This window comes from Faunimonas sp. B44 (assembly GCF_052655945.1).
This window is the reverse complement of the sequence record NZ_JBQYEX010000006.1, coordinates 115,048-170,521: the sequence shown is the minus strand read 5'-3', so window position 1 is coordinate 170,521 and position 55,474 is coordinate 115,048. Positions and strand designations below refer to the sequence as shown.

Annotated in this window: 53 protein-coding genes (2 of these 53 running past the window's edge); 19 read left to right on the top strand and 34 right to left on the bottom strand. The window is 71.3% G+C overall.

All coding sequences use genetic code 11. The features are described 5' to 3' along the window. The 8 genes in view from ACUN0C_RS13215 to gloA are tightly spaced (at most 19 nt apart) and all read left to right on the top strand, a layout consistent with a single transcriptional unit that may run on beyond the window. Positions 1–1,196 carry the 3' portion of an amine dehydrogenase large subunit gene (locus ACUN0C_RS13215; RefSeq protein ID WP_445466847.1) on the top strand. It extends 109 nt beyond the left edge of the window, so only the last 1,196 of its 1,305 coding nucleotides appear in the window; its start codon lies off the left edge, out of view; its stop codon occupies positions 1,194–1,196. Position 1,197: 1 nt separating this feature from the next. After that, complete coding sequence (locus ACUN0C_RS13210) at positions 1,198–1,758, top strand: MauE/DoxX family redox-associated membrane protein (protein WP_445466846.1); 561 nt, start codon at positions 1,198–1,200, stop codon at positions 1,756–1,758. Between the two features lie 12 nt (positions 1,759–1,770). Beyond that, entirely contained in the window at positions 1,771–2,406 is a 636-nt protein-coding gene (gene mauD, locus ACUN0C_RS13205) for a methylamine dehydrogenase accessory protein MauD (protein WP_445466845.1), read from the top strand. A 19-nt stretch (positions 2,407–2,425) separates the two neighbouring features. After that, positions 2,426–2,968 carry a methylamine dehydrogenase (amicyanin) small subunit gene (gene mauA / locus ACUN0C_RS13200; RefSeq protein WP_445466844.1) on the top strand — a complete coding sequence of 181 codons (543 nt, stop codon included), beginning with the start codon at positions 2,426–2,428 and terminating at the stop codon, positions 2,966–2,968. Further along, positions 2,965–3,498 (top strand): hypothetical protein, encoded by a 534-nt coding sequence (locus tag ACUN0C_RS13195; RefSeq protein ID WP_445466843.1) that lies wholly within the window; start codon positions 2,965–2,967, stop codon positions 3,496–3,498. Before mauA ends, ACUN0C_RS13195 begins: the two co-directional genes overlap by 4 nt. Continuing rightward, complete coding sequence (locus ACUN0C_RS13190) at positions 3,498–4,910, top strand: multicopper oxidase family protein (RefSeq protein WP_445466842.1); 1,413 nt, start codon at positions 3,498–3,500, stop codon at positions 4,908–4,910. Before ACUN0C_RS13195 ends, ACUN0C_RS13190 begins: the two co-directional genes overlap by 1 nt. Continuing rightward, a complete protein-coding gene (locus ACUN0C_RS13185; protein ID WP_445466841.1) occupies positions 4,907–5,233 on the top strand; it encodes a c-type cytochrome in 327 nt (108 codons plus the stop codon). The genes ACUN0C_RS13190 and ACUN0C_RS13185 overlap by 4 nt, the downstream gene beginning before the upstream one ends. A gap of 11 nt (positions 5,234–5,244) precedes the next feature. Continuing rightward, on the top strand, positions 5,245–5,772 hold the full coding sequence (gene gloA, locus ACUN0C_RS13180; RefSeq protein WP_445466840.1) for a lactoylglutathione lyase: 528 nt from the start codon (positions 5,245–5,247) through the stop codon (positions 5,770–5,772). A 3-nt stretch (positions 5,773–5,775) separates the two neighbouring features. Here the strand turns inward: gloA and ACUN0C_RS13175 are convergent, their stop codons facing one another. The 3 genes from ACUN0C_RS13175 to ACUN0C_RS13165 form a co-directional block, all read right to left on the bottom strand. Then, a complete protein-coding gene (locus ACUN0C_RS13175) occupies positions 5,776–7,296 on the bottom strand; it encodes a helicase HerA domain-containing protein (protein WP_445466839.1) in 1,521 nt (506 codons plus the stop codon). 133 nt (positions 7,297–7,429) lie between these two features. Next, the gene (locus tag ACUN0C_RS13170) at positions 7,430–8,338 is read right to left on the bottom strand and encodes a formate/nitrite transporter family protein (protein ID WP_445466838.1); all 909 of its coding nucleotides are present in this window, start codon (positions 8,336–8,338) and stop codon (positions 7,430–7,432) included. Beyond that, positions 8,335–8,736, bottom strand: a complete 402-nt coding sequence (locus ACUN0C_RS13165) for a (R)-mandelonitrile lyase (RefSeq protein WP_445466837.1) — start codon at positions 8,734–8,736, stop codon at positions 8,335–8,337. The genes ACUN0C_RS13170 and ACUN0C_RS13165 overlap by 4 nt, the downstream gene beginning before the upstream one ends. Before the next feature lie 201 nt (positions 8,737–8,937). Between ACUN0C_RS13165 and ACUN0C_RS13160 the strand changes: the two genes are divergently transcribed. From ACUN0C_RS13160 to acs, 3 genes are all read left to right on the top strand, one after another. Beyond that, positions 8,938–9,567 (top strand): DUF1236 domain-containing protein, encoded by a 630-nt coding sequence (locus ACUN0C_RS13160; RefSeq protein WP_445466860.1) that lies wholly within the window; start codon positions 8,938–8,940, stop codon positions 9,565–9,567. Between the two features lie 117 nt (positions 9,568–9,684). Continuing rightward, complete coding sequence (locus ACUN0C_RS13155) at positions 9,685–10,344, top strand: class I SAM-dependent methyltransferase (RefSeq protein ID WP_445466836.1); 660 nt, start codon at positions 9,685–9,687, stop codon at positions 10,342–10,344. A gap of 143 nt (positions 10,345–10,487) precedes the next feature. Next, positions 10,488–12,443 carry an acetate--CoA ligase gene (acs, locus tag ACUN0C_RS13150; protein ID WP_445466835.1) on the top strand — a complete coding sequence of 652 codons (1,956 nt, stop codon included), beginning with the start codon at positions 10,488–10,490 and terminating at the stop codon, positions 12,441–12,443. A gap of 88 nt (positions 12,444–12,531) precedes the next feature. Here acs and cobM read toward each other — a convergent pair whose 3' ends face one another. Genes cobM through ACUN0C_RS13120 form a run of 6 tightly spaced genes read right to left on the bottom strand, consistent with a single transcriptional unit; the run spans position 12,532 to position 18,687 of the window. Next, a complete protein-coding gene (gene cobM / locus ACUN0C_RS13145; protein WP_445466834.1) occupies positions 12,532–13,305 on the bottom strand; it encodes a precorrin-4 C(11)-methyltransferase in 774 nt (257 codons plus the stop codon). Beyond that, positions 13,302–15,077 carry a precorrin-3B C(17)-methyltransferase gene (cobJ, locus tag ACUN0C_RS13140; protein ID WP_445466833.1) on the bottom strand — a complete coding sequence of 592 codons (1,776 nt, stop codon included), beginning with the start codon at positions 15,075–15,077 and terminating at the stop codon, positions 13,302–13,304. Before cobJ ends, cobM begins: the two co-directional genes overlap by 4 nt. Positions 15,078–15,085: 8 nt before the next feature. Further along, positions 15,086–15,778, bottom strand: coding sequence for a precorrin-2 C(20)-methyltransferase (gene cobI, locus ACUN0C_RS13135; RefSeq protein WP_445466832.1), 693 nt, complete (start codon positions 15,776–15,778; stop codon positions 15,086–15,088). Further along, on the bottom strand, positions 15,775–16,974 hold the full coding sequence (gene cbiE / locus ACUN0C_RS13130) for a precorrin-6y C5,15-methyltransferase (decarboxylating) subunit CbiE (RefSeq protein WP_445466831.1): 1,200 nt from the start codon (positions 16,972–16,974) through the stop codon (positions 15,775–15,777). The genes cobI and cbiE overlap by 4 nt, the downstream gene beginning before the upstream one ends. Beyond that, positions 16,971–17,594, bottom strand: a complete 624-nt coding sequence (locus tag ACUN0C_RS13125; RefSeq protein WP_445466830.1) for a precorrin-8X methylmutase — start codon at positions 17,592–17,594, stop codon at positions 16,971–16,973. The genes cbiE and ACUN0C_RS13125 overlap by 4 nt, the downstream gene beginning before the upstream one ends. Before the next feature lies 1 nt (position 17,595). After that, the gene (locus ACUN0C_RS13120; protein ID WP_445466829.1) at positions 17,596–18,687 is read right to left on the bottom strand and encodes a sirohydrochlorin chelatase; all 1,092 of its coding nucleotides are present in this window, start codon (positions 18,685–18,687) and stop codon (positions 17,596–17,598) included. A gap of 237 nt (positions 18,688–18,924) precedes the next feature. On the opposite strand from ACUN0C_RS13120, the gene ACUN0C_RS13115 reads away from it, so the two are divergent. Beyond that, positions 18,925–19,539, top strand: coding sequence for a class I SAM-dependent methyltransferase (locus ACUN0C_RS13115; RefSeq protein ID WP_445466828.1), 615 nt, complete (start codon positions 18,925–18,927; stop codon positions 19,537–19,539). A 28-nt stretch (positions 19,540–19,567) separates the two neighbouring features. On the opposite strand, the gene pgi is transcribed toward ACUN0C_RS13115, so the two are convergent. The 5 genes from pgi to zwf form a co-directional block, all read right to left on the bottom strand. Then, positions 19,568–21,211: a glucose-6-phosphate isomerase gene (gene pgi / locus ACUN0C_RS13110; protein WP_445466859.1), complete on the bottom strand. Its 1,644-nt coding sequence runs from the start codon at positions 21,209–21,211 to the stop codon at positions 19,568–19,570. 76 nt (positions 21,212–21,287) lie between these two features. Further along, entirely contained in the window at positions 21,288–21,914 is a 627-nt protein-coding gene (locus ACUN0C_RS13105; RefSeq protein ID WP_445466827.1) for a glutathione S-transferase family protein, read from the bottom strand. 55 nt (positions 21,915–21,969) lie between these two features. Next, positions 21,970–22,605 (bottom strand): bifunctional 4-hydroxy-2-oxoglutarate aldolase/2-dehydro-3-deoxy-phosphogluconate aldolase, encoded by a 636-nt coding sequence (gene eda, locus ACUN0C_RS13100; protein WP_445466826.1) that lies wholly within the window; start codon positions 22,603–22,605, stop codon positions 21,970–21,972. Continuing rightward, a complete protein-coding gene (edd, locus tag ACUN0C_RS13095) occupies positions 22,602–24,434 on the bottom strand; it encodes a phosphogluconate dehydratase (RefSeq protein ID WP_445466825.1) in 1,833 nt (610 codons plus the stop codon). Before edd ends, eda begins: the two co-directional genes overlap by 4 nt. A gap of 52 nt (positions 24,435–24,486) precedes the next feature. Beyond that, the gene (gene zwf / locus ACUN0C_RS13090; protein WP_445466824.1) at positions 24,487–25,965 is read right to left on the bottom strand and encodes a glucose-6-phosphate dehydrogenase; all 1,479 of its coding nucleotides are present in this window, start codon (positions 25,963–25,965) and stop codon (positions 24,487–24,489) included. Positions 25,966–26,173: 208 nt separating this feature from the next. Between zwf and ACUN0C_RS13085 the strand changes: the two genes are divergently transcribed. The 4 genes from ACUN0C_RS13085 (at position 26,174) to ACUN0C_RS13070 (ending at position 32,481) form a co-directional block, all read left to right on the top strand. Further along, positions 26,174–26,962, top strand: coding sequence for a response regulator (locus tag ACUN0C_RS13085; RefSeq protein ID WP_445466823.1), 789 nt, complete (start codon positions 26,174–26,176; stop codon positions 26,960–26,962). A 337-nt stretch (positions 26,963–27,299) separates the two neighbouring features. After that, complete coding sequence (locus tag ACUN0C_RS13080; protein ID WP_445466822.1) at positions 27,300–28,322, top strand: HWE histidine kinase domain-containing protein; 1,023 nt, start codon at positions 27,300–27,302, stop codon at positions 28,320–28,322. A gap of 109 nt (positions 28,323–28,431) precedes the next feature. Further along, the gene (locus tag ACUN0C_RS13075) at positions 28,432–29,874 is read left to right on the top strand and encodes a homospermidine synthase (protein WP_445466821.1); all 1,443 of its coding nucleotides are present in this window, start codon (positions 28,432–28,434) and stop codon (positions 29,872–29,874) included. Between the two features lie 123 nt (positions 29,875–29,997). Further along, positions 29,998–32,481, top strand: coding sequence for a sensor domain-containing protein (locus ACUN0C_RS13070; RefSeq protein WP_445466820.1), 2,484 nt, complete (start codon positions 29,998–30,000; stop codon positions 32,479–32,481). A gap of 7 nt (positions 32,482–32,488) precedes the next feature. Here ACUN0C_RS13070 and ACUN0C_RS13065 read toward each other — a convergent pair whose 3' ends face one another. From ACUN0C_RS13065 to nirK, 8 genes are all read right to left on the bottom strand, one after another. Continuing rightward, a complete protein-coding gene (locus ACUN0C_RS13065) occupies positions 32,489–33,331 on the bottom strand; it encodes an aldo/keto reductase (protein ID WP_445466819.1) in 843 nt (280 codons plus the stop codon). A gap of 141 nt (positions 33,332–33,472) precedes the next feature. Then, entirely contained in the window at positions 33,473–33,673 is a 201-nt protein-coding gene (locus ACUN0C_RS13060) for a hypothetical protein (protein WP_445466818.1), read from the bottom strand. A gap of 118 nt (positions 33,674–33,791) precedes the next feature. Continuing rightward, positions 33,792–35,279: a histidine kinase dimerization/phosphoacceptor domain -containing protein gene (locus ACUN0C_RS13055; protein ID WP_445466817.1), complete on the bottom strand. Its 1,488-nt coding sequence runs from the start codon at positions 35,277–35,279 to the stop codon at positions 33,792–33,794. Positions 35,280–35,420: 141 nt separating this feature from the next. Next, positions 35,421–36,572, bottom strand: a complete 1,152-nt coding sequence (locus ACUN0C_RS13050) for an AI-2E family transporter (protein ID WP_445466816.1) — start codon at positions 36,570–36,572, stop codon at positions 35,421–35,423. 96 nt (positions 36,573–36,668) lie between these two features. Continuing rightward, positions 36,669–37,361, bottom strand: coding sequence for an NnrU family protein (locus ACUN0C_RS13045; protein WP_445466815.1), 693 nt, complete (start codon positions 37,359–37,361; stop codon positions 36,669–36,671). 68 nt (positions 37,362–37,429) lie between these two features. Beyond that, complete coding sequence (locus ACUN0C_RS13040; protein ID WP_445466814.1) at positions 37,430–38,698, bottom strand: NnrS family protein; 1,269 nt, start codon at positions 38,696–38,698, stop codon at positions 37,430–37,432. Further along, a complete protein-coding gene (locus ACUN0C_RS13035) occupies positions 38,695–39,159 on the bottom strand; it encodes a hypothetical protein (protein ID WP_445466813.1) in 465 nt (154 codons plus the stop codon). Before ACUN0C_RS13035 ends, ACUN0C_RS13040 begins: the two co-directional genes overlap by 4 nt. Positions 39,160–39,220: 61 nt before the next feature. After that, positions 39,221–40,258 (bottom strand): copper-containing nitrite reductase, encoded by a 1,038-nt coding sequence (nirK, locus tag ACUN0C_RS13030; RefSeq protein WP_445466812.1) that lies wholly within the window; start codon positions 40,256–40,258, stop codon positions 39,221–39,223. Between the two features lie 187 nt (positions 40,259–40,445). Between nirK and ACUN0C_RS13025 the strand changes: the two genes are divergently transcribed. Beyond that, complete coding sequence (locus ACUN0C_RS13025) at positions 40,446–41,147, top strand: Crp/Fnr family transcriptional regulator (RefSeq protein ID WP_445466811.1); 702 nt, start codon at positions 40,446–40,448, stop codon at positions 41,145–41,147. Positions 41,148–41,156: 9 nt separating this feature from the next. Here ACUN0C_RS13025 and ACUN0C_RS13020 read toward each other — a convergent pair whose 3' ends face one another. Beyond that, positions 41,157–41,897, bottom strand: coding sequence for a response regulator (locus ACUN0C_RS13020; RefSeq protein WP_445466810.1), 741 nt, complete (start codon positions 41,895–41,897; stop codon positions 41,157–41,159). A gap of 205 nt (positions 41,898–42,102) precedes the next feature. On the opposite strand from ACUN0C_RS13020, the gene ACUN0C_RS13015 reads away from it, so the two are divergent. Beyond that, a complete protein-coding gene (locus ACUN0C_RS13015) occupies positions 42,103–42,741 on the top strand; it encodes a helix-turn-helix domain-containing protein (RefSeq protein WP_445466809.1) in 639 nt (212 codons plus the stop codon). Positions 42,742–42,746: 5 nt separating this feature from the next. Here ACUN0C_RS13015 and ACUN0C_RS13010 read toward each other — a convergent pair whose 3' ends face one another. The 7 genes from ACUN0C_RS13010 to ACUN0C_RS12980 all read right to left on the bottom strand — a co-directional run bounded on the left by ACUN0C_RS13010 (position 42,747) and on the right by ACUN0C_RS12980 (position 50,699). Beyond that, on the bottom strand, positions 42,747–43,661 hold the full coding sequence (locus ACUN0C_RS13010) for an NAD-dependent epimerase/dehydratase family protein (RefSeq protein WP_445466808.1): 915 nt from the start codon (positions 43,659–43,661) through the stop codon (positions 42,747–42,749). Further along, the gene (locus ACUN0C_RS13005; RefSeq protein ID WP_445466807.1) at positions 43,658–44,533 is read right to left on the bottom strand and encodes a glycosyltransferase; all 876 of its coding nucleotides are present in this window, start codon (positions 44,531–44,533) and stop codon (positions 43,658–43,660) included. The genes ACUN0C_RS13010 and ACUN0C_RS13005 overlap by 4 nt, the downstream gene beginning before the upstream one ends. 84 nt (positions 44,534–44,617) lie before the next feature. Continuing rightward, positions 44,618–45,055: a periplasmic heavy metal sensor gene (locus tag ACUN0C_RS13000; RefSeq protein WP_445466806.1), complete on the bottom strand. Its 438-nt coding sequence runs from the start codon at positions 45,053–45,055 to the stop codon at positions 44,618–44,620. A gap of 14 nt (positions 45,056–45,069) precedes the next feature. Next, the gene (locus tag ACUN0C_RS12995; RefSeq protein ID WP_445466805.1) at positions 45,070–45,486 is read right to left on the bottom strand and encodes a hypothetical protein; all 417 of its coding nucleotides are present in this window, start codon (positions 45,484–45,486) and stop codon (positions 45,070–45,072) included. After that, positions 45,483–46,064 carry a sigma-70 family RNA polymerase sigma factor gene (locus tag ACUN0C_RS12990; RefSeq protein ID WP_445466804.1) on the bottom strand — a complete coding sequence of 194 codons (582 nt, stop codon included), beginning with the start codon at positions 46,062–46,064 and terminating at the stop codon, positions 45,483–45,485. Before ACUN0C_RS12990 ends, ACUN0C_RS12995 begins: the two co-directional genes overlap by 4 nt. A 155-nt stretch (positions 46,065–46,219) precedes the next feature. Continuing rightward, positions 46,220–49,441 carry an efflux RND transporter permease subunit gene (locus tag ACUN0C_RS12985; RefSeq protein WP_445466803.1) on the bottom strand — a complete coding sequence of 1,074 codons (3,222 nt, stop codon included), beginning with the start codon at positions 49,439–49,441 and terminating at the stop codon, positions 46,220–46,222. A 10-nt stretch (positions 49,442–49,451) separates the two neighbouring features. Beyond that, entirely contained in the window at positions 49,452–50,699 is a 1,248-nt protein-coding gene (locus ACUN0C_RS12980) for an efflux RND transporter periplasmic adaptor subunit (protein ID WP_445466802.1), read from the bottom strand. Positions 50,700–50,868: 169 nt separating this feature from the next. Here ACUN0C_RS12980 and ACUN0C_RS12975 point away from each other — a divergent pair, with 169 nt between their 5' ends. Beyond that, positions 50,869–52,254 (top strand): cation-efflux pump, encoded by a 1,386-nt coding sequence (locus tag ACUN0C_RS12975; protein ID WP_445466801.1) that lies wholly within the window; start codon positions 50,869–50,871, stop codon positions 52,252–52,254. A 16-nt stretch (positions 52,255–52,270) separates the two neighbouring features. Here the strand turns inward: ACUN0C_RS12975 and ACUN0C_RS12970 are convergent, their stop codons facing one another. The 4 genes from ACUN0C_RS12970 to ACUN0C_RS12955 all read right to left on the bottom strand — a co-directional run. Continuing rightward, positions 52,271–53,155, bottom strand: coding sequence for a dienelactone hydrolase family protein (locus tag ACUN0C_RS12970; RefSeq protein WP_445466800.1), 885 nt, complete (start codon positions 53,153–53,155; stop codon positions 52,271–52,273). Positions 53,156–53,240: 85 nt separating this feature from the next. Continuing rightward, positions 53,241–53,741, bottom strand: a complete 501-nt coding sequence (locus ACUN0C_RS12965) for a hypothetical protein (RefSeq protein WP_445466799.1) — start codon at positions 53,739–53,741, stop codon at positions 53,241–53,243. A 254-nt stretch (positions 53,742–53,995) separates the two neighbouring features. Then, positions 53,996–54,163 carry a hypothetical protein gene (locus ACUN0C_RS12960; RefSeq protein ID WP_445466798.1) on the bottom strand — a complete coding sequence of 56 codons (168 nt, stop codon included), beginning with the start codon at positions 54,161–54,163 and terminating at the stop codon, positions 53,996–53,998. Then, a protein-coding gene (locus ACUN0C_RS12955) for an amidase (RefSeq protein WP_445466797.1) crosses the window boundary here: on the bottom strand, positions 54,160–55,474 show its 3' portion. The gene runs 80 nt beyond the window's last position; only the last 1,315 of its 1,395 coding nucleotides appear in the window; the start codon falls outside the window, past its right edge; the stop codon is at positions 54,160–54,162. Before ACUN0C_RS12955 ends, ACUN0C_RS12960 begins: the two co-directional genes overlap by 4 nt.

Below are 55,474 nucleotides of genomic sequence, written 5' to 3'. Positions count from 1 at the left end.
CCACGCAAGGGGCGCCGGCAGGCGGCGCCGGTGTGCAAGGGGCGCAGGGCGCGCCGATCACCCAGGACGCGACCGGCCAGACCGGCGCCGACCAGGGCACGCTCCACCCCGAGGCCCAGCTCGAGGTCGCCGAGGAGCACACGACGGTCACGCTCGACGCGCCCGACCCGCACCGGCTCTACGTGCTCGACCCGGTCTTCCCGCACCTCATCGCCAGCAAGGTCTGGGTCTACGACGGCGACGACGGCAAGCTGCTCGGCATGATGAACACCGGCTACGTGCCGAACATGGCGCTTTCGCCGGACCACGGCTCGCTCTACGTCGCCGAGACCTTCTGGTCGCGCGGGGCGCGCGGGGAGCGCGCCGACGTCGTCACCACCTACGACCCGCGGACGCTCTCGCCGACCGGCGAGGTGATCCTGCCGCGCGGGCGCTTCCTCGTCGTCACCAAGCGCCACGGCGCCGACGTCTCGCCCGACGGCCGCTACTTCTATTCCTTCAACATGGCGCCGCTCACCGCGATCTCGGTGGTCGACCTGCAGGAGAACGCCTACAAGGGCGAGATCGAGATCCCGGGCTGCGCGCTGGTCTTCCCGACCGGCGAGCGCGCCTTCGCCTCGCTGTGCGCCGACGGCTCGCTGCTCACCGCCACCTTCGACGAGAGCCTCACGGCCGACATCAAGCGCAGCGACCCCTTCTTCGATGCCGAGAACGACCCGGTCTTCGAGCATGTCGGCTTCGACCGCGAGAACAAGGTGCTGCACATGGTGTCCTATTCGGGGCGCCACTATTCGGCGGATCTTTCGGGCGACGAGCCGGTCTTCTCGGAACCCTGGGACTTCGTGAGCGCGGAGGAGCGGACCGAGGGCTGGCGGCCGGGCGGCTGGCAGCTGATGTCCTTCCACGCCGCGACCGGCAAGCTCTACGTCATCATGCACGAGGGCGAGGACTGGACGCACAAGGCGGCGGGCGAGCAGGTCTGGGAGCTCGACGTGGCGGCCAAGGAGGTGTCGCGCAAGATCGAGCTCGAGGAGGAGGCGATGAGCATCGCCGTCTCGCGCGACGACCAGCCGATCCTCGCCGCGCTCTCGGAAGCGGCCTCCGTCGTCGTCTACGACCTCGCCAGCGGCGAGGCGCGCTCGCACATCGAGGAGATCGGCGATTCGCCCTTCATCCTGATGCTGGAAGGCAACTGAGATGGTCGACCCGCTCCTCCAGCTCGTCGCGGCGCTGCTGCTCGCGCTCGTCTTCGCGGCGGGCGCGTGGAGCAAGCTCGCCGCGCGCGAGGAATTCGAGGGCGTGGTCGGCAACTACCGGATCCTGCCGGAGGCCCTAGTGCGGCCCTTCGCGCTGGCGCTGCCGCCCGCGGAGGCGCTGGTGGCGCTCCTCCTCGTCGTTCCGGCGACCCGGCCGACGGGCGCGCTCGGCGCAATCGCGCTGCTCGTAACCTTCGTGGTCGCGATCGGCGTCAACATCCGCCGAGGCCGGACGGAGATCGATTGCGGCTGCTTCCGCTCCGCGCACCGGCAGGTGCTGTCCTGGTGGCTGGTCGGGCGGAACGCCGTCCTGGCGCTCTTCGCGATCGCGCTCCTCGCCCCGCCGACCGGCCGGGCGCTCGGGCTCGTCGATCTCGCGCAGGTCCCGTTCGCGGTCGGCGCGCTCTTCCTGGTGTATCTGGCGATCGGCGGCGCGTTCCTGCCGCGGCCGCCGACCTTCGACGAGAACTATGCCCGCAGCCTTGCCGGCGAACGGCGCTGAGGAGAGAACGGAATGGTGGAGGCCCTCGTCGTTTCCCAGATCCTGCTCTGGCTGACGATCGTCGGGATGGGCGTCGTGATCTTCGCGCTCGTCCGGCAGGTCGGCATCCTGCATGAGCGGATCTCGCCGATGGGCGCGCTCGTGACCGACAAGGGGCCGGAGGTCGGCGACCTCGCGCCGAGCCTGACCGTCAACGACATCGCCGGGCGGGCGGTGCAGATCGGCCGGCCGGCCGCGCACGCCAAGGGCCGGCTGCTGCTCTTCGTCTCGCCGAGCTGCCCGATCTGCAAGAAGCTGCTGCCGATCGCGAAGTCCTTCTCGCGCGGCGAGCGGCTCGAAGTGGTGCTGGTCGGCGACGGCGACCTGGAGGAGCAGCGCCGCATGATCCGCGAGCACGGGCTGGAAGGCGAGACCTACGTGAACGCGCCGCAGGTCGGCATGGCGTTCCAGGTCGGCAAGCTGCCCTACGCGATCCTGATCGACGCCGACGGCGTGATCCGCGCCAAGGGCCTGGTCAACAGCCGGGAGCACCTGGAGAGCCTCGCGATCGCGCAGGAGACCGGCTACGGCTCCATCCAGGATTATCTCAGGGCGCGCGGTTTCGTGCGTGACGACGCGGCCGAACCCGCCCCGCTCAGCGCCGCGTGAAGGTCGAGGGAGAACGATGATGATCGGCAAGGGCATCGACAGAATCGGCGAACGGCTGAGCCGCAGGGCCGCTTCCTCCCTGTCGCGGCGGAGCTTCCTCGCCAAGGTCGGCTCGTCGCTGGTGGCGACGGCGCTGGTCCCGGCGCTGCCGATGAGCCGCAAGGCGCACGCGCAGGGCGTGACGCCCACCACGCCGGGCGAGATCTTCGCGCGCGAGGCGCAGACCGACGACCCGACGGCCTGCAATTACTGGCGCTATTGCGCGAGCGACGGCTATCTCTGCTCCTGCTGCGGCGGCGGGCCGGCGACCTGCCCGCCGGGGTCCACGCCCTCGCCGACCTCCTGGGTCGGCAGCTGCATCAACCCCGACGACAACAAGACCTACCTGATCGCCTATCGCGACTGCTGCGGCAAGGATTCCTGCGCCAAGTGCGCCTGCCTCGGCCTGGAGGGCGAGATGCCGGTCTACCGGCCGCAGCTCAACAACGACATCATCTGGTGCTTCGGCGCCTCCAGCATGGTCTATCACTGCTCGAGCGCGGCGATCATCGGACCGGCATGAGCCGGCGCGCGCGGGGCCTGGCGGGGCTCGCCCTCCTCCTCGGCTGCGGCGCCGCCTTCGCCGCCGCGGCGGCGGAGGGCATGCCCGTGCCGGACCGGCTGGCGCGCGAGCAGGGCCTGCTCGTGCGGCCGGTGACCGGCGCCGCGGAGGACTTCTCGCGCCACTGTCAGGGCTGCCACGGCCATCACGGGGTCTCGGTCGACGAGGTGCCGAGCCTGAAGGACCGCATCGGCCGTTTCGTCCACGTGCCGGAGGGGCGCGCCTATCTCGCGCGCGTACCGGGCGTCGCCTTCGCCCATCTCTCTGACGAGCGGCTCGCCGGCGTGCTGAACTGGGCGCTGCGCACCTACAGCGCGTCCGAACTGCCGGCCGGCTTCGTGCCCTACGGCGCCCAAGAGGTCGGAAGCCTCCGCCGCGACCCGGTCAACGATGTCGGCAGGGAACGGGCGGCGGTGGTCGACGCGCTGGTCGCGGCCGGCATCGTCGCGGATCGCGCCGCGCTCGCCTTCGGCACCGACCGCAGGTACTGATGCCCCGCCCGATCGAGATGAGCCGGCGCACGGTGCTGGCCGGCGCCCTACTCGCCGGATTCCCCGGGGGCGCCCGCGCGCGCGCGGCACAGGCGCAGCCCGCGTCGGGCCTGGACCTCCCCGACATCCCCGATCTGCCGCTCGAGCGGCGCGACGGCGTGGCGAGCGGGCGGCTGCCGGTCGAGCGGGTCGAGACGGAGATGGCCGGGCTGCCGGTCACGATCCTCGGCTATGGCGGCCGCTTTCCCGGCCCGCTCATCCGGCTCCGCCACGACGAGACGCTCGCGATCGCCTTCGAGAACCGGCTCGCCGAGCCGACCAACCTCCACACGCACGGCCTCGCGGTCAGCCCGCGCGGGGACGCCGACAACCCGTTCCGCCACGTCGCCCCGGGCGCGACCGCCGCCTACCGCATCCCGCTCAAGGGCGACCCGCTCAATGGCGGCCTCTTCTGGTACCATCCGCACCTGCACGGCCTGCAGGCGAGCCAGCAGTTCAGCGGGCTCGCCGGGCCGATCGTCGTTGACGGGCCGAACGATCCGGGGCCCCTGCTCGGCCCGCACGACGAGCGCGTGATCGTGCTGAAGGACTTCCGGTTCGCGGGGCGCGAGGTCGCGCTCCACCGGCCGCTCGACTGGCTGATGGGGCTCGAAGGCGACCTGCCGCTCGTGAACGGCGCGCTGCGTCCGGTGCTGCGGGCCCGCGAGCGCCGGCTGCGGCTCCGCCTCGTCAATGCCAGCAACGCCCGCTTCTGGCGGATCGCGGCCGAGGACGGGCGCGCGCTCACGATCATCGCCGAGGACGGCCACACGCTCGAGGCGCCGCAGCCGGCGCGCGCGGTGACGCTCGCCCCCGCCGAACGGCTCGACGTCGTGCTCGACCTCGACGGCGGGGAAGCGCTCACGCTCCTCGACGTGCCGGTGCCGAGGCGGGGCGGGCGCCCACGCGCCACCGCCCCGCTCATGCGGGTGGTGCCGCCCGGCGGCGGCCGCGCGAAGCCCGACCCGCTGCCGGCGCGCCTGACGAGCCGGCCGGCCTTCGACCGAAGCGACATCGCAGAGCGCCGCCGCGTCGACCTCTCCTTCTTCTACATCAACGGCCGGCCGATGCACGGCCACCACGACGCGCCGATGTTCCGCCCGCGCTTCGGCACGCGCGAGATCTGGGAGATCCGCAACGTCGACACGATGGACCACCCGTTCCACCTGCACACCTGGCCGTTCCGGCTTCTCGCGCGCAACGGCGCGGCCGTCGCCGGCGAGCCGTGGCGCGACACGATCAGCCTCGGCCCCGGGGAGACGGCGGAGATCGGCATCGACTTCTCCGGCGAGTGGGGCCGCTCCGTCTTCCATTGCCATATCGTCGAACACGCGGCCAAAGGCATGATGGCCGTCCTGGAGGTGACCCGATGAGACGTTCAACCCTCTTCGCCGGCGCGCTCGCCTGCGCGGCGCTCGCCGCCGGCCCGGCCAACGCGGCCGGCGACGCCGCCCGCGGCGAGAAGCTCGCCGCGCCCTGCGTGACCTGCCACGGCAGCAACGGCATCGCGACCATGCCGAACTTCCCGAACCTCGCCGGCCAGAACGCGCAGTACATCGTGCTCGCCATCAAGGCCTACCAGGAGGGCAAGCGGACCGGCGGCAACGCCGCCCTGATGATCCCGATGGCGAAGCTCCTGAGCGACCAGGACGCGCAGGACGTCGCCGCCTATTTCAGCGCGATGGGCAAGAAATAAGGAGCACTCCGATGGCCGAGCCGATCCCGGGCGTGTGCGAGGTGCCGGACGCCGCGACGCACGATTACGTCCTCACCCACACCATGATCCGCATCAAGGACCGGGAGAAGTCGCTCGACTTCTACACCCGGATCCTCGGCATGCGGCTCGCCAGGACGATCGATTTCCCGGAGTGGAAGTTCTCGCTCTTTTTCCTGCAGGCGCGCGGCAACGGCGAGCCGGCGGCGGACACCGCGCAGACCTTCGCGCGACCCGGGCTCCTCGAACTCACCTACAATTGGGGCAGCGAGGACGATACGGCCTTCCGCCCGCATTCGGGCAACGAGGAGCCGAAGGGCTACGGCCATATCTGCATCGCGGTGCCGGACATCGAGGCCGCGTGCCGGCGCTTCGACGAACTTGGCGTGACCTTCCAGAAACGGCTCGGCGCGGGCGGCATGAAGGAGATCGCCTTCATCAAGGATCCCGACGGCTACTGGATCGAGATCGTGCAGCCGGACCTGATGGACGGCGTGATCGCGAAGGCGACCGGCGGCTGAGCGTCAGCCGAAGCGCGGCGCGCGCAGGCGCGCCGGACGCCTGAGCCCGCCTGGGGCGGCGGCCGCGACGCCGGCGGCGGGCAGTGTCTCGAGCCCGAGGCGCGGAATGGCGAAGACACGCCGGCCGGCGGGGTCGGCATGGCCGACGAGATCGCCGCGCTCGTCGAGATGGGCGAGCACGCGGCGGAGGCGCCCGGCCGACTGCGTGCCGTAGGCCTCGCCGAGCGCGTCGTCGGACGGCGCGGGCTGCCTCTCGATCGCGATCCGCGCGACGAAGAGAAAGAGGCCCTGCAGGTCCTCCGGCAGGCCGGCGGCCATGTCGAGCGCCGCCTGCCATTCGGGCGTCTCGCGCGTCTCGGGCGAAGGCCGGGCGCGCGCGACCGCCATCAGGCGGCGGAACTCCGTCATGCCCGGCACGGCGCGCGCGACGCCACGCATCCGGCAGCGGCCCGCGAAGTCCTGGTGGAGCACCGGGAGCGCGCGCGCAGCCGAACCGGCCTCCGACGCCATCTCCTCCAGGATCTCGGCGACGATCGCGTGCTGCGCGGCCGGGTCGATCTCCAATTCCGGCTCCGCCTGTGCCGGCGGCCGGTGGGCGGCGAGCTGGACCAGCACGTCTGCCGTGGAGGCGCGCGGCCGCTGCGGAATCGGGTTGCGCTCGACCTCCGGCTCCCCCTCCCCCGCCACGAAGATGAGCTGGCCCGCATCCTCCGGCGGCTGCTCGGGCAACGGCACGAGGACCGGGCTGCCCGAGCGGCCCGACGTCTCCACCCCGCCGATCCGGATCGGGATGGGCTTGCGCGACAGCGCGGGGCCGAGGCCGATGAACTGGCCGCGCTCCAGGTCGCGGAACATCTCCGTCTGGCGCCGCTCCATGCCGAGGAGATCCGCGGCGCGCGCCATGTCGATGTCGAGGAAGGTGCGGCCCATCAGGAAGTTCGACGCCTCGGCCGCGACGTTCTTGGCGAGCTTGGCGAGGCGCTGGGTGGCGATGATGCCGGCGAGGCCGCGCTTGCGGCCGCGGCACATCAGGTTGGTCATCGCGGCGAGCGAGAGGCGCCGCGCCTCGTCGGTGCCCTCGCCGGCGAGCGCCGGGGCGAAGAGCTGCGCCTCGTCGACCACCACCAGCATCGGGAACCAGTGGTCCCGCTCAGCCTCGAAGAGCCCGGTCAGGAACGCCGCCGCCGCGCGGAGCTGGCCTTCGACATCGAGCTCGTCGAGCGCGAGCACGACGGAGACACGGTGCTGCCGGGTGCGGCGCGCGATCCGCTGCAGCTCGTCCTGAACGGACGCGGCATCGATGACGACATGACCGAAGCGCTCGGCGAGCGTGACGAAGTCGCCCTCGGGATCGATCACGACCTGCTGGACGTGGGGGGCGCTCTGCTCGAGCAGGCGGCGCAGGAGGTGCGACTTGCCCGAGCCCGAATTGCCCTGGACCAGCAGGCGGGTCGCGAGCAGCTCTTCCAGATCGAGCAGCGCGGGCTTCCCCGCGCTCACGCCCATGTCGACGGCAGTCTTCATCCCACGCGCACCGGATTCCGGCTTCCGCCTTAGCACGCGCGCTCGAGGACATCCGCGCGCGGGCTCGCGCGTCCACAGCTAATCCCCGTCCGCGCCGGCCAATCGCCGTCCGCGCCCTGCGGCCGGCCGCGCGTCAATGCTCGTGGCGCAGGTAGACGAACCAGTAGACGGCGCCGACCAGCACGCCGCCGCCGATCACGTTCCCGATCGTGACCGGCACCAGGCTCCACAGGAACGCGGCCCAGGTGAGCGGGGCCAGATCGGCCGGCAGGAAGCCCGCATCGGCGAGAACCCCTTCCGGCCCGAACCCCGCGATCATCATGCCGAGCGGGATGATGTACATGTTCGCCACCGAGTGCTCGAACCCCGCAGCGACGAAGGCGGAGACCGGGAACAGGATCGCGAGCACCTTGTCGGCGGCGCTGCGGGCGCCGAGCGACATCCAGACCGCGAGGCAGACCAGCACATTGCAGAGAATGCCGAGGAAGAGCGCGCGGCCGAACGGCAGGCCGACCTTCGCGACCGCGAGGCCGAGGGCGCTCTCTGCGACCGCACCGCCTCCTGCGAGGTACTGGCCTGACAGGAAGACGAGGAGCGCCGTCCCGATGGCGCCGACGAAATTGCCGGCGAGCACGATGCCCCAGGCGCGCAGCATCTCCGCAAGCGTGATGCGCCGCGCCGCGAGCGCCATCACCATGAGCGTGTTGCCGGTGAAGAGCTCGGCGCCGCCGAGCACGACGAGGATCAGGCCGAGCGCGAAGACGAGGCCGCCGAGCAGGCGGCTGATGCCGAACGGCATGCCTTCCGCGCCGGCCATGACGGTCGTTGCGAACATTGCGCCGAGCGCGATGAAGGCGCCGGCGAGAACGGCCAGCACGAACAATCGGACCGGATCGAGCCGCGCCTTCTGGGCTCCGACCGCCTCGGCCTTGCGCGCGATCTCGGCCGGCAGCAGCGCGTCGACGGCGTGATCGCTCCAGCCCGGCGGCTCCGGGCTGCCGGCACGCGCTCCGGGCGGGCTCTCTTCGTCGGGCAGCCTCATCCGCCGGCCCGGTACTCCGCGTCGGTGACGTGCCCCTCCCACTCCACGGCGACGCCGTCCAGGCCTTCCTGCATGGCCAGGTGGCTCATCGTGGTGGTCGGCCCGGCGCCGTGCCAGTGGCGCTCCCCGGGCGCGATCCAGACGACGTCGCCGGCCCGGATCTCGCGGATCGGGCCGCCCTCGACCTGCACGCGGCCGCAGCCGGAGACGACGTAGAGGGTCTGGCCGAGCGGATGCGTGTGCCACGCCGTCCGGGCGCCGGGATCGAAGCTGACGAGGTTCGCCTTGAGGCGTGCGGGCGCATCGGCGTCGATGATCGGGTCCTGCCAGACCGTTCCGGTGAAATAGTCGCTCGGGCCGCGCCGCGACGGCACCGACCCGCAAGGCCTGATCTCCATGGCCTGCCCTCCTCGGCTAGAGCGCACGACCATAGCTGCATTCTCGGCGCGGGCGAAAGATCGAGAGTTCCTGCTCCTTCGCAATCCCGCTCATCGCGTGGGGAACCAAACACTTCGGCCCGATGTTGCTGGCCCCGAGGGGTCTACATTCTTACGGAGGCTCTCGTGCCAACGAAGACGACGCTTTCCGCAGCCGCGCTCATGGCTGCACTCGCCCTTCCGTCGATGGCTTCGGCGCAGACGGCCGCGGTCGCCGTGACGGATCTCAACATGCGTGCCGGGCCCGGCCCGAACTACCCGGTCGTCGGCGTGATCGGCGCCAACGGCGCGGTCTCGATCGCCGGCTGCATCGAGAACAGCAAATGGTGCCAGGTGACCGCCGGCGGCAATTCCGGCTGGGCCTATTCCGACTACCTCGCGGCCGATGCCGGCGGGCAACAGGTGGTGGTGACGCAGCGCACGCCGCAGATGAACGTGCCGAGCGTCACCTACGAAGCACGCTCGGGCGGCTCGGAAGGCGCCGCGATGACGGCCGCGGGCGGCGCGGTCGCCGGCGCGCTGATCGCCGGCCCGGTCGGCGCCCTCGTGGGCGGCTTCACCGGCGCGGTCGCCGGCGCGGCGGTCGATCCCCCGCAGGAGGTCCGCACCTACGTCACGCAGAACCAGGTCGAGCCGGTCTACCTCGAAGGCGAGGTGGTGGTCGGCGCCCGCGTGCCCGAGACGGTCGAGCTGAGGCCCGTCCCGGACTACGAGTACAGCTACGCCTACGTGAACGGCCAGCCGGTGCTGGTCCGCCCGCAGGAGCGGGAGATCGTCTACGTCGTCCGCTGACGCCGGACGCCCGTCCGAACCATCGCGGCCGCCGGCTTCCCGGCGGCCGTTTTCGTGCGCGGCCCCGGCCGCCGATTGCCATTGCGCCGGGTCGGGGAAACGGGCACGCCTCCCGGCATGACGGACCCCGCCGCCTTCGTTCGCGACAACACCGAACTGCTCGCCCCGCCGCTCGTGCCGGAGATCAGGCTGCACCTCGCCCACGAGGCGCTGCGGCTCTGGGAGAAGACGGAGGAGGAGCTCGGCGCCATGGGGCTGCCGCCGCCCTATTGGGCGTTCGCCTGGGCGGGCGGCCAAGCGCTCGCCCGCTTCCTGCTCGACCGGCCGGAGACGGTCGCCGGCGCCACCGTGCTCGACTTCGCCTCCGGCTCCGGCCTGGTCGGGATCGCCGCCGCCAGGGCGGGCGCGGCCCGCGTGCTCTGCGCGGAGATCGACGACTTCGCCCTCGCCGCGATCGCGCTCAACGCTGCGGCGAACGCGGTCGCGCTCGACCTTGCGCGCGGGGACCTGATCGGCCGCGACGAGGGCTGGGATCTGGTGCTGGTCGGCGACGCCTTCTACGAGAAGCCGCTCGCCGACCGCCTCGCGCCCTGGCTCGACGCAGTCGCGGGGCGCGGCGCGGACATCCTCGTCGGCGATCCCGGGCGCAGCTACCTGCCGAAGGAGCGGCTCACGCGGCTTTCGACCCATTCGGTCCCGGTGACGCGGGCGCTCGAGGATTCCGAGATCAAGCGCACCGACGTCCTGCGCTGGACCAGGCGGGCGGAGCGGCGCTGAGGCCGCGCGGCGACCGCCCATCCTCGACGAAATACCGAGGCCGATGGGCGGCTGCGCCTGTGGACGCTCCCGCCCCGCTCGGCATAATAGACGGGAAAACGGGCCTGCGAGGCCCGCGCGAACGAGGTGAGGAGGGCGCTCCGATGTCGGATGCTAGACTTTACGACGTGAGCGGCGAGTGGGCGTCGCGGGCCTTCGTCGACGAGGCGCGCTACCGCGAGGGGTACCGCAAGAGCGTCGACGACCCGAACGGCTTCTGGGCCGAGCACGGCAAGCGGATCGACTGGATCAAGCCGTTCCAGACGGTGAAGAACACCTCCTACGACCCGCACAACGTCTCGATCAAATGGTTCGAGGACGGCACGCTCAACGTCTCGGCCAACTGCATCGACCGGCACCTGAAGGACCGCGCCGAGCAGGTGGCGATCCTCTGGGAGGGGGACGACCCGTCGGAATCGAAGGCGATCACCTATTCCGAGCTGCACGGCCACGTCTGCCGGCTCGCCAACGTGCTCAAGGCGCACGGCGTGAAGAAGGGCGACCGCGTCACGATCTATCTGCCGATGATCCCGGAGGCGGCCTACGCGATGCTCGCCTGCGCGCGGATCGGCGCGATCCACTCGGTGGTGTTCGGCGGCTTCTCGCCGGACTCGCTCGCCAACCGGATCGAGGACTGCCGCTCGGAATTCGTCATCACCGCCGACGAGGGCCTGCGCGGCGGGCGCCCGGTGCCGCTCAAGGCGAACACCGACAAGGCGATCGAGCGCGCCGAGCGCGAGGGCGCCCATGTCGCCAAGGTGCTGGTCGTGCGCCGCACCGGCGGCAACGTGGCCATGCAGGAGGGCCGCGACCTCTGGTATCACGACGAGGTCGCGAAGGTCCCGGCCGACTGCCCGGCCGAGGAGATCGGCGCGGAGGACCCGCTGTTCATCCTCTACACGTCCGGCTCGACCGGAAAGCCGAAGGGCGTGCTCCACACCTCCGGCGGCTACCTGGTCTTCGCCTCGATGACGCACCAGTACGTCTTCGACTACCATGACGGCGACGTCTACTGGTGCACCGCGGATGTCGGCTGGGTGACCGGGCACAGCTACATCGTCTACGGCCCGCTCGCCAACGGCGCGACGACGCTGATGTTCGAGGGCGTGCCGAACTATCCCTCCGCCTCGCGCTTCTGGGAGGTGATCGACAAGCACGGCGTCAACATCTTCTACACGGCGCCGACCGCGATCCGCGCGCTGATGGGCGCCGGCGATTCCCACGTCGAGAAGACGTCGCGCAAGAGCCTCCGCCTGCTCGGCTCGGTCGGCGAGCCGATCAACCCGGAAGCCTGGGAATGGTACCACCGCGTCGTCGGCGACGGCCGCTGCCCGGTGGTCGACACCTGGTGGCAGACGGAGACGGGCGGCATCATGATCACGCCGCTGCCCGGCGCGATCGCGCAGAAGCCGGGCTCGGCGACGCTGCCCTTCTTCGGCGTGCAGCCGGAGATCGTGGACGCGGAAGGGAACGTGCTGGAGGGCGCGACGAGCGGCAACCTCGTCATCGCCGATTCCTGGCCGGGCCAGATGCGCACCGTCTTCGGCGACCACGAGCGCTTCGTGCAGACCTACTTCTCGACCTATCTCGGCAAGTACTTCACCGGCGACGGCTGCCGGCGCGACGAGGACGGCTATTACTGGATCACCGGGCGCGTCGACGACGTCATCAACGTGTCCGGCCACCGCATGGGCACGGCCGAAGTGGAATCGGCGCTCGTCGCCCACCCGAAGGTCTCGGAAGCCGCAGTGGTCGGCTATCCGCACGACCTCAAGGGCCAGGGCATCTATTGCTACGTGACGCTGATGGCCGGCGAGGAGCCGAGCGAGGGGCTGCGCAAGGAGCTGCGCGACTGGGTGCGCTCCGAGATCGGCCCGATCGCCTCGCCCGACCTCATCCAGTTCGCGCCCGGCCTGCCGAAGACGCGCTCCGGCAAGATCATGCGGCGCATCCTCAGGAAGATCGCCGAGGACGACTTCTCCAATCTCGGCGACACCTCGACGCTCGCCGATCCCGGCGTTGTGGACAACCTCGTGGAGAACCGCCAGAACAAGCGGTGATCTCCGGGCCGCAGCGCCTTGATCGCGCTGCGGTTTCGCCGTTCGGGGGCGAAGCGTGCCGGCCCTGTGGGAAACAAAGCGGCGCCGTTCAGACCGCCTTCCGCTTCGGCCGCAGCACGTGGGCGTGCGCCGCATCGTAGAGCGCGGAATCGCGGAAGTCGGTGTCCGCGAGCGCGCGGCCGACGAAGACGAGCGCGGTGCGCGTGATCTTCGCCGCGCGCACCTTGTCCCTGATGTCGGCGAGCGTGCCGTGGATGAACGCCTCGTCCGGCCACCCGACGCGATAGGCCACCACGACGGGGCAGTCCGCGCCGTAGGCGGGGGCGAGCTGGCGCTCGATCTCCAGCAGATTGCGGACCGAGAGGTGGATGACGAGGAGCGCGCGCGTTCGGGCGAGCGTGGCGAGGTCCTCGCCTTCGGGCATGGCCGAGGACTTCATGGCGGTGCGCGTCAGGATCACGGTCTGGCTCACCTCGGGGATGGTGAGCTCGCGGCCGAGCGCCGCCGCGGCGGCGGCGAAGGCCGGCACGCCGGGCGTGACGTCGTAGGCGATGCCGGCCGCCTTCAGCCGGCGGATCTGCTCGGCGATCGCGCCATAGAGCGAGGGGTCGCCGGAATGGACGCGCGCGACCTCCTTGCCCCCGGCCACCGCGGCCTCCATCTCGGCGACGATCTCGTCCAGCGTCATGGGCGCGGTGTCGAGGACGCGCGCGCCGGGCGGCGCGGCGGCGACCACCTCCGCCGGCACGAGCGAGCCGGCATAGAGGCAGACCGGGCAGCGCTCGATGAGCCTCAGTCCGCGCACCGTGATGAGGTCCGGCGCGCCCGGCCCGGCGCCGATGAAATGCACGATGCCGGTCATTCCGCGCTCCGCTTCCTTGCGTATCCCCGGGGCGTGTAGACGCGCTCCGCGCCGCCGACCGCGATCCTGCGCGAGGTCGACGCGCCGACGATCACCACGGTCAGCATGTCGACCCGCTCGGGGTCGAGCGCCGAAAGCATGGTCACTTCGACCGTCTCGCCCTCGCGCCCGAGGTTGCGGGCGGTCACGACCGGCGTGTCGGGCGGGCGGTGCGCGAGCAGGATCGCCTTCGCCGCGGCGAGCTGCGTCCGCCGGCGGCGCGAGACGGGATTGTAGAAGGCGATCACGAAATCGGCTTCCGCGGCCGCCCTGACGCGGGCCTCGATCGCCTCCCAGTCGGTGAGGAGGTCGGAGAGCGAGATGGCGCAGAAATCGTGGCCGAGCGGGGCGCCGATCCGCGCCGCCGCCGCCTGCATGGCCGAGATGCCGGGCGCGACCACGATCTCCGCGCGGCGCGCGCCGTCGGGGAGGCCGGCGCGCTCCAGGCACTCGAAGACGAGCGTCGCGAGGGCATAGATGCCGGGGTCGCCCGAGGAGACCAGCGCGACGGACAGGCCTTCGCCGGCAAGCCGCAGGGCCACGAGCACCCGCTCCTCCTCCGCCCCGAGATCCGAAGAGAACCGCTCCGCCTTCGGATTGAGGCCCTCGATCAGCTCGAGATAGAGGCGGTAGCCGACGATGGCGTCGGCCTCCTCGATCAGCCGCCGCGCCTCGGGCGTCAGCCAGCCGGCCTCGCCCGGACCCGTGCCCACGACCGCGAGCCGACCACGGGCGCGGCCGACGGCGCGCGGATCGAACGGTTCCGGCGCGGCCGCGACGGCGCAAGTCGCGCGTGCGCTCTTCCGCTTCGGGACCACGAGCTCGGCGCCGGGACCGGCTGCGGCGAGCGCGGCCGCCTCCGCCACGCCGTGACAGCCGATCTCCGCGAAGACGACGTCGGACGGATTGGCGAGCCGCGGCGTCTCCGCCTCGAGACGGGCGGCGCCGAAGAAGCGCACGGGGGCGCCCAGCGCTTCGGCCGCCGCCAGGATTGCCGGCTCGTCCGCCTTGAGGTCGACGGACGCCACGCAGGCGACGGCGCCGGGGGCGAGACCGGCTTCGGCGAGCGTGCTTCGGACGAGGGTGGCGACTTCGGCCGGATCCGCCCCGCGCTCCGACCCGATGCCGACGGCGAGGCGCCTGGGATGATAGACGAGCGTCGCCTCGTCGCCCGGGGCGTCCTGGATGCTTGCGACGAGGCGGACCGTTCCCTCGGCCGAGAACGGGATGAGGCTTGCGGCGAGCCAGGGCGCTTCGCCCTCCAACCGCGCGGATGCGCCCGCAAGCAGCGCCGCCATGACGGGCTTGGCATCGGCCGGATTGGCGAGGATCCAGCCCGGCGGCGGCGCGTCGAGCGCAATGCCGAATCGGGCGTCGCCGGCGGTGGTGATCGCGGCGCGGCCGCCCAAGGCTTCGGCGACCTGCCGCGCCAGATCGTTCGCGCCGCGGTGCCCGCCGAGGAGCGGCACGATCGAGGCGCCGTCCTCCGAGATGGCGAGGACCGGCGGCTCGGCGCGCTTGTCGCCCAGCAGGGGCGCCAGAATGCGGATCAGGATGCCGGCGGCGCACACGCCGAGGATCGGCCGGCCCGCCTCGAAGAGGGCGCGCACACGGGGCGCGATGTCCGCGAACGACGCCTCGGCTTCCAGGGGATCGCGGGCGTGGACCTCGCCGCCGACGGCTTTCGCGGCGAGGCGGGCGGTCTCCAGGCCCGGCACGGTCAAAGCGATCACCGCCGGTTTCATCGGCCGCCCCCGTCCACGAGCACCATTGCGAAATAGGAGGTGCACCCTGCCGCCACGGCCGCATCGAGCGCGAGGACCTGCTCGTCCGGCCGGCTCGCATGCGCGACATAGACGGCGTCGCCGGCCCGGCCGATGCGTTCCAGCAGCCGGGCGATCCGCGGCAAATGTCGCCCCACCTTCATGATGGCCGCGGCCTCTCCGTGCGAAAGCCGGTCCGCGAGGACGGCGTCTTCAAGCGTCGCCGGCACGACCGAGAGGCTGCCCTCGCGCATGACGAGCGGCCTTCCGGCCGCGGCCGCGCAGGCGCCGAGCGCGCTCACGCCGGGAACGATCGTCGCGGGGAAGGCGGCGAGCCGCTCGTGAAGATAGATGAAGGAGCCGTAGAAGAGGGGGTCGCCCTCGCACAGCACGGCGACGTCGCGTCCGGCCCGGAGATGAGCGGCGATCTCGGCGGCGGCGCCGTCATAGACCTCGAGCGGGGGCGCGCCGGCACGCATCGGAACGCGGAACGCGATCTCGGCCGCGCCGGGGGCGATGTGCGCGGCGGCGATGGCGCGCGCGAGGCTCGGGCCGTCGTTCGCCGCCGGATAGGCGACGACGGGCGCGGCGGCGAGGATGCGCGCCGCCTTCAGCGTCATCAGCTCGGGGTCGCCCGGCCCGACCCCGATGCCGTAGAGCCGGCCGCTCATCGCCGCCTCCACGCCCATTGCGTGACCGGCATGGCCGGCCGCCAGCCCGAATAGGGGCCGACCGGCTCCGCCCGCGCGACCGACAGGCGCACGAGTTCGCCGCCGAGCTCGGCGTGAGCAGCGAGGAGGTCGGCCTCGCTCTCCAGCGTGACGGCATGGGCGACGAGCCGGCCGCCCGGCGGCAGGCGGTTCGCCGACGCGGCGATCGTTTCGCGGGCGATGCCGCCGCCGAGAAAGATGGCGTCGGGCGCGGGCAAGTCGGCGAAGGCCGCCGGCGCGGCGCCGTCGACGAGTTTCAGCCCAGGGACTCCGAGCCGTGCGGCGTTCTGGGCGGCGAGCGCGCGCCGGTCCGCCCGGGGCTCGATGCCGATCGCGGCCGCCCGGTCGGCGGCGCGCATCCATTCGATCGCGACCGAGCCGCAGCCCGCGCCGACGTCCCAGAGGCGCGCGCCGGGATGGGGCGCGAGCTTCGCGATCGCGAGCGCACGGGCCTCGCGCTTGGTCATCTTGCCGTCGTGGACGAACGCCTCGTCGGGCAGGCCGGCGGCGCGCGGCAGCCAGTCGGCGTCCTGCCCGGCCACGCATTCGACCGCGAGCGTATGGAAGTCCGGCACCTCGGCCGACCAGGTCTCGGCCGTTCCGTCGAGTTGGCATTCGGCCGGCCCGCCCATATGGGCGACCGCGACCATGCGGCTCTCGCCAAAGCCGCGCGCGCGCAGCCATTCCGCGACGGCGGCGGGCGTGGTCCGGTCGTGCGCGAGAATCAGCAGCCGCGCACCGGGATGGACGTGGAGCGCGAGCGTCTCGAGCGGCCGGCCGTGAAGGGTCAGCATCGCTGTCCTGTCAAGGGGCCAGGCGAGACGGGCGGCGGCGAGCGAGAAGGCGGAAAGCCCCGGAATCACGATCATCTCGTCGGCCGGAACGTGCCGGGCGAGGGTCGTGCCGATGCCGAAATGCATGGGATCCCCGGTCGCGAGGACCGTGATTCGCCGTCCGCGGAGAGTCCCGATTCGTTCCACGAGAACGGACAGTGGACTCGGCCAGGCGATCCGCTCGCGACCGTCGGGCGGCACCATCGCGAGGTGGCGCTCGCCGCCGACGAGGATTTCCGCGTCGTCGACGAGCTGCCGCGCCGCCGGCGAAAGCCCCGCCAATCCGTCCTCGCCGATGCCGATGATCGACAGCCAGGGGGTCACGGGTCGTTCCCGTCGAGGATGAGGGCGTTCACCGCCGCGGCCGCCATCGCGCTTCCGCCGCGCCGGCCGGCGAGCGCGACGAACGGGATGCCGAGGCGGTTCTCGGCGAGCGCCTGCTTCGATTCGGCCGCGCCGACGAAGCCGACCGGAAAGCCGAGCACGAGGGCCGGCAGGGGCGCGCCTGCCGCGACGAGCTCGACGAGGCGGAACAGCGCCGTCGGCGCGTTGCCGACCGCGACGACGGCGCCGCCCAGCCTGCCACCGAGGCGCTCCATCCCGGCGGCCGTGCGCGTGCCGGCGACCGCCTCACCGGGGGGGCAGGCGTCGAGCGCCACCAGCACCTCGTTCCCGGGCGGCAGCCGGCTCGCCATGATGCCCGCGGCGACCATGCGGACGTCGCAGACGACCGGCGCGCCGGCCGCGAGCGCGGCGCGGCCCTTTTCCGCCGCGCCCGGCGAATAATGCAGGTCGGCGAGGATGTCGGTCATCCCGCAGGCGTGCACCACCCGCTCCGCGACCCGCGCCATCGCCGGGGAGAGGCCGCCCAGATCGCATTCCGCCCGGATGATCTCGAAGGAGCGGCGGCTGATCTCGGCCGGGTCGCGGACGTAGTCGAACATCTCAGCGCGGCTTCAGCGTGCGCGGCCCGAGCGGGTGGTCGGCATGCGGATAGGGATGGTGATGGTGGCCGTGATCTGCATGGGCATGGCCGTGGTCACGGGAATGGCCGTGGGCATGGTGATGCCCGTGATCGTGATCGTGATGATGGCCGTGACCGTGGTCGGGCGCGTCGGCGGGGCCCGTGCCGATCCCCTCGACGTGATGGTGGTGGCTCTCCTGCGGCAGGCCGACCTCGGCCTCGAAGCCGAGCACCTGGGTGCGGTACTTGCAGAGGCCGCAATTCATCCTGTTGTCGCCCGACAGGATCTCGTGGACGCGCTCGACGAAGGTGTCGACGACGAGCGGGTGGTCGGCGAGATAGGGCGCCTTGAGGAACTCGATGTCCTTGTGCCGCGCCGCCGCGTCGTCGGTCGCGGCGTAGATGCGGTCGACGAGGATGCCGGTGAACAGGAAGTAGGGGAACACCAGGATGCGCCGGAAGCCGAGCCGCGCCGCCTTGTCGAGCGCGGGGGCGACGAGCGGGAAGGTGACGCCGGAATAGGCGGTCTCAGCCCAGCCGAAGCCGAAGCCTTCCCACAGCATGCGCGTGACCTTGGCGACGTTCGAATTGGCGTCGGGGTCGGAGGCGCCGCGCCCGACCACGACGAGCAGCGTCTCGTGCGCCGGCACCTCGTCGGCCGCCGCCAGCGCTTCGCGGACCCGGTCGGCTGCGGCGGCGAGCATCTTCGGGTCGATGCCGAGGTCGCGGCCGTATTCGACGGCGAGGCCGGGATGGGCGGCCGCATAGGTGTTGAGGACGGAGGGGATGTCGTTCTTGGCGTGGCCGGCGGCGAAGAGCATGCCCGGCACCGCGAGCACGCGCGTGACGCCGGCGGCCCTCAGCCGGTCGAGCCCGTCGCGGATCACCGGCCGCGCGAATTCGAGATAGCCGTAATCGACCGGCCAGCCCGGGAAGCGGCCCTTCAGCCGCTCGGCGAGGGCGGCGAACTCGGCGACCGCCTTCTCGTCCCGGCTGCCATGCCCGCAGACCATGACGCCGAAGCGCTCCGGCGCATCGGCGGGGAACGGAACCGGGTGTGCCGCGTCGGGCATTGCGAGCCTCCGGGTCGTGCGCGAGGCTCGCCGCCGGCGGAGATGCCGCGGCTTCGCAAGACGGCCCCGGTTTGACCCCCTGTTTGGGTCGGTCGCAGCGGGATCGTTTCAGCCCCTCGTGGGACGACCATCCGCGGCGGGTCTAAGCGCCCGGCGCCGTCCGGTCAATCGCGCCGCCGTTGCAGGCGCGCGGCGGCAGCCCCACTCTCTGCGGAACGGAGCGGGAGGGACGCGGTCATGTACGAGCGGCGCGCGCATTGGGAGAACGTCTACCGGACGAAGGAGGAGACCGCCGTCAGCTGGTACCAGGAGCGTCCCGAGCGCTCGCTCGATCTCATCCGCCGGGCGGCGCCGGACGAGGCCGCGCCGATCCTCGATGTCGGCGGCGGCGCGTCGAGGCTCGTCGACGCCCTGCTCGCCGAGGGCCGTTCCGACGTGACGGTGCTCGACCTCTCGGAGGCCGCGCTCGCGCGCTCCAGGGCACGGCTCGGGCCGGAGGCGGATCGGGTCGGCTGGATCGCCGCCGACGTGACGCGCTGGCAGCCGGAGCGGCGCTGGGCCGTTTGGCACGACCGCGCCGTCTTCCACTTCCTCACCGAAAAGGCGGACCAGGACGCCTATCTGGCGACGCTGCGGGCGGCGACGGAGCCGGGCTCGGCGATCGTGATCGCGACCTTCGCGCCGGAGGGGCCGGAGCGCTGCAGCGGCCTGCCGGTCGAGCGCTACAGCGCGGAGACGCTCGCCGCGCGCTTCGGCGCCGAGTTCCGGCTCGAGGCGCAGGCGGCGGAGCGGCACGTCACGCCGGGCGGCAGCGTGCAGGCCTTCGCCTATGCCGTGCTGAGGCGGGGCTGACGCGGCCGGGCGCGGACGGCCCCCCTGTTCAGGCGCTGCCGCGGAGGTCCCGCATCCGCGCGACGAGGCCGGCCGTCGAGGAATCGAGGCCGGCAGCGGGGGCGCCGTCGCGCACGATCGGCAGCAGCCGGCTCGCCAGCGCCTTGCCGAGCTCCACGCCCCACTGGTCGAAGGAGTTCACGTCCCAGACCACGCCCTGCACGAAGACCTTGTGCTCGTAGAGCGCGATCAGCATGCCGAGGGTGAACGGGTCGAGCCGCCGGTAGAGGAGCGTGTTGGACGGCCGGTTGCCCGGGAACGCCTTGTGCGGGGCGAGCCGGTCGATCTCCGCCGCGCCGAGCCCGCTCTGCGCGAGCTCCGCCCGCGCCTCCTCCTCGGTCTTGCCGAAGGCGAGCGCCTCGCTCTGCGCGAGGCAGTTCGCGACGAGCTTGGCGTGATGGTCGCCGAGCGCCTCGTGCGGCTCGGCCGCGACCAGGAAGTCGCACGGGACGACGTCGGTGCCCTGGTGGAGGAGCTGGAAGAAGGCGTGCTGGCCGTTCGTGCCGGGCTCGCCCCAGACGACGGGGCCGGTCTCGTAGTCCACCGGACGGCCGTCGCGGGTCACGCGCTTGCCGTTCGATTCCATGTCGAGCTGCTGGAGGTGGGCCGCGAAGCGGGCGAGGCGCTGGTCGTAGGGCAGGATCGCCTGGCTCGCCATGCCGTGCACGTTGCGGTGCCAGATCCCGACGAGCGCCATCAGGACCGGCAGGTTCTGCGCGAGCGGCGCCGCCAGGAAGTGCTCGTCCATCGTCCGGCCGCCGGCGAGGAACCGCTCGAAATTGGCCGAGCCGATCGCGATCGCCACGGGCAGGCCGATCGCCGACCAGACGGAATAGCGGCCGCCGACCCAGTCCCAGAAGCCGAACACCCGGTCGGCGCTGATGCCGAAGCTCTCGACCGCCGCGAGGTTGGTCGAGATCGCCGCGAAATGGTCGGCCACGGCCTTGTCGCCGAGGGCGTCGGCGAGCCAGGCGCGGGCGGTGCCGGCATTGGTCATCGTCTCCGCGGTGGTGAAGGTCTTGGAGGCGATCAGGAAGAGGGTGCGCGCCGGATCGAGCGCAGCAAGCGTGTCGGCGATGTGCGCGCCGTCGACATTGGAGACGAAATGGACGCGCGGCCCGCCGCCGCGATAGGGCGCAAGCGCCGCAGCCGCCATTGCCGGGCCGAGATCGGAGCCGCCGATGCCAATGTTCACCACGTCGGCGAAGGCGAGGCCGGTCGCGCCGCGGATCGCGCCGGAGCGCACGGCCTCCGCGAAGGCGCCCATGCGATCGAGCACCTCGTGGACTGCCGGCACCACGTTCTCGCCGCCGACGCGGATGTCGGCGCCGCGGGCCGCGCGCAACGCGACATGGAGCACGGCGCGGCGTTCCGTGTTGTTGATCGCCTCGCCCGAGACCATCGCATGCCGCCGCTCCTCGACGCCGGCCGCCTCGGCGAGGGCGACGAGGAGCGGCACGGTTTCCGCCGTGACGAGGTTCTTGGAATAGTCGAGCGTCAGGCCGCCCGCCGAGGCCGAGAAGCGGGCGAAGCGGTCGGGGTCGCGCGCGAAGAGCTCCCTGAGCGTGGTGCCCGCCAGCGTGCGCCCGTGCTCGGCCAGCGCCTCGAGCGCCCGTCTCGCCTTGTCCTTCATGGTGCCCCCGGTGTCCACCGCGCTCTCTCTAGCACACGCGCGGCGCGCATCGGCAGACCCTCGGACGAACCCGCCGTCAGGCCGACGCGGCTCTCGCCGCTTCCGCGCGGTCGCGCTCTTCGGAGCGCTTCAGCGCCGGCCGCTCGGAGCAGCGTGCGACATAGGCCTCGAAGGCGGGCTTCTTCTCCACGGCGCCCGTCGCCATGCCCCAGCGCAGGCCGCCGCCGATCACGACGTCGGGCGCGGTGAAGCGGTCGCCCATGAGGAAGGGGCGGTCGCGGACCGCCGCCTCCAGGACGGCGAGCGTCGTGTCGGTATCGCCCCAGCCGAGCGCGCCGCGCGGCCCGCCTTCCCGCTTCAGCATGCGGTCGATGACGGCCGGCTCGAAGCAGGACGGGCCGAAGAACAGCCACTTGTAGTAGACGCCGCGGGCCGGCGTGCCGATCGGCACCGCCAGCCCCGCCTCCGGAAAGGCATCGGCGAGATAGGCGCAGATCGCGGCCGCCTCGGTGATGACCGTGCCCTGGTGGACGAGAGCGGGTACCTTCCCCATCGGGTTGACCGCGAGGTAGGCCGGCTCGCGCTGCTCGTCCCGCTCGGTGGAAAGCACCTTCACCTCGTACTCCGCGCCGACCTCCTCGAGCATCCAGAGCGCGAGCAGCGAGCGCGACGGCGAGATGTGGTAGAGCGTCAGGTCGACCATGTCGGTGTCTCTCCAGCGTGTGTGAAAACCTGCGAACGCGCCTCGGCGCGAGGTGTCAGCCGCGCATTCCGGTTGCCGACCGGGCGAGCCGCTCGATGCGCTTCCAGTCGCCGCCGGCGACCGCCTCCTTCGGCACCACCCAGCTGCCGCCGACGCAGACAACGTTCGGCAGAGCGAGGTAGGCCGGCGCGCTCTCCGCAGTGATTCCGCCCGTCGGGCAGAAGCGGATTGCGGGCAGCGGCTGCGCCAAGGCGGCGAGAAAAGCGCGCCCGCCTGCGGGTTCGGCGGGGAAGAACTTGAGGATCCCGAAGCCTTCGTCGAAGAGCGCCATCGCCTCGCTGGCCGTCGCCGCACCCGGCATCAGCGGAATGCCCGCCTCGCCCGCTGCATAGAGAAGAGCCGGCGTCGCCCCCGGCGAGACGGCGAAGCGTGCGCCCGCCTTCTCGGCCTCGGCGAACTGGGCCTCGCCGAGGACCGTGCCGGCGCCGACGATCGCGCCTTCCACTTCGGCTGCGATCGCGCGGATGGCATCCATCGCAGCCGCCGTGCGCAGCGTCACCTCGATCGCGGGCAGCCCGCCGGCGACGAGCGCGCGCGCCATCGGCACGGCGGCCAACGCGTCCTCCAGCACCACGACGGGAATGACGGGGGCGGCGCCGACGATCGGCCCGAGCGTTTCGACCTGCCTCATGCCTCGCCTCCGAAGGGGAAAATGCCTCCGCCCGCCTCGGCGGGGCCGGCGGTCGCGCGGAAGACCGCGAAGAGCTCGCGGCCCGTGCCTTGCGCGTTGCCGGAGAGATCCGCGGTCGCCGGTGACCGTGCCGCCCACTCGGCAGGATCGACGAGGGCGTCCAGCCGCCCGGCGGCCGCGTCCACGCGAATGACGTCGCCGTCGCGGACGAGCGCGATCGCCCCGCCGTCCGCCGCCTCCGGCGTGACATGGATCGCCGCCGGCACCTTGCCGGACGCCCCGGACATGCGCCCGTCCGTCACGAGGGCCACGGCATGGCCGCGGTCCTGCAGCACGCCGAGCGAGGGCGTGAGCTTGTGGAGCTCGGGCATGCCGTTCGCCTTCGGCCCCTGAAAGCGCACGACCGCGACGACATCGCCGTCGAGCGCGCCGGCCTTGAAGGCCGCGATCAGTTCGTCCTGCGAATGGAACACGCGGGCCGGCGCCTCCACGATTTGCCGGTCCGGCTTCACGGCGGAGGTCTTCATCACGGAGCGGCCGAGATTGCCGGCGAGGAGCCGGAGGCCGCCGGTCGGCTGGAACGGCGCGCCGGCCGGGCGGAGCACGTCGGCGTCATGGGTTTCGCGGGCCGCATCGACCCAGACGAGCCCGCCGTCCGGGGCGAGCCGCGCCTCCCGGCGATAGCCGCCGAGCCCGGTCCCCCAGACGGTGCGGACGTCTTCGTGAAGGAGGCCGGCGTCGAGCAGCTCGCCGATCAGGAAGCCCATGCCGCCCGCCGCCTGGAAATGGTTCACGTCGGCGCGCCCGTTCGGGTAGATCCGGGCGAGCAGCGGCACGACCTCCGACAGCGCGGCGAAATCGTCCCAGGTGATCTCGATGCCGGCCGCGCGCGCGATCGCCACGAGGTGCAGGGTGTGGTTGGTCGAGCCGCCGGTGGCGTGCAGGCCGACGATGCCGTTCACGATCGCCCGCTCGTCGACCACCTCGCCGACGGGCGTGTACTCGTTGCCGAGCGCGGTGATGGCGAGCGCCCGCCTCGCCGCCGCCCCCGTCAGCGCGTCGCGGAGCGGCGTGTTCGGGTTCACGAAGGACGCGCCGGGCAGGTGCAGGCCCATGATCTCCATCAGCATCTGGTTGGAGTTCGCGGTGCCGTAGAACGTGCAGGTGCCCGGGCCGTGATAGGACTGCGATTCCGCATCGAGGAGCTCGGCGCGACCGACCTTGCCTTCGGCGTAGAGCTGCCGGATGCGCGCCTTCTCGTCGTTCGGAAGGCCGCTCGGCATCGGGCCGGCCGGGACGAACACCGCCGGCAGATGGCCGAAGGCGAGAGCCCCGATCAGGAGCCCCGGCACGATCTTGTCGCAGACGCCGAGATAGACGGCGGCGTCGAACATCGCGTGCGAGAGCGCGATCCCGGTCGCCATCGCGATGGCGTCGCGGGAGAAGAGCGAAAGCTCCATGCCGCTCTGGCCCTGCGTGACCCCGTCGCACATCGCCGGCACGCCGCCGGCGACCTGGGCCACGCCGCCGGCCTCGTGCGCCGCGCGCCGGATCAGCTCGGGAAAGCGCTCGAACGGCTGATGCGCCGAGAGCATGTCGTTGTAGGCCGTCACGATCGCGAGGTTCGGCACGACGTCGCCGGCGAGCGCGCGCTTGTCGGAGGTCGAGCAGGCCGCGAAGGCGTGCGCGAGGTTGCCGCAGGCGAGCGTGCCGCGCCGCGGCGCCGCCTCGCGCGCTTGCGCGATACGGCCGAGATAGGCCTGCCGGCGCCGGGCGGAGCGCGCGGCGATGCGCCCGGTGACCGCAAGGATGTCGGAGCGTGGACTCATCGCCTTCTCCCGTTGCAGGCGTGCCGGACACGAAGGCGCCGCCGACCGGCCGTCACCCGCTGTCTTCGTGCCAGTTGCGCCCGTCGCGCTCGATGAGCGCGATGGCGGCGGACGGGCCCCATGTACCGGCTGTATACGGCCGCGGTGCGGCGCCCGAGCGCTCCCAGGCCTCCAGGATCGGGTCGATCCAGGCCCAGGCCGCCTCGACCTCGTCGCGGCGCATGAAGAGCGTCTGGTTGCCGCGGATCACGTCGAGCAGGAGGCGCTCGTAGGCATCCGGGTTGCGGGCCTGAAACGACGTCGCGAAGCTCATGTCGAGGGGGACGTGCCGCAGCCGCATGCCGCCGAGGCCGGGATCCTTGATCATGATCCACTGCTTCACGCCCTCGTCCGGCTGCAGGCGCAGCACCAGGCGGTTGGAATGAATGACGCCCGACCCTTTCGGGAAGATGGAATGCGGGATCGCCTTGAAGGCGACCACGATCTCCGAGACGCGGCTCGCCAGCCGCTTTCCGGTCCGGAGGTAGAACGGCACGCCGGCCCAGCGCCAGTTGCAGATCTCCGAGCGGATCGCCACGAAGGTCTCGGTCGCGCTTTCGGACCGGGCGATCTCGTCGCCATAGGCGACGACGGCGCCACCTTCCGACGCACCGGCGCGGTACTGGCCGCGGACGGTGCAGACGTCGATCTCGTCCTCGCCGATCGGCTTCAGCGCCCGCAGCACCTTCAGCTTCTCGTCGCGGACCGAGTTCGCGTCGAGCGAGTCCGGCGGCTCCATCGCGATCAGGCAGAGGAGCTGCAGGATGTGGTTCTGCACCATGTCTCGGAGCGCACCGGCGCTGTCGTAATAGCCCGCGCGGGAGCCGACGCCGATCGATTCGGCGACCGTGATCTGGACGTGGTCAATATGCGCGGAATTCCAGAGCGGCTCGTAGAGCGAGTTGCCGAAGCGCAGGACCATCAGGTTCTGCACGGTCTCCTTGCCGAGATAATGGTCGATCCGGAAGATCTGGTCCTCGGCGAACACGCTGCCGACCGCCTCGTTGACGGCGCGGGCCGTGGCAAGCGAGCTGCCGATCGGCTTCTCGATGACGAGGCGGGTGTTCGCCGTCACCAGCCGGTGGCGCCCGATGCCCGTGCAGATCTTGCCGAAGAGGTCCGGGCCGACCGCGAGGTAGAACGCGCGGATGCGGTCCTCCGCGCCGGCGAGGAACGCGGCGAGATCCTGCCAGCCGGCGTCCGCCTCGACGTCGACGGCGACGTGACTGACCATCGCGAGGAAAGCGTCGACCGCGCAGCCGTCGCTCTCCGCGCCGGGCAGGAACTCCTGAAGCGACGTCCGCACCGTCTCCCGGAAGGCCTCGTCCTCGCGGCGCGTCCGCGCGACGGCGACGATGCGCGAGCCCGGCGGGATCTGGCCGTCCTTGTGGCGCTGGTAGAGCGCCGGCAGCAGCTTCCGGCGCGCGAGGTCGCCGGTGCCCCCGAACACGACATAGTCGAACGGATCCACCGGGATGACGCGATGCGACATTGATCCTCCGTCGTCGGGCCGGCGACCCATCGCGCCCCCGCCATTGCAGCGGATGCAATCGGGTTGCCAGCCGTACCACGATGGGCGACAAGGATCACCCGCGGCCAAGCGCGGCGGGGAACTTTCCAGGTTAACGAACGTTGCGCGGCCGGGCTTCCGTTACCATCATCCCGCACTCGCCAGCCATCGTTCCTCATAGGGTCCGTTCATGTCGCTCGTCGCCAACACCGCACCGCACCTTCCCTATCTTCGCCGCTTCGCCCGCGCGCTGACCGGCGGCCAGAAGAGCGGGGACGCCTATGTGGTTTCGGTGCTCGAAGCGCTGGTCGAGGCGCCGGAATCCTTCAACGCCGACAACGACCCCCGCGTCGAGCTGTTCAAGGCGTTCTGCCAGTACTGGAACTCGGTGCCCGTCAACCTCGCCCGGACCGAGTACGATCCGGACGAGCTGCAGGGCACCGCGCGCCGCCTGGAGGCGATCACGCCGCTCGCGCGGCAGGCGTTCCTGCTGATGGCCGTGGAGGATTTCTCGGCCTCCGAGATCGCCTACGTGCTCGGCAAGAGCGAGAGCGAGGTCGCCGGGCTCATCGACCAGGCCGGGCGCGAGATCGCCCAGCAGGTGGCGACGGACGTCCTCATCATCGAGGACGAGCCGCTCATCGCGATGGACATCGAGACGCTCGTCAAGTCGCTCGGGCACCGCGTGACCGGGCTCGCCCGCACGCATGCCGAGGCGATCGAGGCGGTCGAGGCGCACCGCCCCGGCCTGGTGCTCGCCGACATCCAGCTCGCCGACGGCAGCTCGGGGCTGGAGGCGGTCAACGAGATGCTGCAGTCGATCTCCGTCCCGGTGGTCTTCATCACCGCCTACCCGGAACGCCTGCTCACCGGCGAGCGGCCGGAGCCCGCCTTCCTGATCACCAAGCCCTTCCAGCCCGAAACCGTGAAGGCGGTCATCAGCCAGGCGCTGTTCTTCGAACGGCGTGCAGGGCGCTGAGCGCGTTCGCGGCAAACGCGAGCCGGCGGATTCTTCTTGGAACTGGCGAGGCTTGGTGGCGTTTCCGCTGAAGTTCCAGAAGGAGTGGTCGCGTGGGTAGGAGCTTGGTGAGCTGGGACGCTGCGCCAAGGCCTGCCGGCCCGGCATTCGGATCGTCCCCGTGCCCGGCATGCCAGCGCCCGCTGCGTGCGGCCCTGCCGGGCCGTCGCACTTCACGCTCGGCGCGCGCAACAGTCGTTCTTTCCGTTCGCACCACGGCCGCCCGTCCGGGGTTGGCGGACATAGCCGGCCCGGATATCTAGCAAGCAAGGCTGGCGGCCCGCCGGCATCGGAAGTCATGGGATACGAGAATTCGACGCAGACCGAGCCGACCCGCACCGCCGACGACGCGGTCGCCGCCGGGCTCGGCCGTCGATTCGAGGCGGCCCTTCAGGGCTCCCAGATGACCATCTGCGGCCAGGATCGCGACGGCGTCTTCACCTGGGTCTTCAACCCGCCCGCCGGCGTGGACGGCGATGCGATCGTCGGGCGCGGCGAGCGCGAGGGGCTGTTCGGCACCGCCGCGGACACGCTCTCCCCGGCGCGGCAGGCGGTGCTGGCCACGGGGGAGCCGCGCAACGTGGAGGTGCGCACCAGCGACGAAGCTGGCCCGCACTGGTACGACGTCCGCATCCTCCCGCAGACGGACGGGAGCGGCGCGATCACCGGCACGATCCTGTCCGCCGTCGACGTCACGGAGCGCAAGGTCCACGAGGAGCATCTGCGGATCGTGCTGCGCGAGCTCGCGCACAGGTCCAAGAACCTGCTGGCCGTGATCCAGGGCATCGCCCGCCAGACCGCCGAAAGCACGAGTTCCACGCAGCAGTTCGTCAGCCGCTTCAACGGCCGGATCTATTCGCTGTCGCGCGCCCACGACGTCCTGACCGATGCCGACTGGCGCGGGGCGCGCATCTTCGACCTGGTGCGCTCGCAGGTGGCGCTCTACGCCGAGCCGCGGCTTTCCAGCATCCAGCTCGAGGGCGAGAACGGGTTCCTCCGGCCCAATGCGGCGCAATATCTCGGGCTGGCGCTGCACGAACTGACGACGAACGCCATCAAGTACGGGGCGCTGTCGGTCCCCGACGGCATCATCGCGGTGCGGTTCGATCGCAGTGCCGACGACCCCGAGCTCTACCGTTTCGCGTGGTCTGAAAGGAGCAGCGCGAGCATGCCTGAGCGCCCGCCCCGCGGGCGGAGCTTCGGGCTGCTGATGCTCTGCAACGTGGTCCCGACCTCCGTCAGCGGAACCGCGCAGCTTTCCTTCCGTCCGGAAGGGCTCGCTTACGAACTCGAGATCCCGAAGGCGCAGCTCGTGCCGTGAGCGGGGCGGGCGACGGGATCCCCTCGGCGGTTGACAGGGGTGGCGCAGGCCTGCTCTGCCGGGGCGGCACCCACGCGAATCCTCGCGGACCTTTCCATAGGGAGACCCGATGACCGACTGGCCCGTCCACGCCACCATCGACGGCCCGATCGTGATGATCGGCTTCGGCTCGATCGGCCGCGGCACGCTTCCGCTCATCCAGCGTCACTTCAGCTACGACCCGAAGCGCCTCGTCGTGATCGACCCCGACGACGGCCACCGTGCGATGCTGGACGCGCAGGGCATCCGCTTCGTCCACGAGGCGGTGACGCGCGAGAACTACCGCGCGCTCCTCACCCCGCTCCTGACCGACGGCCCCGGGCGCGGCTTCTGCGTCAATCTCTCCGTCGACACCTCCTCGCTCGACATCATGAAGCTCTGCCGCGCGCTGGGCGTGCTCTACATCGACACCGTCGTGGAGCCTTGGCCCGGATTCTACTTCGACACGAGCGCCGGTCCGGCGGCGCGCACCAATTATGCGCTCCGGGAGACGGTGCGCGCGGAGAAGCGCGCCAATCCGGGCGGCACGACCGCGGTGTCCTGCTGCGGCGCGAATCCGGGCATGGTGTCCTGGTTCGTGAAGCAGGCCCTCCTCGACCTCGCCGCCGAGCTGGGCGGCGGCCACCGCGAACCGGCCGCCGACGACCGGGCCGGCTGGGCGCGGCTGATGCGCGACCTCGGCGTGAAGGGCATCCACATCGCCGAACGGGACACGCAGCGCGTGAGCCATCCGAAGCCGATGAACGTGTTCTGGAACACCTGGTCGGTCGAGGGCTTCGTGTCGGAAGGCCTGCAGCCGGCGGAACTCGGCTGGGGCAGCCACGAACGCTGGATGCCCGACAACATGCGCGTCCAGGACGACCCAGCGGGCTGCCAAGCGGCGCGCTACATCCTCCAGCCCGGCGCCAACACGCGCGTGAGGACCTGGTGCCCGACGCCGGGGGCGCAGTTCGGCTTCCTGGTCACCCACAACGAAGCGGTCTCGATCGCCGACTACTACACGGTCGGCGCGGGCCTCGATCCGGAGTACCGCCCGACGGTCCACTATGCCTATCATCCGTGCAACGACGCCGTCCTTTCGCTGCACGAAATGTTCGGCCGGGCCGGCGCCGCGCAATCCGAGTTCCACGTCCTCGACGAGCACGAAATCGTGGACGGCATCGACGAGCTCGGCGTGCTCCTCTACGGGCACCCGCGCAACGCCTATTGGTACGGGTCGCAGCTCTCCATCGAGGAGACGCGCCTGATCGCGCCGTACCAGAATGCGACCGGGATGCAGGTCAGCTCGGCCGTGCTGGCGGGCATGGTCTGGGCGCTGGAGAACCCGCAGGCGGGCATCGTGGAGACGGACGAGATGGATTTCCGTCGTTGCCTCGACGTGCAGCGGCCGTATCTCGGCCCGGTCAAGGGCTATTACACCGACTGGACCCCCCTGACCGGCCGCCCCGGCCTGTTTCCGGAAGACATCGACCGGGAGGATCCCTGGCAGTTCAGGAACGTTCTCGTGCGCTGAGGGTTGTTTGCAGAAGCGGCGGAATGGGCATGTGATCGAGCCTGCGGCACTGCTTCACATGATGCGTCTAGTGCCCGGGCAGGTTCCGCTTGCGCGTGCGCTTGCCATCCAGTTTGCTGCGACATGATCGGAAGCTCGCCAGAACGACCTCCCCGGACGGGCGCCCTCGAACCGAACGAGGAGCGCTACCGTGCCCTGCTCGCGACCAACACGGCCCTGGTCTTCGTGACGGACCCGAGGGGCGCCGTCGTCGACTTCTGGGGCTGGGACGACCAGGCGTGCGAGTTCAGGGATACCCTCAAGGGCTTCCGCTGGCAGGACGCGCTGCATCCCGACGACCGCGCCCGCGTCGTCTCGACCTGGTTCCATGCCGTGCGGTCGGGCGCGTGCGATCCGTTCAGGTACCGCCTGAAGTCGCCCGACGGGAGCTACCGGTGGATGGTCACGCGGGCCGTCCCGCTCAGGGACGGCAACGGCAACATTCGGGAGTGGGTCGGCACGACGACCGACATTCACGAGCAGCACGACGCCGCCGATCGCCTTTCGCGCAACGAGGAGCGGCTGCGGGTGGCCGTCGATGCAACGGGGCTCGGCATCTGGGACTTCGACTACCGCACAGGCCAACGCTGGTGGTCCGACGGGAAGCGGGCGCTCCTGGGCATTCCGGATGGCGACCCGATCGGCCTCGAGGCGTTTCTGGCGCTCGTGCACCCCGACGACCGGGCCCGGCTCGACGCCGAAATCGCGCGGGTGTTCGATCCCGCCATCGGCAGGCTCGAGGCGGACTTCCGGATCCGACGCGCCGACGACGGCGCCGAACGGTGGCTGGCATCCTCGGGGCGCGCCTTCTTCGCTTCGGACGGAATGCTCCTGCGGATGATCGGCGTAGCCCGGGACGTGACCGGCCGCAAACGGGCCGAAGAGGCGGTCCGCTCGACGGAGCAACGGTTCCGGAAGGTCGCCTCATCATCGCCGAACGCCTGCGTCCTGTTCGACGAGGCCGGCAACGTGACCTTCTGGAACGAGGGCGCCGAGGGGACGTTCGGCTACACGCCGGAAGAAGCGGTCGGCCGGTCGGTGGAGCTGATCTTTCCGGGCGACCTGTCGGATCGCCTGACGACGATCGGCTCGGGCGACAAGGGGGAATTGCTGGAAACCGTCGGGCGGCACCGGAACGGCCGCGTGTTCCCGGTGGAAGCGACGGTGTCGAGCTGGCTCGAAGGGGGCCGGCGAAACTTCTGCATTCTCGCGCGCGACGTGACGGAACAGCGCGAGCAGCAGGAACGCCTTTTCCGGTTCGCCCATTACGACCAGCTGACCGGCCTTCCCAACCGGCGGCTCATCTGGTCGCGCATCTCGGACGCCCTGGACCGGGACACGCCCGGCGCCCTTCTCCTCGTCGACCTCAGCCGGTTCAAGGAGGTCAACGACAGCATGGGGCACGCCGGCGGCGACCGGCTCCTCGTCGAAGTCGCCGGCCGGCTTCGGGCCGCCGTCGCGGACCATGCGACCGTCGCCCGGCTCGGCGGCGACGAATTCGCGATCTGGCTGCCAGGGGCTTCCGAGCCGACCGCACTGGAAGGCGTCGTCGACGCCATCATGAAGAGCGTCGTCCGCCCCATCCGGATCGGGAGCCGGACGATCTCCGTGGGCGGAAGCGTCGGAACCGCGATCGCGCCGGAGCACGGGCGGACGATCGACGAGCTGATGCTCAACGCCGACCTCGCGCTCTATTCGGCAAAGGCCGACAGCTCGAGCAGCAGCAGGGTATTCTCGCCGGCGCTGCGGGCGGAGAAGGACGAGCGGCAGCGGCTGGAGCGGGAGCTTCGCACCGCACTGAAGCGCGGCGAGTTCGAACTGCACTACCAGCCCCAGGTGAGGCTCGGCAGCGGCGAGATCATCGGCGCGGAAGCGCTCATCCGCTGGCGGCATCCCGAACGCGGCCTCCTCGCGCCCGGCGTCTTTCTCCCGATCCTCAAGGCGCTGCCCATTGCGCAGGCGGTCGGGGACTGGACGATGGCCGAGGCGTGCAGGGAGGCGGCGCGGCTGCGCAGCAGCGGCGCCGGCATCCGCATGGCCGTGAACCTGTTCCAGGAGCAGTTCCGCGGAGGCCGGCTGGTCGAGGTGGTCGAGCAGGCGCTCGCGGCGAACGCCCTGCCGCCGGAATGCCTCGAGCTCGAGATCACGGAGACGATCCTGCTCGACGGCGACGAGACGATCCTCACGACCCTCAGCCGACTGCGCGACCTCGGCGTGCAGATCGCGTTCGACGATTACGGCACAGGCTACGCGTCGCTGAGCCTCCTGAAGAACTTTCCCCTGACCCGCCTGAAGATCGACCGAAGCTTCGTCCAGACGGTGATCGCCAGCAAGGGCGACATCGCCATCATCGACGCCGTCGTCCAGCTCGGCCGGAGCTTCGGGCTGGGCGTCATCGCGGAGGGGGTGGAGAACGCGATGCAGGAGCGCATCCTGCTCTCGCTCGGCTGCAGCGAGGCGCAGGGCTTCCTCTACAGCCCCGCCGTGCCGGCCGACGACCTGCTCGCGCTCCTCCTGCTGCAGGGCGAGCCTGCCAGCTGGCGGGGCGGCGCCCGCCACTACGCCTGAGGATCGCTCAGAGCATCTCGAGCGGGCGCTTCGCTCCGGGAGGCGGAAAGAACGCGTCGAGCTGCGCCGCCGTTTCCGGGCTGAGCGCGACGGCGCGGGCGGCGTGGTTCTCTTCCAGATGGGCGATCGACCCGGCCTTGGGGATCGCGATCACGTTCGGGTGCGCGAGGACGAAGGCGAGCGCGAGCTGCGCGGGCGCGATCCCCTCCGCCGCCGCCAGCCTGCGCAGCTCCGGGCGCACCAGGAGCCTGCCCTGCTCCACGGGTGAATAGGCCATGACAGGGATGCCCCGCCCGGCGCACCACGGCAGGAGGTCGAACTCCACGCCGCGACGGGTCAGATTGTAGAGGATCTGGTTCGTCGCCGGCCGCGCCCCGCCCGCGGCGGCGAGGTCCTCCATGTCGTCGACGTCGAAATTGCTGACGCCCCAGTGCCGGATCTTGCCCGCCGCCTGAAGGCGCGCGAACGCCTCGAGCGTCTCCTCGAGGGCAATGCGCCCGCGCCAATGGAGGAGGTAGAGGTCGATCCGGTCGGTGCGCAACCGGCGGAGGCTGGCGTCGCAGGCCGCAACCGCGCCGTCTCGCCCGGCGTTCTCCGGCATCACCTTGGAGACCAGGAAGACCTCGTCGCGCCGGCCCGCGACCGCCTCCCCGACGAGCTCCTCGGCCGCACCGTCGGCATACATCTCCGCCGTGTCGATCAGCGTCATGCCGAGATCGATGCCGCGCCCGAGGGAAGCGATCTCCTCGCTGCGCCGCCGGCGGTCCTCCGCCATGCCCCAGGTGCCCTGGCCGAGCGCCGGCACCGTCTCCCCCGAAGGAAGCCTCGCCATCCCGCTGGGCGCTGTCATGACGATACCCGACACTCCGAACAGCCGGCCCGATCAGCCGGCGAAGGAAACCCGATGGCCGCCGGCGAGGCGTCCAGACGTCTTCCGGTCTCGCCGGACGGAGCGTACACGCGAATCGCCCGGGCCGAAATAGTATGCCGGCTAAATCTTGTCGAGCGCCAGCGGCACGGCCGCATAGATGCCGGCGCGCAGCAGAAGTTCGGCCACCCGGCGCGGGCTCGCGCCGGTCTGCTCGTGGCGGGCTGCCAGGCGCCGGGCGACGGGCGCAACGTGAAGCACGCCGCCGGTCTCGATCGCCTCCGCGACCGCCTTGCGGATGTCGTCGAGCAGCGCGCTCTCCATCGCCAGTCTCCCCCCGCCCGCCCCGCCGCCGATTCGCGGAGACGGGCCTCGCGGTACCGGCACGGCGTGATCATAAGATGACGAGGGCGGCGGCGTGCGGCGTGACGTGCAGGACGGGTCAGGCGATCCGGACCACGAAGGCTGTGCCGGGATCGAGCCGCTCGTAGCGCACGTCGCCCTGCAGCTGGCGCGCCAGCCCCTCGACGATGCGGAAGCCGAGCGAGCGGCGCTTGCGCTCGTCGAAATCGGCCGGCAGGCCGACGCCGGTGTCCGACACGCGGAGCACGGCGCCGCCTTCCGGCGTCCGCACCAGTTTCACCTCGATCAGTCCGCCGTCCGGATAGGCGTATTTCAGGCCGTTCGTGACGAGCTCGTTCAGAACGAGGGCGATCGGGACGGCGCGGTCCATGCCGGTCTCGACCGGCTCCGCGTCGATTGCGATCCGGACGCCCGGCTTGGCGCTCGCCCGCTCGATGTCGCCGCAGAGCTCGGCGAGGTACAGATCGAGGCGGACGCTCTCGGTTGTCACGCCGGCATAGAGCCGCTCGTGCACGCCCGCGACGATCCGGATGCGCGACTGCGCCTCCTGGAACACCCTGCGCTGATCCGGGTCTGCGATCGCGGCGCTCTGCAGCGACAGCATGGAGGAGACGAGCTGCAGGCTGTTCTTGACCCGGTGGTTCACTTCGCGAAGCAGGATCTCCTTGGCGGCGAGCGCGCTGCGGAGCGCCGCGTCGGTATCCTTCCGCTCGGTGACGTCGAGGATGGTGCCGATCAGGCGGACCGGCTTGCGCGCCGCCTCGTCGTAGAGCATCTGACCGCTGCCCTGGACCCAGCGCACCGTTCCGTCCGGCCGCACGATGCGATGCTCGACGGCAAGCTCGCCGCCGCTCGCCGGGTCGAAGGTCGCCTGCACCGTGTCGCGCACGCGATCGCGGTCGGCCGGATGGAGGAGGTCCAGCCAGAGCTCGTAGGACGGCGCTTCTCCCGCCGAAAGACCGAGGATCTCGCACAGCCGCTCCGACCAGATCGTGCGGCCCGTGCCGATGTCCCAGTCCCAGATGCCGATCCCGGTCGCCTCGATGGCGAGGGCGAGGCGGCGGCGCTCCACTTCGGCCTCGGCGGCGCGGAGGTTCGCCTCGAGCGCCCGAAGCTCCGCCTCGCGCCGTGCGTGCACCTTCTCGGTGATGTCGATGGCGAGCGTGACGACGCCCTCCGTGTCGCCGGCCTCGCCGAGGAGCGGCAGGTGCGCCAGGTCCCAGTAGAGCGGGCGGCCGTTCTCCCCCATCTCCAGCATGACCTCGCGCAGGAGCGAGGGCTTCCCGCCCGACAGGACCGCGTCGCGGCCGGCGCCGCCGGCCTGGAAGGGATCCCGCAGGTCCGCGGCCGTGCTTCCCACCGGGTCCGCATCCTGGCGGCTCAACAGCTTCCGGTAGTAACGGTTGGCGTGCACGAACCGGTGCTCGGGCCCGACGGTCACGGCGATCGCGACCGGCAGCACCTCGATCAGCGTCCGCAACGCCTCGCCGCCCAGCGCGACGCCGGCCGCGCCGACTTCGATCCCGCGCAGCTCCCGTATCCACGGCAGCAGCGATCCCAAGGGCATGCCCCACGCCTCCCCGCCGCTCTGTTGTGACGGATCGCCGGACGCGGTCAACAGCAAAGTGGACGGTCGCCCGCCCGCCTGGATCAACGGTTCGGCATGATGAACGGATGCAACCGGAAATTGCACGCAGTCGCGTCGCGGTCAGTCCTCTTCCGCGTCGACCTTCTTCGGCTCCACCGACAGGAAGTCGGCAAAGGCCTCGAGCCCCTCGACGTGACTGCAGAAGATCTTGATGCCGACCATGATGGGGACCGCGATGAGCATGCCGACGATGCCCCACAGCCAGCCCCAGAAGGCGACCGCCAGAAACACCGCCACGGCATTCATGGCGAGGCGGCGGCCGACGATCATCGGCGTCAGGAACTGCCCCTCGATGGTCGTGCAGAGCAGGTAGACCGCGGGCGCGTAAAGGGCCTGCTGCAGGGTCGGGAATTCCATGATCGCCGCGAGCGCGACGGTGCCGACGCCGAGCAGGGCGCCGACATAGGGGATGAAGTTCGCAAGCGTGGCGAGCGTGCCCCACAAGACCGGGTTCGGCATGCCGACGGCCCACAGGCAGAGGCCGACGGCGACGCCGAGCCCGATATTGATGAGCGAGATCGTCAGGAGGTAGCGCGACAGCTCGCGCTCGATGTCGTGCGCGATCCGCATGGCCCGCTTCTTGTCCGTGAAGGAGGGCATGGCGCGCACGATCTTCACGTAGAAGAGATCGCCGGAGGCGAGCAGGAAGATGAGCAGGACGACGGCGAACACCGCCTTCGCCGCCAGGTCCGCCAGCCCTTCGGCGGCGCCCGACGCCAGGCCGGGCTCGCGGACGACGACTTCCTGCACGTCGTCCTGCGCCGGCTCCCGCTCGCCCTTGGTGAGCTTGTCGACCTGCTCGGAGGCCTGCTCGATCTGCTGCACGGGGTTGCGCAGCGAGCCGAGCTTCCGCTCCAGCTCGTAGCCGACGAGCGGCGCCTGTGCCATCCAGCGCCCGACCGGGTCGGAGAGGACGTAGGCGCCGGTTCCGATCCCGATGATGCCGGAGCCGACGAGGAGCGCGGCCGTGATGAAGGCCGGGACGCCGCGCCGCGAGGCGAAGCGCACGATCGGGCTCAGCACCAGCGCGAAGAGAAAAGCCAGCGCGACGGGCAGGAGGAAGCCCTTGGCGAGATAGAACAGGCCGGCGAGCAGGATGAAGAAGATGCCGACGACCGCCCAGCGCGGCGCGGCATGGGGCGTCTCCGCGACGACCTCGACCGGCGGCGTTTCAACCGGCGGGGCGGGCGCGGGGAGCGTGCTGTCGTTCAACGGTTCGGCCTGTTTGATCGAGACCGAGAATGCCCGGCCGGGCTGCACTGTTCCAGCAATCCGGAAACGAAGTTAAGTCCCTGCCGCCCCTCGCCTTCAGCGCCACCAGGCGAGCGGGTCGGCGCCGAACAACCTCAGATGCCCGTCCGCCACCAAGAGGGCGTAGGCGACGAGGCCGAGCGCCGCCCCCACTGCACTTCGGGTGGTGTAGAGGGGCGGCGCGCGGCCGGCGAGAAGCGCGGCGAAGGGAAGCGCCGACGTCCGGCGCGCCGCTTGCGACCAGGCGGCCTCGCCGAGCTTCTGCCGCGCGCGCCGGTCGGCGACGGCCATGCCGCGCCAGGCGAAGATTGCGAAGGCGCCGAAGAGCAGGACCGACACGAGGTCGCCATTGGCGACGAGGTGCGAGGCCGCCCACAGCAGGAAGGCCCACAGGAGCGGGTGGCGGGTGATCGCCAGCACGCCGCCGATCCGCGCCGCATCGGGCGCGCCGCGGAAACCGACGGACAGCGGATTCGGCTCGGCGAGCGCCGCCCCGAAGAGGGCGGAGGCGAACGGCATCACAATCAGCGGCACGGCCGCGGTGGCGGGCGAAGGCGGCCAGAGCTCGATGTAGGGCGCGCGCGCCGCGGCGAGGATGACCCAACCGAGGAGCACGAGCGAAAGGACGGCATAGAGGCCGATGTAGAGCGGCCGGCCGAGCGCCGCGATCAGGCGCCCGCGCAGGCCCGTCGCCGCCGGGATGACGTGGGCGAGCAGGAAGACGGCGATGGCGGCGACGAATTCGGTCATGGCGGGACGGGCAGGACGATGGCGACCCGCTCCTCTTATCCGCTCGCCCGCGTTTCGTCGCCTGCGCTTCAGCGCAGGTCGGCGCGCGGACCGGTCAGCACCTTCCAGTAGCCGACCGCGAACGTCAGGAACGCGCCGCTCCAGAGCGCCGCGCCGGCGGCAAGCAGCGCGGCGTAGCTCTCACCGGCGAAGGGGGCTGCGACCCGGAGCGCCGCACCGAGCGTCACCAGGACGTAGATCGCGACCGTCACGGGATCGGACGCGATCGGCCGGCCGGTATGGCCGAGCGATGCCCGCGTCATGACGGCGAGCGTCATCGTCGCGATCGCGCCGGCGGTGAGCGCATGGAGGGCGGCGCTGTGCGGCACGGCTCCCGGCGCCAGGATCGCCAGCCCGAGCAGCGCGAGCGCGAGCGCGAGCCAGAGATATCCGACATGAAGGATGAAGACGATCGGCTCCCGGACGGCGGCGATCCCTTGCCAGCGCGCGAGCCGGACCAGATGAACGGACCCGGCGGCGATCAGGAGCAGCGCAGTCCCCCGATGATCGGGCAGGACGACCCAGGAGGCGAGCGCGCCGACCGCCGCGACGAGCGCGATCCGGTCGACCGGGCCGAAGCTGCCGGGCAGGCGCGCGGCCTTCGCCCGCGCGAGCCAGTTGCGCGTGAAGCTCGGCACGATGCGGCCGCCGACGAGCGCGATCATGGTGGCGGCCACAGCCAGCGCGAGACGCTCGCTGAAGCCGGCAAGGTCGGGGACGATCCGGACCAAATGGTGGATCAGATTGGCCACGCCGAACAGCGTGATGAGGGCGGCGATCGGCAAGTTCCTGATGTTCTTGCCGGCCAGGATCTCGCGCCAGATGGCGAGCGCGAAGACGACAGGAAAGGCGAGGTCCACCGCCATGACGAGGTTCGGCCACGGCAGGAGGGCGACGGCGATGCGCCCGGCCAGCCAGAGCGCGACGAGGCCGGCCAACGGCGCGCCGCTGAGCGGCAGGCGGCCCGTCCAGTTGGGGACGGCGGTGAGCGCGAAGCCGGCGATGACCGCGGCGAGGTAGCCGTACAGCATCTCGTGGACGTGCCAGTCGAGGCCGGAGAACGGCCCGGGGGGCTCGGCGCCCGAGAAGTAGAGAAGGACCCAGATCGGCACGGAAAGCGCCGCCCAGAGCGCCGCGCCCAGGAAGAACGGCCGGAAGCCGTAACTCAGGATCGCCGGCGCCGACCGGCGACGGCCGCGCCGGTCGATGCTCGTGTCGCCTGCCGCGACCCGCGCCCGGGGCTGGGACCGGTCCGCGCCGCCCTTCGGCAGGTGCCCGGCGGCGTCCGACATGCTCATGCCAGATCTCCGAACCGGTCCGGCACCTCGATGCGGGCAAGGGCGGCGGCCGGCAGCGGCCGGACGGCCCTTGCGCTCGCCGCCGCCGCCCGCATCGCCCATGCCCCTTCGCTCGCCGCCCCCACGATGTCGTCGAAGAGCTGACGGAGTTCCTCGAAGGCGCTCGCATCGGGCTCGTCGGCCCTGATCTCCTCCAGCTCCGCGAGCAGCGTCACGGCCTGGTCGATCCGGCGGCGGCAGTCTCTGGCAGAGCGCAGATAGATTTCGCGGAGCTTGACCGGCTCGGCGGTCATGAAGCGGTCGAGCGCCACGTCGAGGGCGGCACGGCAACCGCAATCGAGCTCCACGTGCGATATCGTGCGTTTCAGGTCATGCAGCACGGCTTCGGCATCGACATCGAAGACGGCCCGGTCCTCGTGCCGGAACCGCCCGGGATAAGCTCCCAGCGCAGCAATCGTCATGGCCCTTCTCTCCGCACGAGAACGGCCGGCCCGCCGAAGCGGACCGGCCCACCGCTCCGCCCTATTGCCGGAGCATTCCGATCTTCTCATCGATCCCTTCGCGGAAGATGTCGGGCTGTTCCGGCCCTTCCACGACGAGCGTGCCCACCAGGCCGCGTGCGGCCCGCGAGAGCGCATGGTCGACGAGGACGTATTCGCCCGGCACTTCGAGCTTCAGGTCGACCGCCGCCGCACCGCCCGGAGGCACCGAGATGGTCTGGACGTCCTTGAGCGGCTCGCTCGTGAGCGAGGCAAGCGGGTAGGCCCTGTCGAAGATCTCCCCGATCACGTGGAAGCTGGAGGTCTTGTTCGGCCCGCCGACCCCGAAATAGATCCGGACCGTTTCACCGACTTTCGCCCTCAGCGCATTGTCGCCCGTGAGCGCCTCGGCGGCGCCGTTGAAGACGTAGTATTCCGGCTGCTCGTTCATCAGCTTGTCAAAGCTCTCGGTCAGGTGACCGGACGTGCCGAACGCCTCCTCGGTGTAGATCTCGCCCTGCATCACGTAGAATTCGCGATCAACCGGCGGCAGACCTTCGGCCGGCTCGACCAGGATCATGCCGTACATGCCGTTGGCGATGTGCGAGGCGGCCATCGGCACCGCGCAATGGTAGACGTAGAGGCCCGGGTTCAGCGCCTTGAACGTGAAGCCCTTGGTCTCGCCGGGCTCGGCCAGCGTGGCGTGACCGCCGCCGTGCAGGCCGGTCACCGCGTGGAAGTCCACGTTGTGCATCATGGCGCTGGTCTCGGCGTTGGTGAGCCGCACCTCGACGATGTCGCCGACCTTGACGCGGACGAGCGGACCCGGGACCTTGTGGTCGAAGGTCCAATAGGTATAGGTCGTGCCGTCGGCGAGCTGGCCGTCCAGCTCGACGGTCTCCAGATCGATCCTCACCGTCTCCGGCGCGCGCATGCCGAGCGGCGCGGGGAGATCGGTCGGCGCGCGGACGATGTTCGCGGCCGGGGCCTCTTCGGCCAGTGCGGGAACGGCTGCGCCAAGGGCTGCGGACGAGATTGCAGCTGCCGCGACGGTCGCGAGTAGAGCTGCGGGGGCTTTCATTTGAACTGTCCTTTCGACCGGGTCGATTTCGTCGTGGGGTCGTCTTACGACGCACGGCGGAAGGCCTCTTTGCGCTCCCGCAAACACGGTGTCCTATCCGGATCGCCTGCTCGCGCGTTGTCGCCCGGGCCGGTGCGGCCGCCGTCGAAGCGGCGCTGAGCGGGCCTGAGCAGCGAGGATCGGAACCATGGCAAAGCTCGACAGGACGCTGATCCGCAGCTTCGACCTCTTCCAGGCGATGGGCGACGCCGACCTCGACGCCATCCTCGCGACGGCGGAATCGCGCCTCGTCCCCAAGGGCGAGGCCGTGTTCGAGCAGGGCCAGCCGGCGGGAGAGTTCTTCGTGCTCCTGAACGGGCGCCTGAAGGTCATCCAGGTGACGCCGGACGGGCAGCAGATCGTGGTGCGCTTCGTCAGCCCGGGCGAGGTCTACGGCGTGGCGGTCGCGCTCGGACGGCCCGATTACCCGGGCACGGCCGTCGCGGTCGCGGAGAGCCTGACGCTCGCCTGGGCGTCGCAGCACTGGGACCTGCTCGTGGCCCGCGCCCCCCGGCTCGCGGTCAACACGCTGCAGACCGTCGGCACCCGGCTCCAGGAGGCGCATACGCGCATCCGCGAGATGGCGACGGAGGAGGTGGAGCGCCGGGTCGCCCATGCCGTGCTGCGCCTCGTGGAGCAGGCGGGCCGGAAGACGGACGGCGGCGTCCTCATCGACTTTCCCGTCTCGCGCCAGGACATCGCCGAGATGACCGGGACGACCCTCCACACGGTCAGCCGGATCCTCAGCGCCTGGGAAAGCAAGGGCCTCGTCGAGGGCGGCCGGCAGCGCATCCTCGTCCGCCAGCCGCACCAGCTCTTCCTGCTCGCGGAGCGCGGCGAACGGGCCTGACGCGCCGCGTCAGCCGCGGCTGACCTTCGCCGCGAAGACGTAGCCCACGCCGCGCACCGACTTGATGAGCGCCGGGCTCTGCGAATCGGGCTCGATCTTCTTGCGCAAGCGCGCGATCTGCGTGTCGATCGCGCGGTCGTAGGCGTTCCATTCGCGCCCGCGCGTGAGATCCATGAGGCGGTCGCGGTCGAGCACGCGGCCCGGATTGCGGACGAAGGCGCAGAGCAGCGAGAACTCGCCGGTCGTGAGCGGCACCTCCTCGCCGGCGGGATCGACCAGCTGCCGCCGCACCAGGTCGAGCGTCCAGCCTTCGAACGTGAACTGCTCCTCGGGGCGCTCCTCCTCCGCCGGCTTCGGCGCCGGGACGTCCTTCAGGCGCCGCAGCACGCTCTTCACGCGCGCCAGCACCTCGCGCAGATGGAAGGGCTTGGTGATGTAGTCGTCGGCGCCGATCTCCAGCCCCACGATGCGGTCCACGACATCGCCGCGGCCGGTGATGATGATGACGCCCGCCTTGCTCAGGCCGCGCAGGTCGCGCGCGAGCGTCAGCCCGTCCTCGTCCGGCAGGCCGAGATCGAGGAGGACCAGGTCGACGACGTGCTCCTCCAGATAGCTGCGCATCGCGGCACCGCCCTGCGCGCCGCCGACGCGAAAGCCCTCGTCGCCGAAATAGCGCGTGAGCATCTGCCGGATGCGCGGGTCGTCGTCGACGACCAGGATGTGCGGCCGTTCCTCTTGTGCTTCAGCCATTCCTCGTCCGCCCGCCCCCCGGGCTTGTAACACTCTGTCACGAACTAGCACGCTTTGTCGGGTCGACTGGCAATCGCGTGTGACACGGCCCGTGTTGATTGCGTGTGTCCGACGAACCGGAGACACGCCGATGACGACGAATATTTCCGCTCTGCCCGCCAGAGGCAATGCGACCGACCGCGCCTCCGGACTCCGGACGCTCTTCATGACTCAGAAGACGGAGACGGTCCATGCCGGCGAGGCGCTCGTCTGGCAGGGCGACGCCGCCGACGACGTCTTCGAGATCGTCGAGGGCGCGATGCGCATCTGCCGCATTCTCCCCGACGGCCGCCGCGCCATCCTGCGCTTCGTGTTCGCCGGCGAGGTGATCGGGCTGACCGAAGGCGAGGAATTCTCCTTCACGGCGGAGGCCATCACGACCGTCGCGGTGCGCCGCATGCGGCGCAGCCGGTTCGAGGCCGCGGTCGACGCCGACCCTGCGCTGCGGCGCGAGCATGTCGCCCTGATCTGCCAGGAGCTGACGGCCGCCCAGGAGCAGATGGTGCTGCTCGGACGCAAGAGCGCGGAAGAGCGGGTGGCGAGCTTCCTCGTCGCGATGATGCGCCGCGCCGGCCTCGACGACCGCTCGTGCGCGGCCTTCGATCTGCCGATGACCCGGCTCGACATGGCGGACTATCTCGGCCTGACCATCGAGACCGTGAGCCGCATCATGTCGAAGCTGTCCCGCAGCGGCGTCATCGCCGCGCAGGGCCGGCATCAGATCCGCGGCCGCAACGCCGCCGGCCTTCTCGCCATCGCCGCCGACGAATCCGCGCCGCGCGCGCTCGAGCGGCGCGCCGCCTGACGCGCCTAGCCGGCAGCCGCGCACGCGGCCGCCGCCTCGACCAGGCCGTCGAGCGTCTCCGCGAGGCGCGGCGGGCCGCCGAAGCGGACCCCGAGCGCCTCGAGCCCCGGGCAGGCCATCGTCACGGCCGGCGGCGCGCTGCGCGGCGGCACCGCCAGTTCCCTGCCGAGCCTCGCGGCGAGCATTTCCACGAGATCGGCATGGTCGACGACCATGTCGCTGCAATTGAAGGCGCGGCCGGCTATGCGCTCCGGCGCGGCCGTGGCGATCCGCCAGACCGCATCGGCGACGTCGCTGCCGTGCACTTCCGTCGCCGAGCGCGGTGGGAGCATCGCGCCGCCGGCGAGCGCCGCCGCGACGAGCGCGAACCATTTCGACCGTTCGACGGGCGCGATGAGCCCGTAGACGCCGGTTGGGCGGATCGCCGCGACGGGCCATCCCTCGCCGCGCCCGTAGGCCGAGACCACCGCCTCGAGCCCGGCCTTCACCGCGCCGTAATGCGTGTCCGGCATCAGGACGGCCTCGTCGCCGAGCTGGCCGGGCGGCCGGCGGTCGCCGAGCGCCGCCCGGCTGGAGAGGACGACCGCGCGCCCGACGCCCGACGCCCTGGCGGCCCCAAGCAGCCTTATGCTGCCGACGAGATTGGCCTCCTGGAATGCCGCAAGGTCATCGCCCTCGCCGCCCCTGTACCGGCTCGGAACGTGCTCCAGCGCACAGTGCACGAGGAGATCGCAGCCCGCCACGAGGCGCCTCATGGCGGGCTCGTCGCGGAGATCCCCGCGCAGCCACTCGGCCTCGGGGAAGAGGTCGGGGGGCGCGTCGCCGCGATGCCAGGCGCGCACATGCACGCCTTCGGCGAGGAGGCGCGCCGTCACGAACTGGCCGACATAGCCGGTCGCGCCGGTGACGGCTGCGATCACGCGCTCAGGTCCCGCCCCGTCTTGACCGGCCGCACGGGAAGGTCGTCGGGCGGGGGGGCGCCGTCGTGGAGCCGCCACCAGAGGTCGATCACCGGTTGCAGCAGATGCCGCTTCGGGTTCGCCTCCGCCCAGGGCTTCTCGTACTGGTAATGGACCACCCGGATGGCCTTCCACACCCACAGATCGGGAAGGTTGAAATAGACGTACTGCATTGTGTTGAAGGTGTAGGGCAGCTTGTGCCAGTCCGGAAAGAAGGCTTCGAGGAAGGTCTGGTCGGTGCGCCGCCAGAATATGCCCGGCCGGTCCAGGTAATCGATGAGCCTGTCATAGGTGGCGAGGCTCGGCTTTGCGACGAAGACGCCGGAATTCAGCCGATGGAAGTCGGCGAGTTCCTGGTAGAGGTTCGGCGCGCCGGCGAACTCGGGAAAGCCGAACAGCGTATCGATCGGCTTCACCACCACCGAATCGGCGTCGAGGAAGACGATCGTGTCGTATTCCTCGCGCTTCCAGAGCTCCAGCTTGCAGAAATTGTCGATCGGATCGTGGAAGGCCGGCTTGTTGCCCTTGTTGAAAGGGGCAGCGCGGTGGAGCGCCTCCCGGCTGTGCCGCTCGCGGAACGCGTCGGACAGGACCGGCTGCGCGACCGGGACGATGCGCGCGCCCTCCGCCGCGAGTTCGTCGAGCCGCTCCGCGCCCGGCGTGGCGAGGACGACGAAGTCGGCCTCGGTCTTCGTGTGCTTCAGCGAGCGGGCGAGCGCGAGCGCGCCCATGCCGTATTCGGCGTTCGTCACCAGGGTGGCGAAGGCGACGCCCGCGCGCCGGCGCGTCGCCGGGCGATGCCCGGCCGAACCGTGGTCCGGGGTGTCGTTCACGAAAGCCCCTCTGCGTTCATCCGGTCGTGGACGCGGCACACCATAGCGCGATCGCCGGCCCGGCGCGACGCGGGCGACGCGGCGTCACTCGGCGGGCGGGGCAAGCCGGGTCCGCACGTCCGGGGGAAGCTCGAGCACGGCGTCGATCGTCGTGCTCTGGACGAGCGATTGCAGCGCCGCCACCTCCTGGCGGATCTCGGCGAAGCGGTGGTCGATGGCGGCGCGATCGGGGCTCGGCTCCGCCGCCAGCCCGTTGATCTCGCGGCGGAGCGCCCGCAGGCGCGAAATGTGCCCCTCCGCCTCGCCTTCGACCGCGGCGAGGCGGGCGACGATGCGGTCGACGCTCGCCTCCGGCAGGCGCTCGGCGAAGGAGCGCAGCTCGAGCCGGAGCGGCCGGGACACCCGATGGGTGTCGTCGGCCGAGCGGAAGTAGCTCGTCGCAAGGATCCCGGCGAGCACGCCGTTGAGCGCCAGCGAAGCCGTCAGGACGACGAGCGGCCAGTTGATGCGCGTCCTCGACACCAGCCGCTCCGCCATCATCGCAGGTCGACCTCGTCCGGGCCGAAGACGAGGGAGTCGAGCAGGACGATCTCGGTCCCGCGCGGCGCCGGCGGGGCGATGGCGAGGTCGAGCACGCCGCCGACCACGAGGCCGGCCACGACCGCCGCGGCCGCGACAGGCCAGCGCAGCCGGCGCGTCGTCGCGGCGAGCGCATTCGCCCGCAGCCGCGCGACCGCCGCAGACCGGGTGATGGACCGGTCGCACGCCGCCCGGGTCGCATCGAGACGGCCGTCGAGGTCCCGCCAGGCTTCCCATTCGGCGCGGAGGGCGGGATCGCAAGCGAGCGCCGCATCGGCCTCCCGCGCGAGCCGCTCGTCGGGCCAGCGGGAGAGGTCGGCGCCGAAGCGCTCGAGCGCCTCGGAAAGGTCCGGACGGAGGTCGCGGGTCGTCATGACGCGCCCTCCCCGGCTCCGCCCTCCGGCGGGGAAAGCAGATCGCGCAGGCGGCGGCGCCCCCGCGCGAGGAGGGACTCGAACGCGTGCTCGCCGATCTCCATCACCTCGGCGGCTTCGGCCTGCCCAAGGTCCTGGAAGTGGTAGAGAAGGATGGCGGTCCGCTGCCGCTCGGGCAGGCAGGCGAGCGCCTGCTGGACGCCCGCGACGGCCTCGGCCCGCAGGATGGCGGCATCGGGCGAGGCCGCATCCTCGTCGGGCAGGTCCTCTGCCGCGGCGACATCCACGAAGCTGCGGCGCCGGCGCAGGCGGTCGACGGCCCCGTTATAGACGACGCGATGCAGCCAGGTCGACAGCCGTGCCTCCGCCCGCCAGCGCGGCGCGGCGCGCCACAGGCTGAGCATGGCGTCCTGCACGACGTCCTCGGCCTCCGCCTCGCTGCCGAGCAGCATCCTGGCGAAGCGGAGCAGGGCCGGGCCATGCAGGTCGATGAGACAGGCAAATGCGGCCTCGTCTCCGGCCGCGACGGCCTTCAGGCGCGCTGCATCGTCCGAGGCGTCCACCCGCTTCCTTTCCACCGCTCGTCCAGACCGCGCAAGCCGGCGACTATAGGCCGGCCGCAGCCGACGGGAATGCCGCAATGCGCCGCCATCCACCGGAGCGGCGCGGCCGAGCGCCCGCCGCACGCCGGCGACGGCGGGTGCGGGGAACCGGGGCCATGCGACCGCCGCCGTCATTCCGCCGCCTCCCGGAACGCCGGCGATCCGGCTGGCGCCAGGGCTTCGTCGGCCTCGGAGCGCAGCACCACCTCGCCGGAGCCGAGCGCGTGGCCGAGTTCCGCCTCGAGCCGGTCGGCTTCGGCCGAGCGCGGCTTGGAGAGGCCGGCGAGGAGCTGATAGGCGACCGGCGTGACGAACAGCGTCACGAAGGTGGCGAGCCCCAGCCCGCCGACGACGATCCAACCGAGCGCATGCCGCGCCTCGGCGCCGGCGCCGGAGGAGAGGACGAGCGGCACGCCGCCGAGCACGGTGGCGATCATGGTCATCACGACGGGCCGCAGGCGGATCCGGCAGCCTTCGCGGATGGCCGCGTGGACGCCCATTCCGCTTTCGCGCAGCTGGTTGGCGAACTCCACGATCAGGATGCCGTTCTTGGCCATGATGCCGACCAGCATCACGAGCCCGATCTGGCTGTAGATGTTGAGCGAACCGCCCGTGAGCACCATCGCGTAGATCGCCGCCGCGAGCCCGAACGGCACCGTAACCATGATGATGACGGCGCTGACGAAGCTCTCGAACTGGGCGGCGAGAACGAGGAGCACGACCAGGAGCGCAAAGGCGAAGGTGATCGCCATGCCACTCGACGTCTCGTCGAGCGCCGCCGCCTCGCCCATGAAGCGGATGCCCATCTCTGCCGGCAGCCGCTCGCGGGCGAGCGTCTCGACGGCGGCCATCGCCGAGCGGAGGTCCTGGCCTTCGGCAAGCGTGCCGACGAGCGGCACGGCCCGCCGCTGACCCTCGCGCGGCAGGTTCGGCGCGACGGCCGATTCGCGCACGCTGACGAAGGAGGAGAGCGGGACCATGCGCCCGCCGCCCGTGCGCACGAAGATGCCCTCCAGATCGGACGGATCGTTGATCGTGCCGTCCGGCGCCTCGACCCGGACCGGAATGGCGTCGCCGCCGACATAGAACTCGCCCATTTCGCGGCCCTCGAGCAGCGTCGCGAGCGTGGTGCCGAGCGAATCGACCGGGATGCCGAGATCGGCGGCGCGCTCGCGGTCGATGTCGAGCGAGAGCTGGGCCTGCGTGGTGTCGTAGGACAGGCGCGCCGTGTCGAAGGCCGGCAGGTCCTCCATCGCCAGGCGGAACGCCTCGGCCGCTTCCGCCAGCGCGTCGTAGTCGATGCCGGTGATCGCGAACTGCAGGCCCTGGCCGCCGCCGCGGATGCCGAGGCTGTTCGGCGAGCGCGCGAAGACCTGGACGCCGGGGATGTTCTGAAGCCGCCCGTTCAGCTCGCGCATGATCTCCTGCTGGCTGCGCTCGCGCGCCTTCCAGTCGGCGAGCGTCAGGACCACGAAGCCGGAATTGGTGTTGCCCCCCATGCCGGCGATCAGGAACATGTTGGTAGCCTCGCCGGCCTCGATGACGGGCAGCGCGGCCTCCTCCACGGCCCGGAGTTGGCTGTCCATGTAGTCGATCGTCACGCCCTGCGGCCCGCTGATGGAGATCGGCACGAAGCCGCGGTCCTCGCTCGGTGTGAGCTCCTCGGGAAGCGCGGCATAGGCCACGACGGCGCCGGCGGCGAAGAGGCCCGCAATGACGAGCACCACCAGCGGCGCGGCGAGCGCGGCGTCGAGGGTGCGCCGGTAGGCCGCCTCGCCCCACCCGCCGAGCGCCTCCATCATCCGCATCAGCGGGTTGCGGCTCGGCCCGTCGGCATGGAGCCCGGAAGGCATGAGCCGCGAGGTCAGCATCGGGCAGAGCGTCAGCGCGACGAAGCCGGACAGCGTCACCGCGAAGGCCATGACGAAGCCGAACTCCGAGAACAGGCGGCCGGCCGTGCCCTGGAAGAACGAGATCGGGATGAAGACGGCCGCGAGCGTGACCGTGGTGGAAACCACGGCGAAGAACACCTGCTTCGCCCCGAGCACCGCGGCCGCGCGCGGCCCCATGCCCATGCGGCGGTGCCGTTCGATGTTCTCCAGCACCACGATGGCATCGTCGACGACGAGCCCGGTGGCGAGCACGAAGGCGAGCAGCGTCAGGATGTTGATCGAGAAGCCCGCCAGATAGATCGCGGCCACCGTCCCGAGCAGCGCGATCGGCACCGTCACCGCCGGCACGATGGTCAGCCGGAGCGAGCGCAGGAACAGGAAGATGATGGCGATGACGATGACGATCGCCTCGCTGAGCGCCCGGACGACGGCATTCAGAGCGCCGCCGATGAAGGTCGCGTCGTTCGAGGTGATGCGGATGGAGACGCCCTCGGGCAGCGCCGCGTTGAGCTGCGCCACGGCCTCCTTCACGCCGTCCGAGATGTCGAGCGTGTTCGACTGGGCCTGCCGGATGATGCCGAGGCCGAGGCCGGTCTGGCCGTTGATGCGCAACACGCTCGAACGGTCGGCAGGGCCGAAGAAGACGTCCGCCACGTCGCCGACCCGGGTGCTGCGGTCGATGCGGATCGCCTCGACCTCCTCCGCGCTCGTGACGCTCGCATCGGCGCGCACCAGCAGCGAATGGTCTGCGCCGGTGAGGTTGCCGGCCGGCGCGTCGAGCGCCACGGTCGCGAGCGCGCTCGACAGGTCGGAGACGGCGAGCCCGCGCATGGCGAGCGCCTCGGGGTCGATGAGGACGCGGACGAGCGGCTCGCGCGCGCCGTAGGTGGAGACCTGCGCCACGCCCTCGACCGCCGAGAGCCGGTCGACGACGGTGTCCTCCACGAGCTTCGACAGATCCTCGATCCGCATGTCGGAGGCCGTCACGGCCAGCCGCATGATCGGGTCGGAATCGTCGTCGGCCTTCACGATCGAGAGGTCCTCGACCTGCTCCGGCAGCCTGCGCTGCACGTCGCCGACCGCGTCGCGGAGATCGTTCGCGGCCACGTTGATGTCCACGGAACTGTCGAACTCGACGACGATGCGGCTGCGGCCGGTGCGGCTGGTGGAGGAGATGTTCTTCACGCCGGGGACGCGCGCGGCCGCGCCTTCGAGGAGGCTCGTCACCTGCGTGTCGATCGATTCCGGCGAGGCGCCCTCGTAACTGGCCGTGATCGTGATCACCGGCCGGTCGACGTTCGGGAGCTCGCGGATCTCGACGCCGTTGAGGGCGGCAAGGCCCGCCACGATGATGAGGAGGTTGACGACGATCGTGAGCACGGGCCGGCGCACGCAGAGCGCCGACACGCCCTTGGTCGCCTCGATGATCCGTTCGCGGACGCTCTGGAGCCTGTCGCGCATGGCCGCCCCCTCAGCCCGGCGCCCGCTCGGCCGGCCGGCTCGCCGGCACCGGCGCATCCGAGCCGTGGGCGGTCGCGTCCTCGTCCGGCGCGGCGCGCGACGACGCCGGCGCGACGCGGCGGACGACGGCAACCTCCGCCCCATTCCGCAGGCGCTGGACGCCCTCGACCACCAGCAGATCCTCGGGCTCCACCTCCGCCTTCACCACGACGGTGTCGCTGCGGCGGCTGAGGATGGCGACGGGCACGCGCTCCACCTTCTCCCCGGCGAGGCGCCAGACGAACGAACCCTGCCGATCCCACTGGACGGACAGCGCGGGGACGGCCACCCGCTTCTCGCCTTCGAGCGCGATCGCGATGGCGACCGCCATTCCGGGCTTGATGCGACCCCCGCGGTTCTCGATCTCGGCTTCCATTCGGAGCGTGCGGGTCGCCGGGTCGATGCGGCTGTCCACCGCGGTGACGGCCCCGCCGAAGACTTCGCCGGGCAGCGCCCGGGCCGTGCCGCTGACCGCCGTGCCCCTGCCGATCCGGCCCGAGAAGCGTTCCGGGACCTCGAAGGAGATGACGATGCGCGACAGGTCGTCCAGCGTGGCGAGTTCGCTGCTCGTGGTCACGAGATCGCCGACGGAGACGTCGCTGAGGCCGGCCACGCCGCCGAACGGCGCCCGGATCGTGCGCTTGCGCTCCTCCAGTTCGGCGGTGCGAAGCTCGATCTCGGCGACCCTGACCGCGATCTCCGCATCCTGGAGGGCGACCTCGGAGATGTTCCTGGACTTGGCGAGCTGCTGGGCGCGGCTCAGCGCCGACTTCGCCTGCTCGAGCGCGATGCGGGCGCGCTCGACCGCGATCTCCTGGGTGCTCCGGTCGAGCTCGACCAGGACCTCGCCCTCGTCGACGGGCTCGCCGGGGCGAAAGAGGACCTTCTGCACGATGCCGGTGACTTCCGGCACGATCGTCACCGAACGGCCGGCCTTGGCGCTGCCGAGCGCGGTCACCTTCTCGCCGCCGCCGTCGAGCTCCGCCGCCGCGACCACCACGGGCGGTGCGCCGCCCGGGCCGCCGGGGCCCCTGCGCGGTGCACTCGCCTGAGACGCGGCGGAGGGCGCGCCGGCGGGGCTGGACTGCTCACCGGGCGTGACCGACGACAGCGCGGTGCGGATCGGCTCCACCGCCTCGGGGTTCGTCCACGCGTACCAGCCCGCCGCCGCGGCGGCGAGGATGATGAGCGAGAGGGCGAGCTGCTTCCATGCCGACATGAGCGGGGGCGGATCCTTGACGCTGCGAACCCCTTCAACGGCCGAGCCTTGCCGATCCGTCGAGGACAAAGAATGACATTTTCGTCATGTTGCACGAGTCCGCGGGAAATGCAGCAGAGCGCCGCGCACGCCATTGCCACGGGCGGAGCCGCGGCCTAACGACCTGCCCGTGACGCTGAAGGAACGCACCGCCGCCATTTCGCTGGCAGCCAGCCTGCTGCTGGCCATCGTGAAGCTCGGCCTCGGCCTCGCGATCGGCAGCCTGGCGCTGGTGACGGACGCGCTTCATTCCGCGACCGACTTCCTCGCCACGACGATCACCCTGCTCGCCGTCCGCTGGGGCGACCGCCCGCCCGACGAGTCCCACCCCTACGGGCACGCCAAGTTCGAGAGCGTGGCGGCGCTCGGCGAGGCGACCCTCCTGCTGCTCCTCGCCGGCGGCGTCACGGTGGAAGCCGTGCGCCGGCTCAGGGCGGATCACGACGTCCCGGACATCTCGTTCCTGCCGGTCGCCGTGCTCCTGGTCGAGATCGCCATCAACACCTGGCGCGCGCGGGCGCTGCTGAAGGTCGGGCGCGAGACGAAGAGCCCCGCGCTCCAGGCCGACGCGCTGCATTTCGCCTCGGACGTCTACAGCTCGCTGGCGGTCCTCGCCGGATTCGGCCTGATCGTGCTCGGCTTCGACTGGGGCGATTCCGCCGCGACGCTCGCCGTGGCGGCGCTCATCGCGATCCTCGCGCTGCGCCTCCTGCGCCGGACGGTGGACGAGCTGGTCGACAGCGCGCCGGCCGGCGTGGCCCGCACGCTCGAGGCGCGCACGCTCGCGCAGCCGGGCGTGGTGGGCGTCGAGTTCGTGCGGCTGCGGGCGGCGGGCGCGCAGCATTTCGTCGACATCGGCATCCAGGTCGCGCGCTCGCTGAACGTCGAGGAGGCCGCGGCCGTGAAGGAGCGCGTCGTGGCGACGGCGTGCGACCTGCTCGGGAAGGCCGAGGTCCTGGTGCAGTCGGTGCCGGTCTCGCCGAGCGACGAGACGATCCACGACCGCGTGCTGCTGGTGGCGCTGCGCGAGCGCGTGGCGGTCCACCACGTCACCGTCCACCATGTCGGCGACGCGCTGGCGATCGCCGTCGACGTCGAGGTCGACGGCCGGCTCTCGCTCGCCGAGGCGCATGCGGTCGCCGACCGGCTGGAGGATGCCATCCAGGCGGAGTTCGGCGAGGGCACCGAGATCGAGACCCATATCGAGCCGCTCGCCCCGGAGGTGCACGAGGCCGAACCCGGCTCGGAAGCGCTGCGCGCCGCCTTCGAGGCCGCGCTGCACGAAGCGGCCAACGCGAGCGAGGGCGTTTCGGAGATCCACAACGTGCGCCTGCGCCGGGCGCACAACGGGTACGTGCTGGTCGCGCATTGCCGGCTCGACCCGCACTGGACGGTGGACGAGGTGCACCGCCGCGTCGATGATCTCGAGCGGACCGTGCGCGAACGCAGGCCGGAGATCGCGCGGATCATCATCCACGCCGAGCCGCGCGGCGGGCCGGACGCGTCCTCCGACTGACGCCCGGTCGAGGAGCTCAGGCCGACAGCGCGCCCTTCAGGAAGGCGACGGTGCGGGACCAGGCGAGGTCCGCGGCGGCCTGATCGTAGCGCGCGGCGGAGGTGTCGTTGTTGAAGGCGTGGTTCGCGCCTTCGTAGACGTGGATCTCGTGCTCCACGCCCGCCGCCTTCAGCGCCTCCTCGTATTCGGGAATGCCGGCATTGATGCGCTCGTCGAGGCCGGCATAGTGGAGCAGCATGCGCGCCTTGATCCGCCCCGCCTCCGATGGATCGGGCGTGCGGCCGTAATAGGCGACGCCGGCGTCGAGCGCGTCGGAATGGATGGCGGTCTGGTTGACCATCGCCCCGCCCCAGCAGAAGCCGACCGCGCCGACCCGGCCGTTCGAGCGGTCGTGGCTCGCGAGGAACCCGACGGTCGCGACCGAATTGGCGACGGTCTGCGGCTGATCGAGGGCGGAGATCATCTCGCGCGCCCTGTCCTCGTCCTCGGGCGTGCCGCCGGCCGGCGCAAGGAAGTCGGGGGCGAGCGCGAGGAAGCCTTCCAGCGCGAGGCGGCGCGCGACGTCCCTGATGTGCCCGTTGAGGCCGCGATTCTCGTGGATGACGACGACGGCGGGAAGATCGCCCTGCGCGTCCGCCGGGGCGACCAGATAGCCGCTCATGGTGACGCCGTCGGCGCCGGGCCAGGTGATCGTCTCGGCCGCGACTCGGGCATCGTCGTCCGGGACGATTGCGGCGCGCGCCTGGTTCGCCTCGAGCAGCGGCACGATGGCATAGGCGGCCGCGGAGCCGCCGGCGACCGCCGCCAGCTTCTCGATGAAGCCGCGGCGGTCGAGGGTCAGGTGCGTGTATTCGTCGTAGAGGCGGATCATCTCCTGCGAGATCTTCGGCTTGTCGTTCACCGCTTTTCCTCCCGGCTTGCATGGCTTGGTGCCGGCGAGGATGGCGGCCTGCCACGCCCTCCGCAAATCACGCCGCCGACACGGATCAGTGAAGGCAGGAGCGCCGCGGCCGTTCGGCGATGTCCTGCACCACCGTGCGCGGCACCCGCATGAGCTTCAGGTTCTGCTCCGCCATCGCCTCGGCATAGGCGACGACCGGATGGATCGCGGCCTCGTGGCCATCCGGATCGATCAGCTGCCGCATCGCGTAGGCCAGGCAGTCAACATCCGCATTCTGGCTGGCGGAGAGCATGGCGAGCACGAAGCACTCGTCGCGGCAGATCTGCGGACAGGCGCCGGGGAAGCAGCGGACCGGGCATTGCGCATGGTCGCGCACCATGCTGACGAAGGTCGCCAGCCGCTCCACGAGGGCGCGCGCGGCCGGCACGCCGAGCGAACCGGCATGGAGGTTCCAGACCTCCTCCCAATGGCGCAGGTCGCCCGAGCAATAGCCGGCCATCCAGCCTCGGAAGCCCATCAGCACGAGCCGTTCCGGCACCCGGTCGAACAGCGCGACGGGGCGCTCGGAGAACTGCGAACCCGCCATCGGTCAGACGGCTCCCGGCCAGCGGGACCCAAGGGGAACCCGCCCGGTCCTCCGGGTCGACAGGATTCTCCGCGGCCGCGCCGCAGGCTCGCAACACACCATCGGATGCCTCCAAGGAAAGGGTTCAAGGCCCTGACATCAAAGGGGCGACGGCCGGAGGCCGCCGCGGTCGCGAAGTGTCCCCGAGCTCGAGCTCAAGTCAACAATTATGTTCTAGATTAGTTCTAAACTGGCCGCGGCTCCGCCGCGCCGCCTCAGCCGGACCTGCGCCTGAAGAGGGTGTTGTAGAAATCGAAGGCGGCCATGAGAACGCCGATCGCGCAGACGACCACGAGCGGCAGCAGCGGCACCTTCCAGACCAGGACGCCGAGGAACGCGCACAGGCCGAGGATGCCGACCAATGCGAAGATCCGGTCCATCATGACGAAGCTCCCATTGCGACCCCCTCACCGGCCTCCTGCGAGAGCCGCTCGACGAGCCAGTTCGCGGTGCGCAGCAAGCGCCCGTCATGGCCGCGGCGGCCGACGAGCTGGACGCCCATCGGCATTCCGTCCGGCCCTGCGAGAAGCGGCAGGGTGACCGCGGGCACCCCGCAATAGGTCCAGATCGTACAGAATGCGGGGCTGCCCGTCGATTGCAGCCCCTGCGGCGCTTCTCCCGGCGCCGCGGGGGTGACGATCGCGTCGAAGCGGTCAAACACCTGCTCGAGCAGCGCGTTCAGGAGTTCGATCCGGTCGATCGCCTCGGCGTAGTCGGTGGCCAGCACGGTGCGGCCTTCCTCGATCATGCCGCGCAGGCGCTCGCTGATCCGCTCCCATCCGCGCTCGGTGTAGCGGGCGTAGTTGCGGGCGATGTCGGCGAGCATGAGCGCGCCGTGCAGCCGGTGCGCCTCCGCAAAGGGCGCCGCGAGGTCGATCTCCACGATGTCGTCGCCGAGTTCGGCGCAGAGCTCCGCGAATGCGTCCGCCGTCCCGGGCTCCGCCTGATTCCAGACCGGGCCCTTCACGAAGGCGAGCGACGGCCGCACCGGCGGCCGGCTCGCTGCGAACTGCGAGAGGGCCGGCGGGGCAGCGAGCCTCGTCGCGCGGTCGCGCGGGTCGTGGCCGGCCACCGCGTCGCAGATCAGCGCTGCATCGGCGACGGAGCGCGCGAACACGCCGACGGCGTCGAGGATCGGCGACTGGACGAGGGCGCCGGCGCGCGAGATCATCCCGCGGCTCGGCTTGAAGCCGACGACGCCGCAGAACGCGGCGGGGCGGATGACGGACCCGTTGGTCTGCGTCCCGACGGCGAGCGGGACCATGCGCGCGGCCACCGCCGCCGCCGAGCCGGACGACGAGCCGCCGGGCGTCCGCTCCGGATCGTGGGGATTGCGCGTCGGGCCGGGCGAGTAGACGGCGAGCTCGGTCGTGACCGTCTTGCCGAGGATCACCGCGCCGGCCGCGCGAAGCCTCGCGACGACGGTCGCGTCCTCCTGAGGCCGGCGACCGGAATCGAGCACGGTGCCGTTCTCCGTCGGCATGTCGGCGGTGTCGATGATGTCCTTGATCCCGACCGGCACGCCGTGGAGCGCGCCGAGCGGCTGCCCGGTGGCGCGGTAGCGGTCGAGGAACTCCGCCTGCTTCAGCGCGTGATCGCGGTCGAGATGCGCGAAGGCGCACACCGCCGGCTCGCGCTCGCCGATCCGCTCGAGACAGGCCTCGACCAGCTCGACGGCGCGGATCTCGCCGCGC

What these genes read in the sequence shown, in the direction of transcription:
- ACUN0C_RS13055 (WP_445466817.1), bottom strand. Translation starts at nt 35,279, where the DNA reads ATGCCCTTGGGATCGCTGCTGCCGTGGATACGGGAGCTGCGCGGGATC.
- pgi (WP_445466859.1), bottom strand. Translation starts at nt 21,211, where the DNA reads ATGAAGGACAAGGCGAGACGGGCGCTCGAGGCGCTGGCCGAGCACGGG.
- ACUN0C_RS12965 (WP_445466799.1), bottom strand. Translation starts at nt 53,741, where the DNA reads ATGGCGGGTTCGCAGTTCTCCGAGCGCCCCGTCGCGCTGTTCGACCGG.
- ACUN0C_RS13125 (WP_445466830.1), bottom strand. Translation starts at nt 17,594, where the DNA reads ATGTTCGACTACGTCCGCGACCCGGCCGAGATCAGCCGCCGCTCCTTC.
- gloA (WP_445466840.1), top strand. Translation starts at nt 5,245, where the DNA reads ATGGCCGAGCCGATCCCGGGCGTGTGCGAGGTGCCGGACGCCGCGACG.
- ACUN0C_RS13045 (WP_445466815.1), bottom strand. Translation starts at nt 37,361, where the DNA reads ATGACCGAATTCGTCGCCGCCATCGCCGTCTTCCTGCTCGCCCACGTC.
- ACUN0C_RS13040 (WP_445466814.1), bottom strand. Translation starts at nt 38,698, where the DNA reads ATGAGCATGTCGGACGCCGCCGGGCACCTGCCGAAGGGCGGCGCGGAC.
- eda (WP_445466826.1), bottom strand. Translation starts at nt 22,605, where the DNA reads ATGAGGCAGGTCGAAACGCTCGGGCCGATCGTCGGCGCCGCCCCCGTC.
- ACUN0C_RS13065 (WP_445466819.1), bottom strand. Translation starts at nt 33,331, where the DNA reads ATGACAGCGCCCAGCGGGATGGCGAGGCTTCCTTCGGGGGAGACGGTG.
- ACUN0C_RS13080 (WP_445466822.1), top strand. Translation starts at nt 27,300, where the DNA reads ATGGGATACGAGAATTCGACGCAGACCGAGCCGACCCGCACCGCCGAC.
- ACUN0C_RS13120 (WP_445466829.1), bottom strand. Translation starts at nt 18,687, where the DNA reads ATGCCCGACGCGGCACACCCGGTTCCGTTCCCCGCCGATGCGCCGGAG.
- mauD (WP_445466845.1), top strand. Translation starts at nt 1,771, where the DNA reads ATGGTGGAGGCCCTCGTCGTTTCCCAGATCCTGCTCTGGCTGACGATC.
- ACUN0C_RS13085 (WP_445466823.1), top strand. Translation starts at nt 26,174, where the DNA reads ATGTCGCTCGTCGCCAACACCGCACCGCACCTTCCCTATCTTCGCCGC.
- ACUN0C_RS12960 (WP_445466798.1), bottom strand. Translation starts at nt 54,163, where the DNA reads ATGATGGACCGGATCTTCGCATTGGTCGGCATCCTCGGCCTGTGCGCG.
- ACUN0C_RS13025 (WP_445466811.1), top strand. Translation starts at nt 40,446, where the DNA reads ATGGCAAAGCTCGACAGGACGCTGATCCGCAGCTTCGACCTCTTCCAG.
- ACUN0C_RS13155 (WP_445466836.1), top strand. Translation starts at nt 9,685, where the DNA reads ATGACGGACCCCGCCGCCTTCGTTCGCGACAACACCGAACTGCTCGCC.
- acs (WP_445466835.1), top strand. Translation starts at nt 10,488, where the DNA reads ATGTCGGATGCTAGACTTTACGACGTGAGCGGCGAGTGGGCGTCGCGG.
- ACUN0C_RS13190 (WP_445466842.1), top strand. Translation starts at nt 3,498, where the DNA reads ATGCCCCGCCCGATCGAGATGAGCCGGCGCACGGTGCTGGCCGGCGCC.
- cobI (WP_445466832.1), bottom strand. Translation starts at nt 15,778, where the DNA reads ATGAGCGGCCGGCTCTACGGCATCGGGGTCGGGCCGGGCGACCCCGAG.
- ACUN0C_RS13160 (WP_445466860.1), top strand. Translation starts at nt 8,938, where the DNA reads ATGGCTGCACTCGCCCTTCCGTCGATGGCTTCGGCGCAGACGGCCGCG.
- ACUN0C_RS12980 (WP_445466802.1), bottom strand. Translation starts at nt 50,699, where the DNA reads ATGTCGGCATGGAAGCAGCTCGCCCTCTCGCTCATCATCCTCGCCGCC.
- ACUN0C_RS13165 (WP_445466837.1), bottom strand. Translation starts at nt 8,736, where the DNA reads ATGGAGATCAGGCCTTGCGGGTCGGTGCCGTCGCGGCGCGGCCCGAGC.
- ACUN0C_RS13175 (WP_445466839.1), bottom strand. Translation starts at nt 7,296, where the DNA reads ATGAAGACTGCCGTCGACATGGGCGTGAGCGCGGGGAAGCCCGCGCTG.
- ACUN0C_RS13015 (WP_445466809.1), top strand. Translation starts at nt 42,103, where the DNA reads ATGACTCAGAAGACGGAGACGGTCCATGCCGGCGAGGCGCTCGTCTGG.
- ACUN0C_RS13170 (WP_445466838.1), bottom strand. Translation starts at nt 8,338, where the DNA reads ATGAGGCTGCCCGACGAAGAGAGCCCGCCCGGAGCGCGTGCCGGCAGC.
- ACUN0C_RS13075 (WP_445466821.1), top strand. Translation starts at nt 28,432, where the DNA reads ATGACCGACTGGCCCGTCCACGCCACCATCGACGGCCCGATCGTGATG.
- edd (WP_445466825.1), bottom strand. Translation starts at nt 24,434, where the DNA reads ATGAGTCCACGCTCCGACATCCTTGCGGTCACCGGGCGCATCGCCGCG.
- ACUN0C_RS13115 (WP_445466828.1), top strand. Translation starts at nt 18,925, where the DNA reads ATGTACGAGCGGCGCGCGCATTGGGAGAACGTCTACCGGACGAAGGAG.
- ACUN0C_RS13105 (WP_445466827.1), bottom strand. Translation starts at nt 21,914, where the DNA reads ATGGTCGACCTGACGCTCTACCACATCTCGCCGTCGCGCTCGCTGCTC.
- ACUN0C_RS12995 (WP_445466805.1), bottom strand. Translation starts at nt 45,486, where the DNA reads ATGACGACCCGCGACCTCCGTCCGGACCTTTCCGAGGCGCTCGAGCGC.
- ACUN0C_RS13185 (WP_445466841.1), top strand. Translation starts at nt 4,907, where the DNA reads ATGAGACGTTCAACCCTCTTCGCCGGCGCGCTCGCCTGCGCGGCGCTC.
- mauA (WP_445466844.1), top strand. Translation starts at nt 2,426, where the DNA reads ATGATCGGCAAGGGCATCGACAGAATCGGCGAACGGCTGAGCCGCAGG.
- ACUN0C_RS13195 (WP_445466843.1), top strand. Translation starts at nt 2,965, where the DNA reads ATGAGCCGGCGCGCGCGGGGCCTGGCGGGGCTCGCCCTCCTCCTCGGC.
- ACUN0C_RS13020 (WP_445466810.1), bottom strand. Translation starts at nt 41,897, where the DNA reads ATGGCTGAAGCACAAGAGGAACGGCCGCACATCCTGGTCGTCGACGAC.
- nirK (WP_445466812.1), bottom strand. Translation starts at nt 40,258, where the DNA reads ATGAAAGCCCCCGCAGCTCTACTCGCGACCGTCGCGGCAGCTGCAATC.
- zwf (WP_445466824.1), bottom strand. Translation starts at nt 25,965, where the DNA reads ATGTCGCATCGCGTCATCCCGGTGGATCCGTTCGACTATGTCGTGTTC.
- cobM (WP_445466834.1), bottom strand. Translation starts at nt 13,305, where the DNA reads ATGACCGGCATCGTGCATTTCATCGGCGCCGGGCCGGGCGCGCCGGAC.
- ACUN0C_RS13070 (WP_445466820.1), top strand. Translation starts at nt 29,998, where the DNA reads ATGATCGGAAGCTCGCCAGAACGACCTCCCCGGACGGGCGCCCTCGAA.
- ACUN0C_RS13035 (WP_445466813.1), bottom strand. Translation starts at nt 39,159, where the DNA reads ATGACGATTGCTGCGCTGGGAGCTTATCCCGGGCGGTTCCGGCACGAG.
- ACUN0C_RS12985 (WP_445466803.1), bottom strand. Translation starts at nt 49,441, where the DNA reads ATGCGCGACAGGCTCCAGAGCGTCCGCGAACGGATCATCGAGGCGACC.
- ACUN0C_RS13060 (WP_445466818.1), bottom strand. Translation starts at nt 33,673, where the DNA reads ATGGAGAGCGCGCTGCTCGACGACATCCGCAAGGCGGTCGCGGAGGCG.
- ACUN0C_RS13210 (WP_445466846.1), top strand. Translation starts at nt 1,198, where the DNA reads ATGGTCGACCCGCTCCTCCAGCTCGTCGCGGCGCTGCTGCTCGCGCTC.